This window comes from Nicoliella spurrieriana (assembly GCF_023380205.1).
In the GTDB taxonomy this organism is placed as follows: Bacteria; Bacillota; Bacilli; order Lactobacillales; family Lactobacillaceae; genus Nicoliella; species Nicoliella spurrieriana.
Genome location: NZ_CP093361.1, coordinates 1,614,800 through 1,672,470 on the forward strand (window position 1 = coordinate 1,614,800; position 57,671 = coordinate 1,672,470).

Below are 57,671 nucleotides of genomic sequence, written 5' to 3' on the forward strand. Positions count from 1 at the left end.
TTTTCCACTACGCTCCCATCTTGCATGACCGCAATGTTGCGCGCCACTTTTCGGATGGCATGCATTTCATGGGTAATTAAAACGATTGAAATACCCAGGTCATGATTAATTTTAACCAATAGGTCTAAAATTTCATCAGTCGTTTGGGGATCCAAAGCACTCGTTGCTTCATCAGAAATTAATAGTTTGGGATCATTAGCTAACGCCCGGGCAATGCCGACCCGTTGCTTTTGTCCACCGGAAAGTTCTGATGGATAGTCATTTTCACGGCCCTTTAGCCCGACCAATTCAATTAGCTTCTTGGCCTTTGCCACCCGGGTGGATTTGTCAATCCGGGCCAGTTCTAATGGCAACATCAAATTCTCAATGATGGTTCGTGACCATAACAAATTAAAGTGTTGGAAGATCATCCCAATTTGTTTTTGTTGGTCCCGCAGTTCTTTCCCATGCAATTTAGCAATGTCATGACCGTTAATTTCAACAGAGCCACTCGTGGGGGTTTCCAACCCGTTCAACATTCTAACTAACGTACTCTTCCCAGCACCAGAATAACCGATAATCCCAAAGATATCGCCATCATCAATCGTTAAATTAACGTTATTAACTGCCTTTAGTTGGCTATCCTTCAGCTGAAAAACCTTTGATACATCCTTAAATCGAATCAAATTCATTCCTCCTAAATAAAAAACTCCCCATCCAAGAAAGGACGAAGAGTTTTCGTGGTACCACCTTTTATTCCCCACCATCTCAAAATGATGGGCTTAACAAGTAATTTTACTTAACGAGATAATGGTCGTCACCCATCATTGGCTTATCAAACGACTCACCAATCAGCCGATTCATAAAGACCATCTTCAATGACCGTAGCACTTTCTTCCATCAACCGAAAGCTTTCTGGTAGTCCACTAATCATTTACTCATCTTCATGCGATTAATACTTAGTATACAAATTAATTAAATTAATGTCAACTCGCCTAGGAGAAGTTCTTCGGCCGCCGGCTAAACATGTAGCTCCGGTTATGATATTGCATCGACATGATCAATCCAATTCCCATCATATTTCCAATCAAAGAAGAGCCCCCCTGACTGATAAACGGAAGTGGAATCCCAGTCAGTGGTAGTAATCCAATGCTCATCCCAATGTTTTCAAACACGTGGAATAAAATCATCATGATGACCCCGGTCGAGATATAGGCATAAAAAACGTTACGAGTGTCAAAAGTGACCCGAATCATTTGATAAATCAAAAGGAAGTAAATAAAAATTAAAATACAACCCCCGATAAAACCAAAGTTTTCGCCGATTACGGAGAAAATCATATCGGATTCACGGACCGGCACGTAAACCTTAGAAACGTTAAACCCAGTTCCAGTAATCCCACCGGAACCGACCGCCTTAATACTTTGCCACAGTTGGTATCCCTGATTCGTGGTGTCAGCAGATGGATTCAACCAACTATCGATCCGTTGAAACTGGTAGAGCTGAAACCCTAAGTGCGTCAAAATATTTCGGCCGGGCGTGGAGGTCACTAACCACAGGGTGACTGCCCCGACCAATGCCCCAGCCCCGAAGATGGGGCCGAGGACCTTCCAACTCATTTCGGAAACCACCATAAACCCAACAAAAATGGCAACGAACACTAAAATGGTCCCAAAGTCATTTTGTAACTTCATTAGAACCACGATTGGCAGTGTCCATAAAATCATCCGCCAGAGTAGCAGTAAATCATTTTTCGGGGTATGAACATACTTATCATTATGTTCAACGGTCACCTTTGCCAGCATTAAAATATACGCTGGCTTCATTACTTCTGACGGTTGAAAGGTAAACGGTCCGATTGCAAACCAGTTCTTTGCCCCAGTCTGAACCGCATACGCACGACTATAAAAGAAGAGCACTAAGACTAACAATGCAATCCCGAACCAATACGCCAGTGGCGCTAATCGCCAAAGCTGTTCCGAGTCAAATTGCATAATAATTACCACGGCAACGGCACCAATTACATACCATAAAATTTGTGGAATCAATTTACTAACTACGCTTGCGGAATTAGTATCATGTGATACTGCGACGTAAATGGAAGCAATCCCAATTACAGCTAATAGCATCACGCTAAAGATAATTCCCCAATCAATTCGATTGTCCTTATCGTTCTTACTACGCTCATTAACATTAGTTCGATCCAATGAAAAAACCTCCTCATCAGTTAATGATTAGTGGTGCAAATTGTACTCACTAATTAACATTTGAATCCCTTCATCGACTGTTTTCACTGGAAATGTTTTCTTGTGACGATAATCAGCAACCATCCCAGATTCCTTGGTCGTAATCTCACCAATTAGTTCTGATCCAATCTTAAGGGTTTGAACCACTTCACCCTTTGAATTCTTTTTTTCATCTAAATTAACGTCAATATTTTGTTTCTTTTTACTCATTTTTTCCTCCTAAAAGAAAAGTAGTCGGATCATAGAGCGACTACTTTAGATTCATTGAACGGCGGTATTCATCGCGCGCGCGTTTATTCCTAAAAATTGTAAAATGATTGGGAACCGGATCATAGCCACCCTTAACCAGTGGATTGCAGCGAATAATTCTAGCAATCCCCATGATGGCACCCTTGAGGGCTCCGTGTTCCTTAATTGCGGTAATCGTATATGCAGAGCATGTGGGTGAATAACGACAACTAGGCGGTAACAATGGAGAAATCGCCCGCTGGTATCCCCGGACGAACTGAATTAATAACCAGCGCAACCAATCACCTACTCCTTAATCAAATTATTTATTATCAGTTTTATCAATATGTTCCAGTAATGCACCGGCACCACGAGCAACGTTATCCAATGGATTTTCAGAGATCATAACGGGAACCGTTAATTCATCAGAAATGCGTTGGTCGATCTTATTAAGCAGTGCCCCACCACCAGTAAGCATTACTCCACGGTCAACGATGTCAGAAGCTAATTCTGGTGGAATCACTTCTAAGACTTCCTTTGCTCCGCGCACAATGGTTTCAACCGCATCTTCAAGTGCATCACAAATTTCATTACTGTCAACGGTAATCGAACGTGGCATTCCAGTGAGTGAATCACGACCCCGGACTTCCTTAGTCTTGACCTGGTCTGGCTCGTCCTTAACCGCCGTTCCAATTTCGATCTTAATTTTTTCTGAAGTATGATCACCGATAATTAACCCATGCTTGTTTTTAATGTAAGCCGCGATCATATTATTCATCTTGTCTCCAGCAACCCGAATGGAATTACTAGCAACGATGTCACCGAGTGAGATCACTGCGATATCACTAGTTCCACCACCCATATCAATTACCATGTTTCCAAATGGTTGGAAAATATCCATTCCGGCACCGATTGCGGCCACCTTAGGTTCTTCTTCAAGATAAACCTTGCCACCACCGGACTTTTCAGCAGCTTGAATAATGGCCTTCCGTTCAATATTAGTAATGTTAGTCGGCGCACAGATCATAATCTTGGGTTTGGACATTACCCCTTTGACGTTCAACTTATCAATAAAGTAAGAAAGCATCTTTTCAGTCACGTCGAAGTCAGAAATGACCCCGTCCTTTAGTGGCCGAATGGCGCGAATGTTACTGGGTGTCCGGCCCACCATCCGATATGCTTCGCTTCCTACTGATAATACTTTTTCTGTTTTTACATCCACAGCAACTACTGCGGGTTCATTTAGCACAATTCCCTTACCAACGACGTAAATTAGTACGTTAGCAGTTCCTAAATCAATGCCGATGTCTTTTGCCATCTTGCAATTTCCTCCTGAAAAAAACTTTTAATGCAACTAATTAATTATATCATAATTTTAAATTGTTACCCATAAAAAAAGGAGTTCTAAAGAACTCCTTTAAGAATAAAAATTTACTTGAATTCCTTCGTATTTTGTTTAAGAACGATTTTACCATCCTCACTGGTATGAATCCGGTTAATTTGCGCTCCTAATGCAGCCAATTTTTCATGGAAATCATAGTAACCACGGTCTAAATACTGTAAATGACCAATGGTGGTAATGCCCTTAGCAACTAACCCTGCGATCACTAATGCAGCTCCCGCTCTTAAATCGGTCGCAGCAACTTCAGCGCCGTTAAAGTCAGTCGGACCCTGCATTACTACGGTCCGCCCATTAATCGTAAAGTGGGCATTCATCCGACATAACTCTTCCAAGTGCATAAACCGATTTTCAAACACCGTTTCGGTCATCGTACTCGTCCCGTTCGCCAGTAGTTGTAAGATGGTCATTTGGGGTTGCATATCAGTCGGAAAACCTGGATATGGCAAGGTCTTAACATCAGTGGGCTTTAATTGATCGGGGCCAATTACTTCGATGCCTGAGTCGCGTTCAATTACCTTAACACCCATTTCACGCATTTTAGCAATCAAGGGCTTGTTATGTTCAGCAATCGCATCTCGTACCAACACATCACCGTGGGTCGCAGCAGCGGCCACCATAAAGGTTCCCGCTTCAATTCGGTCCTGAACAACCGTATGGATTGCACCGTGTAATTCAGGAACCCCTTCAATCTTGATCGTTTCGGTCCCTGCACCGCTAACCTTAGCCCCCATTAGATTCAAGAGGATTTCGAGGTCAACAATTTCGGGTTCCCGGGCTACGTTGCGAATCGTAGTCTTGCCCTTCGCAAGGGTCGCAGCCATCATGATGTTTTGGGTCGCACCCACACTTGGGAAGTCTAAGTAGATATCACTACCCACTAAGCCGTTTTCAGCAAAGGCTTCTACGTATCCATCATGTTGTTCGATGGTGGCCCCTAATTTTTCAAACCCCTTCAGGTGTAAATCAATGGGTCTAGACCCGATTGCACACCCACCAGGCAACGCAATTTTGGCATGGCCAATCCGTGCCAATAGTGGCCCCATCACAACGATGGATGCCCGCATCTTTGAAACATATTCAAATGGTGCCTCAGAAGAAATCTTTCCAGAAGCATCTAATATAATTTGGTTTTTAGCTTTATTAAAATCAATTTTAATATTTAAAAAACGAAGAACTTCATTCATCGTATAAACGTCTGATAACAATGGTACGTTATCTAGGGTTACTCTATCTTTACTAGCCAGAATTGAAGCCGCTAATAAGGGCAAAACTGCATTTTTGGCACCCTCAATATGTACTTCACCGACTAATCGATTGCCACCCTGTACAACAATCTTATCCAAAACAACCAAACCCCCTAAAACAATTTAGTAAAGGTCGACAATCCCAAGATCGAATTAATAATATCGATAAAAAAGGAACTACAGATGAATCCCACTACAACGGATAACATCACGATCATTACCTTTGCTTGGGGTTCGTGCATTCGGAGATAACGCTCAATATGCAGATCTTGAATCCACCAAAAAGCGATCGAAATGAAAAATAGATGACAAATCATCGTCATTAGTGAAACAATCCAACCGGAATGCACTATAATCCCAACCTTCCTTATTTGATACTATATCACATTTTAATATAAATATCTTTCATATTCCTTAATTGTAACATATCAAAAAAAGAGACTGCAAAAGTTATTAACTTTTACAATCTCTTTTATTCAATCAATTAATGACGAGCAACGTGAATCCGGTTAACTGCCCGTTGTAAAGCAATTTGACCACGGGTAATTGCCACGTTATCATGCTTACTTTGTGCAGCCTGGATTTTTTGTTGAGCCCGTTGACGTGCCCGTTCAGCACGTTCAACATCAATATCGCCTTGCTTTTCAGCACTATCGGCAATAATGGTTAAAACGTTATCGGAGAATTCAACGAAACCACCGTTAACGGCAATTTCATCTTCTTTACCATTATCGTACTTAACTCTAGCTTCATCGACTTCTAAGGAAGCGATAACTGGAAGGTGATCACGCATGATCCCAAGTTCACCGGTCTTGGTCTTAACGATCACGAGGTGGGCCTGGTCATTTTGATATACCATTCCATCAGGAGTAACGATACTAATGGTTAATACTGAATTATCAGCCAATTAGAACCCCCCTTAGTTGTTAGCGTTTGCCTTCATCTTTTTAGCATTTTCTTCCACGTCTTCAATTGGTCCACAGTTTCTAAATGCATCTTCTGGGATGTCATCGTACTTACCATCTAAGATGGCCTTGAAACTGTCAACGGTCTTTTCAACGGGAACGTACTTACCAGGAAGTCCAGTAAATTGTTCAGCAACACTAAAGCTTTGTGATAAGAAGAATTGAATCCGACGAGCACGGTTAACGATCGTCTTTTCTTCATCTGACAATTCATCCATCCCTAAAATTGAGATAATGTCTTGTAGTTCACGGTATCTTTGAAGCACTTGTTGAACTTCATTAGCAACTTCATAGTGCTTTTGACCAATAATAGCAGGGTCAAGGGCAGAAGAAGTAGATGCGAGTGGATCCACGGCTGGATAAATCCCTTGTTGAGTTAAGGAACGAGTCAAGTTAGTAGTGGCATCCAAGTGAGCGAAAGTAGTTGCTGGAGCAGGGTCGGTATAATCATCGGCAGGAACGTAAACCGCTTGGATGGATGTGATGGCACCCTTCTTAGTGGAAGTAATCCGTTCTTGCAATTGACCCATTTCAGTAGCTAACGTTGGTTGGTAACCAACGGCTGATGGAATCCGTCCTAACAGGGCTGAAACTTCCATTCCGGCTTGGGTAAATCTGAAGATGTTATCAATGAACAATAGCACATCAGAACCCTTAGCATCACGGAAGTATTCAGCAATGGTCAAACCAGTCAAGGCAACCCGCATCCGGGCACCAGGCGGCTCGTTCATTTGTCCATACACCATGGCAGTTTGCTTAAGAACACCGGAACCCTTCATTTCGAAGTACATATCGTTACCTTCACGAGTCCGTTCACCAACACCGGTGAACACAGAAATTCCGTTATGTCCTTGAGCAATGTTATGGATTAATTCTTGAATTAAAACAGTTTTACCAACACCGGCACCACCGAATAGTCCAACCTTACCACCACGAATATATGGTGCTAATAGGTCAATAACCTTAATTCCGGTTTCAAGCACTTCGGTTGAAGTACTTAGTTCGTCGTATGCTGGAGCGTCTCTATGAATTGGCCAGCGTTCTGCATCTGGACCAAATTGAGGGCCGTTATCGATTGTATCACCGAGAACGTTAAAGACCCGACCTAAAGTATCGTCACCAACCGGTACTGAAATTGGGGCTTCGGTATCTTCGACATCCATCCCACGACGTAAACCATCGGTTCCGTCCATGGCAATGGTCCGAACAACACCGTTACCTAATTCCAACATTACTTCGGTAACTAAATCTTCTTCATCATTACCCCTCTTAACCTTAAGAGCAGTATTGATATCAGGTAATTTAACATCCGCAGGGAATTCAACGTCAATAACTGGTCCGATTACTTGGATAATTTTTCCAGTACTCATTATTCGTTAATTCCTCCCATATTAATGCTTCAAGGCTTCCTGACCACCTGTAATTTCAGTAATTTCAGTGGTAATTGCAGCCTGACGAGCTCGATTATATTGCAATTCTAACTTCCCAATTAAATCCTCCGCATTATCGGATGCGGCACTCATTGCAGTTGAACTAGAAGCATGTTCTGAGGTCTTTGCATCTAGGATTGCTCCAAAGATCAAGCCTTCGGTGTATTGCGGAATCACAACCCGCAATACGGAACCTTCATCTGGTTCAACATCGTAAGTGGGACCAATTTCAGATGCTTGCACATCGCCACTCTTCCCGGTATTAATTGTTTCATCATCCAATGGCAACATTTTTTCAGCCCGAAAGTTTGATGTCATTCGATTAACGAAGTGACTGTAGCAAACATAAAGTTCGCTAAAGACACCATCATTATACATCGATGTTACCGTATCAACAATTTCTTTAACTTCTCTAAAAGTTGGGATATCAGAAACACCACGATATTCATAAGCAACGTTTGCACCACGTTTCTTATAAAAATCAGCACCATTTCCACCAACTGTTAATAGTAGATAATCATCTTTGTTAGGGGTGTGTTCTTGAATAAATTCATTCGTCCCCCGAATAACATTACTATTATAACTTCCAACCATTCCACGATCAGACGTAATCACTAAATAGGCAGTCTTTCCTTTGGAATTGGACTTGCTTGAGGAATTAAAGTTATCTAATAAATGAGTCTTAGCTAAATGCAATACAACCGCCTTAACCCGTGATACATATTGTTCATAATTAACCGCATGCTTTTGGATTTGGGTCAACTTTGCAGTTTGAACCATTTCCATTGCAGAGGTAATTTGATGGGTCTTTTGAGTTGATTGAATGCGATGTTTAACATCATTCAAAGACATTGTTTCACCATCCCTTCAAGCTAGTTAGTTTGTTTTTGGTCATCTTGTGATTGACTTGGTTGGAAATTAGCAGCAAATTCTTTAACAGCACTACTAAATTTATCTTCATCTGGTAAGTTACCAGTCTTAACAATACTGTCAAGGATATCCTGATGGTTAGACTTGAAGAATGAAATTACTTCTTCTTGGTAACGTTGGATATCACCTAAGTCAATCTTATCCAAGAATCCACGAGTTAAACAGAAAAGAACAAGCACTTGTTGTTCAACTGGCATTGGATCATGGAGTGGTTGCTTAAGTACTTCAACGGTTCTAGCACCACGATTCAACTTAGCTTGGGTTGCTTCATCAAGGTCAGAACCAAATTGAGCAAATGATTCCAATTCACGGTATGAGGCAAGATCCAAACGGAGGGTCCCACCAACCTTCTTCATTGCCTTGATTTGAGCATCCCCACCAACCCGGGAAACAGAAGTTCCGGCATCGATGGCTGGACGAATTCCAGAGTAGAATGAATCGGCGTTCAAGAAGATTTGTCCATCAGTAATCGAAATTACGTTGGTTGGAATGTATGCTGAAACGTCCCCTGCTTGGGTTTCAACGATTGGAAGTCCGGTAATTGAACCGCCACCTAACTTATCGTTTAACTTAGCACACCGTTCTAGTAACCGGGAGTGGGTGTAGAAGATATCACCAGGATAAGCTTCACGACCAGGAGGACGACGCAAGATAAGTGAAAGTTCACGGTATGCATTGGCTTGCTTAGTAAGATCATCGTAGATAATCAAAACATGCTTACCCTTGTTCATGAAGTATTCACCCATTGCAGTCCCAGCATAAGGAGCAATGTAAAGCAATGGAGCTGGTTCTGATGGACCAGCGGAAACTACGATCGTGTAGTCCATTGCACCGAATTTTTCAAGTGTGTTAACTTGACTCCGGACAGTCGAGTCCTTTTGACCAATTGCAACGTAGATACAGATCATATCTTGATCCTTTTGGTTCAAGATCGTATCAATTGCGATTGAAGTTTTACCAGTCTTACGGTCACCGATGATTAACTCACGTTGACCCCGACCAATTGGAACTAACGCATCAATGGCCTTAATCCCAGTTTGTAATGGTTCTTCAACACTTTGCCGGTCCATGATTCCAGGAGCCTTTCGTTCGATTGGTAACGTTCCATCATTTTTAATGTCACCCTTACCATCGATTGGTTGTCCAAGTGAATTTACAACCCGTCCAACCAATGAATCTCCAACTGGAACTTCCATGATCCGGCCGGTTCTCTTAACAGTATCGCCTTCACGAATACCATCGAAATCTCCTAAAACAACGATACCAACATCATTGCTTTCGAGGTTTTGAACCATTCCATATACACCATCTGAGAATTCAAGTAATTCACCAGATAATGCATTATTTAGGCCGTGAGCACGAGCAATCCCGTCACCAACGTAGGTAACGACACCAGTTTCTTCAACTGAGAGCTCGTCCTTGTATCCGGCTAATTGTTGCTTAATTAAAGCACTAATTTCCTCAGCCTTAATGCTCATAAAAGTTTTCACCTCTTCGATTAGATATCGTCTACTTTAATAGGAGTTGTTTGACGCGATTAAGCTTAGACTTAACGCTCCCATCAAAAGTTACATCAGATGATTTAATAATTAAACCACCAATAATACTTGGATCGACCTTGCTGTTCAAAACTACTTTATCGGCCCCAATGCGTTTTGCAAAGGCGTCTTTCAATTTAGATTGTTGATCAGTATCAAGTGCGACCGCGCTGATTAAATCAGCGTTGACAATGTGGTTATAGTCATCGTAGATGGCTTGAAACGCATCGATGACCGGAACCATTTTGTCCATGTTGTCGCTTCCTGCTAGGACCTTAATTAAATTTTGAATGTACTTTGAACTAGCACTATCAATCATTGACTTAACTAACTTATCCTTATCAGCTTCTGGGAAACTAACGTTGCTTAATACTGAAGCTAAACTAGGGTTAGCGTCAAAAACAGCCTTAATGGACTGTAAATCTGCATACCCGGAATCTAGTTCATTATCAGCCTTTAGTAAGTCGAATAACGCTTGTGCGTAACGTTTTGAAAATGTAATTTTATCTAGACTCATTTTGCTTCCCCAACCCTTCGATGTAAGAATCAATTAGCGCCTTCTGGTCGTTTGCGTTTAATTCTTTTTGAATGATCTTAGAAGCGATTTCAATAGATAAATTTGCCACATCATTTTTGGTATTTGCTAATGCATCCTGACGTTCTTGTTCAATACTCTTGTGAGCATTGTCCTTAATGGTTTGAGCATCATTTTGCGCATCAGCAACGATTTGTTCTTGTTGCTTTTGTCCGGATTGCTTAGCATTAGTAATGATTGTACTTGCCTCATCATGTGACTTAGCTAATTCAGCCTGACGTTGCTTTGCCAAACTGTCAGCTTCTTGGTTCTTTTGCTTAGCAGAATCGATATCGCTAACGATTTGCTTCGTCCGCTCGTTCAACATTTTGTTGATTGGCTTCCAAGCAAAGACCTTAATCAAGAACATTAGGACTAAGAACAAGATTAAGTAGTAAAGCATCGTTCCATAAGCTAATTCGGCTCCGAATACCAACTGTGAAAGCATCTATTGACACCTCCTTACGTCAATGTAATGTTTGTAATTTTGTAATTACTTGTTCATAAGAATGAAACCAACAACGACAGCTAAGATAGGCATAGCTTCAACTAAACCAACACCAATGAACATGTTAGTAAATAACTTACCTTGCATTTCTGGTTGACGAACCATTCCTTCTAGTAACTTAGAAGCAACGATACCATCACCGATACCACCACCGATGGCAGCACCTGCTAAAGCAATACCAGCTCCGATTAATCCCATAACTATAGTCCTCCTTGTTTATATACAAATTAAAATGTTATTCAGCAGATATCTTTCCATTAATATATACTGAAGTTAAGGTTACAAATACATAGGCTTGGATCGCACCTAAGAAAATTGAGAATGCCTGCCAGATCAACTCAACAGGAGCTAATCCGATCATGGTGACGATTCCATCAGAAAACGCCAATCCACCGACAAGTTTCAACAGAATTTCACCGGCATAAATAACCCCGAATAAACGAAGTCCTAAGGTTAGGAAATTCGAAAATTCTTCAAATAATGCGAGTGGGAGCCAGAATACAAATGGTTCTAAGTACGTATTCTTAAAATAACCCCCGAACCCAAGCTTCTTAACACCTGCGTAGTGAGATAGCGCAATTGTAAACAATGCTAACGTCATCGTGAACATCGGATCCGCGGTCGGACTTTTAATGTACGTGATGCCGTTGACATCTACTTGAAGCATTAAACCTAACTGATTTGATACAAAAATTAAGACAAATAAAACAAATCCATATAGTTTAAAGCTAGCAGCATCATTGTCGCTCATTGACCCCCGCGTAGTCGTATTAGAAAAATCGATAATCGACTCTAATACTGCTTGTTTCTTACTGGTGGGTCTAACTTGCAAATTACGGGACAACCAAACTACAACCAGTAATACGACTAACGCAGCAAAGGTAGCTGCAACCATATTACCGATATTAAATGTTAATCCACCAAGGTGGAAAGTTGAAATTTTATCATTCAAGAATTTCACCTCTTTTCATGTAACCTATCCAACCATGATACACCTAATACAGTTTGAATGTAATAAGTATATTAAGATTATTTAATTAAAAGTGAATTTGTATTTATCTCAATAAATACACTCAAAATATTACCACTAAATTAAAATTATTTCAAAACAAAGCTAGCTTTTTGTTAATCTTCTTTACAATCAATTCAAATTAAAAAGACACCCAAATAGGCGTCTTTTTAATTATTTCGTTCCAAATAAACGGTCCCCTGCATCACCAAGCCCTGGGAAAATGTACCCATCTTCAAGGTGATCATCAAGGGCTGCCGCAATAATGTCCACGTCTGGATGGGCAGCTTGAAGAGCCTTAACTCCCTCTGGAGCGGCCACTAAACAAATAAATTTGATGTTTTTAGGATTAGCACCGCGCTTCTTGATCGCATCGATCGCCATAATGGCCGAACCCCCGGTAGCAAGCATTGGATCTACCATGAAAATTTGCCGTTGATCAATGTCTGAAGGCAACTTAACGAAGTATTCATGGGGTTCAAACGTCTCTTCATCACGAAACATTCCGATGTGGCCCACCTTAGCAGCCGGAATTAAATCCAACATTCCATCGACCATGCCGAGACCGGCCCTTAGGATCGGAACAACGGCTAATTTTTTACCAGCCAGTTGTTTGGAAGTGGTCTTTCCCATCGGGGTTTCAATCGTTACGTCCTCAACGGGAAGCTCACGAGCAGCTTCAAAGGCTAAAAGCCGTGCAATCTCATTTACCACTTCGCGGAACTCACGGGTGCCACAGTCCTTATTCCTAATAATCGTTAATTTATGTTGAATCAGTGGATGATTCATCACTTCAAGTTTACCCATTATAATATAAATCTCCTTTAGCTTACCATTTGATTGGGTGAGCGTCAGTCAATCCTTGAACTCCAGCACGGACATCCTTCATTACTTGGTCATCATCATGGCCATTAATTACATCCATGATTAATTCAGCAACCCGGGTAGCGTCTGCTTCCTTAAAGCCACGCGTCGTAATTGCGGGTGTTCCAATTCTAATCCCACTGGTTTCGGTTGGCTTACGCTTATCATTTGGAATCATTTCTTTATTGGTAGTAATCATAACTGATTCTAACATTTCTTGAAGTTCACGACCAGAAATATCGGTCTTGCTTAAATCAAGGTTTAACAAGTGGTTATCGGTTCCACCAGAAACAACGCTTACGTTATCGGAATCATTGAATACCTTTGCCATTGCCTTAGCATTCTTTATGATTTGTTCACAGTAAGTTTTAAATTCTGGTTGTAAATCTTCGAAGAAGGTTTCAGCTTTAGCAGCAATCACGTGTTCAAGTGGGCCCCCCTGGGTTCCAGGGAAGACAGCTGAGTTAATCTTTTTAGCATACTTTTCTTGAGATAGAATCAAACCACCACGAGGGCCGCGGAGGGTCTTATGGGTCGTCGTAGTTACTACATCGGCAATGCCCACTGGACTTGGGTGTAACCCAGTAGCAACTAGGCCGGCAATGTGGGCCATATCAACCATTAAGTATGCACCAACGGCATCGGCAATTTCTCTAAACTTAGTCCAGTCAATCGTGCGGCTGTAAGCAGAAGCCCCAGCAACGATCATCTTAGGTTGAACTTCCTTTGCAACCTGCAAAATAGCATCGTAATCCAATTCTTCATTATTAGGATCTAAGCCATATGTGAAGGTATCATAAACCTTACCAGAGAAGTTGAATTTCGCACCATGGCTCAAGTGACCACCAGCATTTAAGTCCATCCCTAAAATGCGGTCACCAGGCTTTAAAAATGCTGCATATGCTGCTTGGTTAGCTTGTGAACCAGAATGAGGTTGCACATTAGCAAATTCCGCACCAAAGAGCTTTTTAGCACGGTCGATTGCTAGTTGTTCAACGACATCGATGTATTCACAACCACCATAATAACGCTTTCCAGGAAGTCCTTCTGCGTATTTATTAGTAAGGACCGTTCCCTGTGCTGCCATTACTGCATCTGAAGTAATGTTTTCAGAAGCGATTAATTCGATATTATCTTGTTGTCGGTCGCATTCATTGTCAATTGCTGCCCATAATTCTGGATCTGATGCACGATAATCGTATTTAATCATTATTAAAACCCCTCAATGTTTGATATTCAAGAAACGACGCGTCTAAAACCAGTTATTTTTTTATCTCAAAATGCATTTGACCAGCTGATTTATTCAACCGATTCATATATGCTTCGCCTAATCCATCGGGATTAAAGCCCTCCGTTAAAATCAATTGAACTTCCGGCTCATCGTCAAAATGACGTAATCCCTTAAACAACAGATGGCTTGCCGACTTTACATCACTACCCAAGCTGAACAACTCCACATTGGCAGGCCATTTGGCGCTATCCATGACTGCATCGGTGGTCATTACCCCCACCTTAGTAGGTTGTTCAGCCGCCCACTGACTAGCTTTACGCCAGTCAGCATCATGGTCGACGATGTAGACTTGAGCATTCGGTGCGTAGTGCTTATACTTCATTCCGGGTGCTTTGGGGGCCTCATTTCCAGAAACGCTATGCTTTTCATCAATCACAGTCCCAAGCACGCTCCGTAATTGATCAGCAGTAACGCCACCAGGCCGTAATACCGCCGGAACGGCAGTCGACATGTCTAATACGGTGGATTCCACTCCAATCTCAGTCGGTCCATCATCTAACACGCCGGCAATCTTACCATTTAAATCGTGATAAACATGCTCTGCAGTCGTCGGACTAGGCTTCCCAGAAGTATTTGCAGAGGGGCCCACTAGCGGCACCCCAGCTGCTTTGATCAAATCGATGGTAACTTGATTCTTTGGATTTCTAAATGCAGCAGTGGTCAATCCACCAGTGACCGCCTTTGAAAGACTGCCAGGTTTTAATTTAAAGATAATGGTTAAAGGTCCGGGCCAAAACGTTTGAATCAATTGCTTCGCAGCATCCGAAAGTGGTTCGGCGTATTTTTCAACCGCCTGAATTCCAGAAACGTGAACAATCAATGGGTTATCGCTTGGCCGGCCCTTTGCCGCATAAACCTTTTTTACAGCGGTTTCATTAGTCGCATCCGCACCCAGACCATAAACGGTCTCAGTCGGAAATGCCACTAATTCACCGTGCTTAATATCCTCAGCAGCTGATTTAACATCAGTTGGCTGATAAATGTGAGTTTCCAACTCCAAATCCCTCCTAATATTTAATTCTAATCATTCGTTGATTTCCATTAATATCTCTTCGGGTCTCAATTTTAGCATCGGGGACTGCCCGTTCAAAAATGGCAACGACGGCTTGCTCCTGATGAAAACCAATTTCCAAAAAAATTTCGCCATGCGGCTTGGCGACGGATCTAAAATGATCAGCAATCCCTTGATAAAGCGCAAGACCGTTATTTTTAGCAAATAAAGCTAAGTGTGGCTCAAAATTAATAACGCTCTCATCCATATATTTTAACTCATTTTCCGAAATATAGGGAGGGTTACTAACGATTAAATCATATTTTTTATGAAAAAATGAAGAAAATAGGTCGCTTTGCACCCATTTTATTGGTAAATCACGAACGTTAGCGTTATATTTTGCTACCTTCAGCGCCGCAGCTGAAATATCTGAACCACTAACCCGCCAATTGAGCCGTTGGGACTGCAAAGCAATCGCAATCGCCCCGCTCCCCGTTCCAACATCTAAGACCGAAAGCGATTGTTGAGCATGGGTTTCTAAAATCCAATCCACCAATTCCTCGGTTTCAGGCCGGGGAATCAATACGTCCGAATTGACGGTCAGCCGCTGCCCGTAAAAATCAGCCGTTCCAATAATGTATTGAGGGGGTTGCCCAGCTAAATATTGCTTAATATCTTTTTGGTATTGCGTTAGCTGTTCCGCTGGCATTAAATCACGGTAATGCAATAATAACTGGGTATCAGTCCAATTCAGCCGTTGGGTCAATAAATAATTTGCAACCGTTGAATCCAGTCCATGCTCCTGAATACACAAAGAAGCCCGTTTCTGGGCTTCAAAATAAGTGATTGGATTAGCCATTGTTTAGTTGCTCCAACTTTTGGGCTTGATCAGAAATAATTAATGCATCGATGATTTCTTCCAGGTCACCATTCATGATCTTATCCAATTTATTCAGGGTTAAACCAATGCGATGGTCGGTTACCCGGTTTTGGGGGTAATTGTAAGTTCTAATCCGTTCAGAACGATCACCAGTTCCGACCGCATTCTTTCTTTGGGCGTCGTAGGCTGCGGTTTCTTTTTGTTGGTAATAATCGTAAACCCGGGCCCGCAAAATTTGCATGGCCTTGGCCCGGTTTTGTTGTTGTGAACGTTGGTCTTGCATCGTCACTACGATTCCAGTCGGTAAGTGGGTCATCCGAACCGCAGATGACGTTTTATTAATGTGTTGTCCACCGGCACCGGAAGAACGATAAACATCCACTCGAATGTCCTTTGGATCGATATCAATGTCCACATCTTCCGCTTCGGGCATTACCCCCACCGTTGCGGTCGAGGTGTGGATCCGGCCGGCTGATTCAGTCGTTGGAATTCGTTGAACCCGATGGGCACCATTTTCATACTTCAACTTAGAGTAAACCTTACTTCCGGTGATCATCAGGGTAATTTCCTTAAAACCACCGACTTCGGTATCACTTTTATCTACGACTTCGATGTTCCAACCCTGCTTTTCAGCGTATTTGGAGTACATGCTAAATAAATCAGCCGCAAATAGGCTCCCTTCGTCTCCCCCAGCAGCCCCGTGAATTTCCATAATGATATTTTTATCATCATTTGGATCCTTAGGTAACAGCATGATTTTGATCTTTTCTTCAATCTCTTCATCCTGCTTGGTGAGGTCACTTAATTCTTCCTTCACCATTGCGGTCATGTCATCATCAAGTTTTTCTTCTAGCATGGCCTTATCTTCATCAATGGCATCGGTAATTTTTTTGTATTGATTATAAGCTGCCACCAGGTCACGCAAGCTCCCCTCTTCCTTAGAAAGCTTCATAAACCTTGGGGTATCAGCAATCACTTCTGGATCACTGATCAATTCATTCAATTCATCGTATCTATCAACTGCGGCTTGCAGTTTATCAAAAATTTTCTCAAAATCGCTACTCATTGGCATTGAGCCTCACTTTCTATATTTGATCTAACGGTGGATTAAAGTAGTGGCGCCGACATACTGGATAGTATGATTCGTTACCGCCCACTTGAATCTGTTCGCCTTCATAGACCGGATGGTGGTCTTGAAACCGCAGTGGCATCGTCGCTTTGCGGTCACAGAACCAACACACCGTCTTCATTTCTTCAATCTTATCAGCAAAGATCAACAGTGCTTCAGAACCTTCGAATAGGTGGTTTTGAAAGTCGTTCTTTAGGCCGAACGCCATGACCGGAATCCCTAATTCATCAACGATTCTAGCCAATTCCAATACGTGATGCCGTTGCAAAAACTGGGCCTCGTCCACTAACACACAATGGGCATTTGCATTGGTTTGTTGAACGTATTCAAAAACGTTAGTCTCGTTCATGATCGGAACGGCCTTGCGTTTCAGTCCGATCCTGGATGCGACCATCCCAAAACCATCACGAGTGTCTAAACCACTCGTCATAATTATGACGGATTTACCTTCTTCTTCATAATTATGGGCCACCTTGATAATTTCAATTGTCTTACCACTATTCATTGCACCATAGCGGAAATAAAGCTGGGCCATCTTAATAAATCCCTCTCTCATAAATAAAGTACTATTTTATTATAGCTGATTTAAGCCCTAATTTCGATAGCTATGTATTGTTGATTTTACGTAAAATCGGTTTCTTTTTAATCGGTTCCGGGCTAAAATATGTTAAAATTATCACTTGATAAAATCAATTGGAGGATGGCGCACATGTCATTAAGAAGTCAAATTGCTACGTTAGTTGGAAAGTCTTCGTACTGGTTTTTACACACCTTTTTAAAGGGTGGTAGCTCGTTGCCAGGCAAGCTGACCACTAAGATTGACCCCGAAGTCTTAAAATCAATGGGGCAAAATTATGATGTCATCATTATTACTGGAACGAACGGAAAAACACTCACAACTGCTTTAACGGTCCAGGCCCTGCGTCAAAAATACGCAGATGTTTTGACCAATCCATCTGGATCAAACATGGAACAGGGAATCGTGACCACTTTTTTGCGGGCACCCAAGGCTAAGCATCAAAAACCGATTGCGGTATTAGAAGTGGATGAGGCTAATGTCATCAAGGTCACTAAGTACATTAAGCCCAAGGCAATGGTCTTTACTAACATCTTTCGGGACCAAATGGATCGGTATGGTGAAATCTACACCACTTACCGTAAGATTTTAGATGGTGCCAAGTTAGCCCCCGATGCGACCATCATTACCAATGGTGACGCCCCCATCTTTAATTCTGATGACCTCCCTAACAAGCGGTTATTCTATGGCTTTAACAACCATCCCGAACTTGCTAATCATGATATGAAAGCAAAGCCCAACACCGACGGAGTGCTCTGTCCACGATGCGAAAACATCCTGCACTACCATTCCATTACGTACAGTAACCTGGGTGACTACTTCTGTCCCCACTGTGGCTACCAACGGCCCCACCTTGACTTTGCGCTAGACCAAATTACCGAGTTACTCCCTACTTCATCGAAGTTCGATATCGAAGGGGAGCCCTTCCAAATCGATATTGGTGGGGTCTATAACATCTATAACGCCCTAGCTGCTTACTCGGTAGGCCGGATCATGGGAGTCAAACCAGCTGAAATTGCAGCAGCCTTCCATAGTAATGAACACATTTTTGGACGCCAAGAAGTGATTCACGTTGGTGATAAGGAGGTCACGTTGATCCTGGTCAAAAACCCAGTCGGATTGAATCAAGTGATCGACATGCTTTCAACCGACAAGGACCCCTTCTCGTTCATCGGGCTATTAAATGCTAACTACGCCGATGGAATCGATACCAGCTGGATCTGGGACGGTGACTTTGAACGCCTGCCTAAAATGAACATTCCAAAATTAATTACCGGTGGTGAGCGCTATAAGGACATCACCTTCAGACTCAAAATTGCGGGGGTTCCAGATGCAATCCACGAAGTCCAACCCAACCTTGAAAAAATCGTTGCGGAAATTCCTAAGCTGCCCACAAAAAAGGTTTATATTTTAGCCACCTACACTGCAATGCTGCAAATTCGGAATGATTTTGCAGCCAAGGGTTACATTAAAAGGGGGATTGAATAATGGCACAATATGAATTAAGAATTGCCCATCTATATGGTGATTTAATGAATACCTATGGCGATTACGGTAACATCCTAGCACTCAAATACTACGGCCAACAAATGGGCGTGCAAGTGGACTCCGCTGTCGTTAGTTTAGACACTGATTTTAAGGCTGCGGACTATGACTTAGCAGTTTTTGGTGGTGGCCAGGATTTTGAACAATCAATCGTTTCTAAGGACCTTCAAAAAAAGAAAGCCGAATTAATTAAGTTCATCGAAGCCGGCAAACCAATGGTCGCCATTTGTGGTGGCTTTCAAATGTTAGGTAATTACTACATCGATGCTAACGGTGATAAGATGCCCGGAATTGGGGCTTTGAACCACCACACCGAGCAACAACACGATAACCGGTTTATCGGAAATATTTCGATTAAAAACGGTGATAATGGCGATACCTACAAGGGATTTGAAAACCACCAAGGGGTAACATTTTTGGGAGCAGGTGAAAAGCCATTGGGTCAAATCATCAGCGGCTATGGTAACAACGGTCAGGATCACACCGAGGGTGCAATTTACAAAAACGTTTACTGCACCTACTTCCATGGCCCCATCCTAGCTCGCAATGGCCAACTAGCTAAGCGCATGCTGTTGACCGCCCTGCACAATAAATATCCAGAACAAGACTTTAGTAAACAGGCTGCCCTTAAGGTGCCAGAATCATATTAAAATCAAAATGCCACCGTTCATCATGACGGCGGCATTTTTTAGTTCTCAGTTAAAAAGGTATCAATAATTTGATTACGACGTGGAATAAACGCCTCGTTCGGTGCAGCGGGGTGGATCCGATTCGTTAGTAAAATGAGCGCGTGGTGAACGACGGGGTCAATCACAATCGCAGTTCCGGTATAACCGGTTTGCCAGATAAATGGATGCTTGAGGTGGTCGAACGCCCACCCATACGAACGTCCTAGTTCACCGTTAGCAGTATGATCATGATATAAGTCGTTAACGGTGTGGCGACTTAGTATTCGACCGGTCGGATGCAACATTTCATCGGTAAATTTAATTAAATCACTGATGGTGGAAAATAACCCGGCTGATCCACATTGACTCCCTAACACCCGGGCTTTGGGGTCATCAACAATCCCCTGTAACACCGTCCCATTTGCCAACCGAACGGTCGGTACACAATCACTTTGCCGCGGTGTAAACGTGGAATGGTTCATCATCAACGGTTGAAAGACCCGCTGTACCGCTAGTTGCTGAATTGGTTGCCCCAAAATCCGTTCAGCAATCCATCCCAAAAAGATGAAATTCACGTCAGCATACACCATTTTATGGTTTAAATCGGGGCCCACGTGTAGTTGGTGCACTAGTGCAGCCGTTAATTCAGCGTGGTTCAAAGCATCCCGATGCGGAATATATCCCGTAATCCCAGAAGTGTGGGTCAATAAGTTGCTGACTCGCACCGCTGGAAATTGCCACTCCGGCAAGTATTGACTAATCGAGTCATCTAACCCTAATCGATCCTCTTCAATTAGCTGTAAAATCACCGGCAGCGTAGCAACGACCTTCGTCAGAGAAGCTACATCGTACGTTAACCCCTTTGTTAACGGCGTCACTTCCGGAACCCACTGCCGATTCCCAAAGATATCATCACGCCACTGTTGGCCATCGTAGAACGCATATGCTGCTCCTGGAACGATGTGCTCGGTTATTAATTTATGAATTAAATGAACGGTCCGCTTAAATTCCATCAACGCCACCCCTACCAGACTGAAAAAGTTAGGTTAATTTGATCCGGATCATTAATGAAGAGCAGGTGATCGATTTCATCGTAATGAATTTCGTCATTATCCGCAAACTGATGGTAAAGATCGTCAACATCCTTGCTGCGAATCATCTTAAAACTAATGTAGTCGACCCCTAACCCCTCGTAGTTATGGGTAACTAACCCTGATTGTTCAGTCAAGACTACCTGTTGTGAATGGTCGTTAGGTAGGACCAGCGTTTTGGTATCCGTCCGGTCGGTGGGTAAAATTTCCATCCCCAACAAATCATGGTAAAAGGCCAATGACTTGGCGACATCACGCACCGTTAATTCAATCCAAGTCAGCTTGGCTGCTTCAGGAATGTGCTTCAAGCGGGTCTCTTCCTCGCGCAAAAACCGGTTAATGGTAATTACACCATCTTCATCATGGCGCCATTGAATGGAATGGTCATCAACTAACGTCTCCCCATTAATCTCTGCATACAGAACAATTTGATTCCCCTCTGGGTCAAGGAGTTCGATCCATTCAAAATTATGGTTATACTTAACGTTAGTTAGCTTGACCCCCAGGTTCTTAACGTGTAGTAGCAACTGCTTTAAGCTTTTATTCGTGGGAAACTTAAAGGCAAAGCGCTTTACATTCGCAGCGCCGGTCTCTTCCAATGGAGTCTCAATCTTTCTTAAGGTCAATGATACTTCATGTTCGCTAGTCCCTAAATAAGAGATGTTTTCGGTCCGCTTCACGGAGGTCATCCCAACAATCTGGGTATAAAAATCAATCATCGAATCCAAATCTTTTACCCGTAGTGCTAGCAACTTGATTTTAGAGCCTGCTGGCAATTGATATTTCATTATGTAATCCACCATCCCTTTCCTTTTATTATAAACCATTTTGGTAGAATACATAAAAAAGAACGCCCACTAAGGACGTTCTCTTAATGAATTATTCAGCTTTTAAATCGTTGCCGGTGAATTGAGAATTATATAGATCAGCATAAAAACCGTGTTGGGCCAACAACTGATTGTGGGTCCCCGTTTCAATAATGTGGCCATGATTCATAACCACGATCTTATCGGAGTTTTGAATCGTAGAAAGTCGATGGGCCACCACAAAGCTGGTCCGGCCCTTGATCAACCGGTCCATTGCATGTTGAATCAACATTTCGGTCCTGGTATCGACCGAACTAGTGGCTTCATCCAAAATCAAGATTTCTGGATTGGCAATAAAGGCCCTGGCAATCGTTAATAACTGCCGCTGCCCCTGCGAAATATTAGATGCACTTTCGTTCAAGACCGTATCGTAGCCATCCGGTAACTTGCGGATAAATTCGTCAGCATGGGCCTCCCGGGCAGCCGCATAGACGTCGTCATCACTAGCCGCTGCGTTTCCGTACTTAATATTATCAAAAATCGTTCCGGTGAATAGCCAAGTATCCTGCAAGACCATTGCGATATGGGAACGTAGATCTGGGCGCGTCATGTGTTGCGTCTCGAGTCCATCCAAGCGAATCGAGCCACCATCAACATCATAGAAGCGTTCCAATAGGTTAATGATCGTCGTCTTTCCAGCTCCAGTGGGCCCAACAATCGCAATGCTCGACCCCCGGGGAACGTCTAGGCTAAAGTTTTCAATCAACAGTGTCTTTGAATCATAACTAAAGTCAACGTTGTTGAATTGAATTTTGTCACCATTGTCCACCTTGCGTTGTTCCTTGGTATCGGAAGGCGTCATTTCAGGCTCATCTAACACCTCAAAGATTCGTTCCGCAGAAGCAATTGTAGATTGAATCGTATTGGTAATATTGGCGAGTGACGTAATTGGTTGTGAAAACATATCCGTATACTGCAGAAATGCCTGCACGTTCCCAATCGTCACCGTTCCGGAGATTACCTGCACCGCACCGATGATTGCAACGAACACGTAGTCTAAATTCTTAATGAAGTTCATCATTGGAAACATAAAACTGGAAATAAATTGTGCCTTCCAAGCTGATTTGTAGTAAGCTTCATTTTGCTTTTCGAACTGGTCAATCACTTCTTGTTCCCGATTAAAGGTCTTCACCACGTTATGCCCACCAAAGTTTTCCTCAACTTGGCCGTTCACTTGGCCCAGGTGCGCTTGTTGGGAACTAAAGTACCGTTGCGACCGTGGTGCCAAAATTCCGACCGCAAGTAAACTCAACGGAACCGTAATTAACGCCCCCAGGGTCAATTGCCAGCTAATCGTTAGCATCATGACGATCACCCCGAAGAATAGGACGATACTATTAACTAGTTGACTTAAATTGGATTGCAGCATCGTTGAGATGTTATCCATATCGTTGACGGCGCGTGACATAATATCACCCTTGGAGTGTTGATCATAATAAGCCACCGGGAGCCGCTTCATTTTGGCCTTCAAGTCGCGTCGCATCTTATAAACGACCTTTTGGGAAATGGTGGTCATAATTAACTGTTCACCAATGTTTAGGATTCCAGCAAGTGCAAATAAAATTGCGGTCAAAATTAAAATTTTAATCACCGCGCTAAAGTCAATTGCAATCAAGCCAGTATGGGTCCTTAGGCCCTTAGCGACCCCATTAAAGATAATCGTGGTCGCTTCACCTAACGTCTTTGGGGTAATGATATTCAAAGCTACCGCAAAAAACACCATTATAAAAACACTAATGATGCTCATTCGCCATGGCTTGAGATAGCGAACTAACCGGAATGTTGAAGGCCAAAAGTTCCGGGCTTTTTGTACCTTCTTCATATTACTTCTCGGCATGTGAAGCACCCCCTGTTCTAATCTGCGAGTTAACAATGGATTGATAAGTCTCATTGTTGGCAAGTAGTTGTTGATGGGTTCCTTGCCCCACTACTTTTCCATCATCTAAAACAATAATTTCATCAGCATTGGCAATCGTTGAGACCCGTTGGGCAACGATTACGGAAATCGCCCGGCTAATCTTAGGATCGGCATGCAAGTCCCCCCGCAACTTCGCGTCGGTCTTAAAGTCTAATGCTGAGAATGAATCATCAAATACATAGATCTGGGCATCCTTAATGATGGTCCTGGCAATTGCTAGCCGTTGGCGTTGGCCACCCGAGAAGTTTTCACCATTTTGTTCCACCCGCGTATCCAATCCAGCTTCTGCTTTAATAAAGTCCGCTGCCTGAGCCACTTCTAGTGCGTGCCAAATTTGATCATCCGTTGCTTCCCGATTCCCGAATTGCATATTACTACGAACGGTTCCCGCAAATAATACCGCTTTTTGCTGGGTAATCGAAACTAACTGATGCAACGAAAATTGTGACATTTTGGCAACGTCAACTCCATCAATTTTAATGGACCCCTGTTCAGGCTCAATCAACCGTGGAATTAAATTAACCAAGGTCGATTTTCCAGAACCAGTTCCACCAATGATGGCCAACGTTTGACCAGCGTGAACATTAAATGAGACATCGGATAGTGCACACTCTTCAGCGTGTTCATACCGGTAGCTAACGTCATTAAATGAGAGCGTCGATTCAGCTTGCTTTGCTGGCTGCACTGGTTGGTCAGAATCCGTAATGGAATCCTCGTGGTCCAAGACCTCGTTGATTCTAGCAGCAGATGCCGATGCTCGTGGTAAGAAGACGAACATAAATGATAGCATCGTAAAACTAATTAAGATCTGGGTCGAATAGCTCATGAATGCGACCAGGTTCCCAACGGCAAAGCTATGGCTGGCGATTAATTGGCTCCCGAACCATACGATGCCAATATTGGTAAAGTTTAAAATCACGGTCAAGAGCGGGAACATCATGGCGGTTAGTCGATACACCTTTAAACCAGTATTCATGTAATCACGATTATAATGGTCAAATCGCTTTTGTTCATAATCATCACGATTAAAGGCCCGAATGACCCGAACACCGGTCAATCCTTCCCGAAACGTTAGATTCAAATCATCAGTCTTGGTTTGAATGCTTTTAAACAACGGAATCGAGCGGCCCATTATCAGATAAATAATGGCCACTAAAATCACCAATGAGAGCACAAAAATTAGGGTTAATTTCGGACTCATGGTAAATGCTAACACGATTGCAGTCACTAACATGATTGGTGACATAATCATCATCCTCAGCATGTTGACCATCACATTTTGGATTTGAACAACGTCGTTAGTGGCCCGGGTAATTAATGAAGAATCACCAAACTTACTTAAATCCTGTTCAGAAAAGTAAATTACCTTCCGATAAATTGCAGACCGAATTTTTTTACCCATCAACTGGGACTGGGTCGCTGCAAAATAAATATTTCCACCCGCCGCAATTACGGACAAGATGGAAAGAATAAACATCAAGACCCCCTGGCCAATGATGTAATTAATATCATGCTTTGCAATCCCCTGGTTAATAATCCCAGCGGTCAAAGTCGGTAAGTATAAGAAGGTAATCACTTGCACGATCATAAATAAGACGGCCCCTAGTGCCGCCCACTTGTTTAAAAACCGTTTTACAAGTTTTATCATTCATTTCACCACTTTCTAATTCAAAATAAATCTAAACACTAAGAAATTATTATAGTAGTTTTACTTTAAAAAACAAAGCAAAACGACAAAATAAGCCGCTGCACATAATATGCAACGACTTATCATTCGATTGGGTATACTGGGTTCGAACCAGTAAATTAAGGATTCAGAGTCCTCTGCCTTACCGTTTGGCGAATACCCAAAAATTACTACCTAACTATGATAACCGTTTTTAAAAAAGTTGTCAATCCAAAATCAGCTGCTTTAAACAGGATTGACAACCCATTGAGTTTAAACTATACTGTTTTATATGCTAGTTTTTTGCCCGCTGGTCAAACTGGTTTAAGACGTCGCCCTCTCAAGGCGGAGCTACGGGTTCGATCCCCGTGCGGGCGATCATATATCCACTGCACTTCGGTGTAGTGGATTTTTTGCTTTTTATTGTAATTTTATTAAATCACCCTAGATTGAATTGACATTTATGCTTAAAACCAATATTCTGAGTTTTAAATAACATTCGCTCACCGAGGGAGACATTCAAAATGAAGAAAGCATTGATCTTGGGGATTAGCTCATTAACGATTTTACTAGCGGCGTGTGGTAACTCAAATTCTAGTAAAAAAGCGGCTCAACAACCCAAGTACTCACAAATTGATACGACTAGATACAAACCCATTAATCAGCAAATTTCAGTTAAAAAACTATTAGCCTTAAAACCAAATAATACTAAATATTTCCATCACGAATATTCCATCAAGGGCGAGATCGTTAAAATTGGTAAGAAGTTCCAAGGGAGTGCCACCTATGTAATTAAGGACCCTAAGACCGATTTAACCTACGCATCGGTCACTAGTGGGACCAAGACTTTTAAGGGCTTCAAGGTCGGTGATAAGGCGACCTTTGCAATCAATGGGCTGACCAGAATTGCTAAAAACAATAATCTAAACGGACTAACGACCGAGGATAACCCTAGTCGACTCAGTACCGTTACCAATTTAATTGGTAAATATTAAAAGACGTGCAGAGCACGTCTTTTTTAGTAGCTGATGGCCAAGTAACCAGCAGCTTTCCACATTTTGAGGAGCTGTTTTTTATCGATAATGTTTACTTGCCCAGTAATAGGATTAATATAAAAGAAGCGTTTTTTACTGAAGCCGGTCAAAACAATCGCAAATGCATTTTGTTCACTTAGGTTTTTGACCCACATCATGACCGGACGCTCACGCCGTAATTGATTCCTGATGCGTCGTAATTTTTTATTCGATAGGTTCTTGAACGAACCCACATGTTCAACAAAGATCGTAAAAAAATCAGCGGGCATCGGAAACCCATTTGTATTATCGCTAAGTAGCGTCCTCAAGCGTGTTAATGGCAGTTCATTTCCCACATACTCTAGCATCATCAATGCTGAAGTAACGTAGCTTCCCTGCAGATCATCAGTCCGTTGTTTTTCGGCATTCACAGCTAAGCGTCGGTAGTTATCCCGAACGCCCTTTAATGGCAACCAGCCGCTCACTGGATCATTATTAAAAAAGTACCAGGCATGTTTATTAAAATAACCGAATCTGGTCACCATAAATTCGCCCCTGGCAACCTGCTTGGGAATTTTAATTTTACGGACTTTAACTTGGTGTTCTAATTCGGGAACGAACCAGTATGCCCTTGGTGAACGCTTGAGCTTAACGTAAAAAGCATGCGTCTTTTCACTGGCAATCGTTGTCGATTTCACTTATTTCACCCCATTAAAATTTCGATGCTAATGTTCCTATTATATCTCAAATCAAAATTCAAATGGTAGCTTTTGCTTTTTACTAATAAAAGCTTATCATTTTGATATTTTAGTCAATTATGCTAGTATATTATACGTACTATATCGGGGTCGTTATGGATTCGACGGGTATAGGTTGAGCCTGAATTGCGCTCCGTGGCATCGTCCACGTTAAAAACGCTCAGTTTTCTATTATAACTGCAAACAATAATACAAACAACTACGCCGTAGCTGCCTAAACAGTATGCTCAGCGTGATCCGTCTAGTCTCGTCCATGGGTTAGTGCCGGGTCTTAAATTAAGTGGACTTACGCTAATTGCTCACACCTGAAGTAATTAGAAGAGACTAATCAGGTTAGCCAGTCATGGATGCCCTGGAATACGGCGTTTTGGCTGGTGAAAGCGCAAATAGTATCCCTATGAACGTAGATATTCGGGTGGCAATATGCTCGGACGCGGGTTCGACTCCCGCCGACTCCATTGATTAGATTAAGCCTGCTATCATAAGTTGTAATAATGCTTATGTAGTGGGCTTTTTCTTTACCTTAATGTTCATAGCCATATCAATAAATATCATAGAGTCTTAGTCAATATCTTAGTCATTTTCTTAGTCATTATAAATAGAAAAATTAATCATATAACACTGGAGTTGGATGTAGATCACCTAGTTATTAGGTGGTCTTTTTACATGCATCCCCCCTCTACCCAAAAATAAAAAAGCCAATGTTATGACAATACTCAGACAACATTGACTCATACACCCTCCAGTTTCAGTGTTTGAAAAAAATTTTTTGATAACTTTTGGAAAAAAGGTTAAGAAATGGTAAAAGTGAAGTAATCTAATTTTACTCAAAAATAAATAAAAACTAACTAGAAAAAACTTTGTTTTAATCAATTAAACTACCTAATATGGATCTTAAACATCATTTATTGTAATTATACTTTCATTTGCTTAAATCAATAAAATAGCCATTATTTAAACGTTTGAGAGACGCTCTCTGCTGTTAACTTCATTATTTTTATTAGTAATTATCCTTTTACATTCGTTTATATAGAAATATCATTCATTTAACTAATATTACGTTTTAATAAAAGAAAAATTTTATACTAAAAAAGAAGCTAAAAAATTAGCTTCTTTTAATATACATATTTATTAGCTTCTTCATCTACTTCAAATTTTGGTAATTGATTGATTAAATCAACTGTGGGAGTGTCACAGACAATAACTGCAACGTCATATAATACATTATTAATAATAAATGCTTTAATTGGAGTAATATTAAATGTGTATTCAACTTACATAAGAAAAAGAAATAATATATCTATTTCTGGTGGTGTTTTAGAATAATTGGTAGTATTTTCATGATAATTCCAATCATTGGAATTATTATTCTATTCATTTCTACGATAATGCTATTTATTATTTTAAATTTTTCATAATCAGGTAAACAGATATTAATATAATTGTTGATGACGATATTTGTACAATAGATATTAAAGTTCCTGGTAAAATATTTTTACAAAATATCATTAATAAAACGAGAACTACTCCAATAGATAACATTATTAACGATAAGAGAAATAATTTTTCTGATTTTTTCATAAAAATCTTTCCTTTACAAATTTAGATATAATTATTTAAGTGCCATTAAAATATTGATAGTGATGTCAATAAATGTAGGAGCAGCAAATATAAAAGAATAAATGATTGAATGATTATTTTTATAGAATAAAACCATAAAAGAGAATATAACTTGATGATTCCCACCTATAACAAAAAGCAAAATAATATTCATTATCAAATCAATATTTCTTGGTAATATTTAAAAAATATTTGTTAAATATGAAGAAAACATTCTAATCAATATTCTTGTAATTGCATACTGCAAGAAGAATAAAAAAGTTGTAGTAATTACAAATAAAATAGTAACGATTATATTAACACCACGTTTATATTATATTAACATCACGTTCCTGTTTTCACAATCCTCTTGTTAGAATTAAATTTTTTCTAATTCTCCACTCCACTTAACTATCTTAGGATCTTTATTTGCTTTACAATACTTATCTTTGAATTCTTTTGAATATTTTTTTGAATAATTAGACAAATTAAAAACTCCCATCTTAAATAATATTATCTCACAAAACCGTAGGCTTTGCTGTGCCATTATTTAGTATAGGAGCATATTGTTAATTTTTCTTATAGACTATATTTAGCCATACAAAAACACCCCTAAGTTTTTTACAAACTTAGGGGTGCAGTGCAATTTGATGAGTTGAGCAAGCTAGTGCCGAATAAATAAGTAACGTTTTTAAATTGATACTTTATATTAATGATGTATTAATTGACTATATATGTATATATATATATAATTAATTTACTCAATGATATTACCAAAAAGGTAATATCAATTGGAGGATCATATGGAAATTGTTTATAAAAACAACAAATTAAAAAAACAATGTGAATCATTAAAAGAGGCAAAAAAAGACTATGGATTTGATATTGCAAAAAAAATTAAAAAAGATATAAATTTTATCGAATCTGCCCAAGACTTATCTACAGTTATAAATTATTTACCATTTCACTTCCATGATTTAAAGGGCGATTTAAGCGGTAAATATTCTATCGATGTAGCAGGCAGAAGAAATCCATATAGGTTTATAGTCCAATTTGATGGTTATGATAAAGATATGGTTTTTAAAAATCCTTCTTGCATTAAGATAATTAGCATAGAGAAAATTAGCGACCATTACAAAAAGGGGTGATAATATTATGAGTAATGAAGTAGAATATGAAGATATTATAGCGTTCCATCCTGGATCATATATTGAAGATATTATTAATGATTTAAATATAACTCAAAATGAATTTGCTGAAAGGATAGGTGTATCTAGTAAGACTATTAGTAAAATTATTAATGGTGAGGATAGAATTACAAGCGTGACTGCTAATAAGCTTGACAAAGCTACAGGTGTATCATATAAAACGTGGAATAGACTACAATCTATTTATGATGAAAAAATTTTAGAGATTAAAGATAGGAAAAAATATGATGAAGAGAAAAGAGTCTGTTCTCTTATTGATATGGGCACCTTAAAAGACAATAACTTTGTTAATAATAAAAAAAGATATAAAGTTTCAGAAAAGATTACCGAGATAAGGAGAAAGTTAATATTATCTGACTTAACTAAATTGTACGATTTTAATTCTTTAGTTAGTTATAGAAAATCTGATAGTTTAACTAATAAAAAAAAGTCTATAGTTAATTCTAATGTTATGTTAGAGTTTGCTAGTAATGAAGCTAGAAATAAGACTGATACTAGATATAGTAAGGCAAAGTTAAGACAAGCATTACCTAAAATAAAAGGATTAATAATTGAACCTAACGAGTCTTTTTATTTGAAACTAAAAGATATTTTATTAAAATGTGGAATTGTTCTAATTGCTATGCCAAGTTTAAAAGGTGCTGGTTTAAATGGTGCAACTAAGAAATTTAAAAACGGTAGCGTACTTTTATTAATTACTGATAGAAAAAAAACATCAGATATTTTTTGGTTTTCACTTGCTCATGAATTAGGACACATCATATATGAGGACTTTAGTTCAAATACTACTGATAAAATAGAGTATGAAAATCAAGAGAGAAAAGCTGATGATTTTGCATCAAACTTTTTAATTCCAAATACAGAATACAATAGCTTTATAGAAACTAATCTTTTTAATGAACATTCTATAAAAGAATTTTCAGAAAGAGAAAAAGTTTTACCTGGTATAGTAGTTGGAAGATTACAAAAAGACAATAAAATAAAATATGATAAATTTAATTATTTAAAAACTAAATATTATATTCATGGATATTAAGATTAATTATAAACATTTAATTTACTGCTTTTATGGAAAATTATGGAGTAACGAACTGCTCCTATGTCAAGTTATGGCACAAAAATAATTAAATTTTCTATTGATTCATTGGTAACAATATACCCCATTAGCTTATTTATTGCTAATCGCCATAATAATCGCCATTAATTTACATTAATAGAGTGCCTTAGGGTGCTCTATTTTTTATTATTGTAGTCAGCTAAATCCTAATCCAGTGGAATCGCACTACGTTTAACCTTAGTCAGTGAAATCTTTTGTCCTTGATATTCAGTCTTGACCGTCTTGCTATATACCAGCTTCCCTGATACTGTGAAATGGTTCTTACCATTCATCACTACGGTATATTTTTGCAATGGTGAAGTATGATTATCCTTACCAGATGTGATGTAGTAAGTATTTTTATTTAACTGCTGATACTTTTGATCAGAGTAGTCGCTAAAATCAGCCTCTTTATTCTTTTCTACTTCCTTCTTACTTGAATTGTACATGGTTTGGAATGGTACGAAGGTGTCGTCTTGCTTACTCGTCTGGACAGAGACCCGCACATATTTTGAACCGGTGTGTTTGGCTAGTTGATAACCACTGATCCAATTTCCGTAAAGTACCTTTGGTAAACCCTTATGCCAAGTAGCAGCGTTAGCATTGTTATGTAGATTAGGTGTTAACGCAAACAAAGATAAACTAGCGATTGCTGAAATTGCAATGTGTTTTAGTTTCATATTTAATCATCTCCTATTTTTAAATATAAACCCCATGAAATCAACGTGTCAATGTCAGTGTGGACAAATAAAAAAGCCATCGCAATTGATGGCTTTTTTAAGTTTAAAGATCGTCCGCTATCCATAATCGTATCTTTAAGCCTGATTTGGGCATAAAAGAACACCATTAATAGCATCCCCCTATATCTTCTTATGGTCAATTCCAATAATGTGTAAATTATCAGGCTGATGAGCATCAATCGTTCGATGTTGCTTCAAATAATTCATAATTAATTTAGGCATATCATCAGAATCACTTTGAATTACCTTATCCGTTGAAAACGTATCATATCCGCCAGTCCCAGTGCCACGGTATTGATTCATGACCACTTTAATGGTTTGATCATCTAGCAGTGGTTTCCCATGGTAAATTACCTTCACGACCCGTTGCCCTACTGGTTGATTCAAGTCAAAGGTATATTCAATTCCTGAATAATAATCATAATTAAATAGCTGTAACTTAGGTTGTGAGAACGCCTTTGATACGGTTATCCTTCCGTCATCGTGCAACGTAAAGAAGCTAGCGCACTTTTCTAGTGCAAACTTTAGGTCAGCTCCACTAAGTTGCTCGACAACCAAAGTATTTGGAAATACATAGCTGTTTACCACGTTTCTGATGGTTACAGTCCTATCAAATCCAGTAATTTCATCATTGAACAGGGCGGTTCCGGAAATATCCACGCCCATTTTATCCATTTGAATCTTATTAATTAAGTCGAGATATGCATTTCCATGGAGTCTGGCATCCATATAATCTGTAATTCGCATGTCCCCATTGATTGTCGCCAATGGTTGATCCATCCACTTTTCAACGGTGGCTTGTAGTCCATTGACCACTTCAGATAATTTACTATCTACTGGATAGTTCGCGGTCTTAATTAACTTCGCATCTCGATTAACAATCTGTTTTTGAGCATCTAATTCTAAATCAATCTCGCCAACGTTCGCACCACGATATCCGGGTTGTGTAATGGGAATGCCATGAACCAATTGCGCTAGTTCACGGTGCTGGTGCCCAGTTACTAATGCATCGATGCCATCCACCGCTTTGAGTAACTCATCACCCTCATTTTCACCGGTTAGTTGTTCAGTTGGTTTGCCATTGTCTAAATCCCGTTCAAAGCCACCGTGGTAAGCAACTACTACAATGTCAGCTTGTGATTTTAAGATTGGGACATAATGTTTAGCGGTTTGAACAGCCGATTGAAATTTAAGCCCCGCAATATTGGCAGGCTGTTCCCAATTGGGAACATATTGAGTGGTTAACCCCAAAATCCCAATTTTAACCCCATGGGATTCAATGATTTGATATGGGGCATCAATCATTTTGGAATGATTTGGACCCGTTATATTAGCATCTAAAATAGGAAAATTACGGTGCTGCCAGGTATCAGCAATGTAATCAACACCGTAGTTAAATTCATGATTGCCTAGAACCATTGCATTCGGCTTTACATCGTTGACCATTTCACATAGCTTTTGATTCAAGTGCTCAGTATCATGAGTATTAAATGCATACGAAGTCAGCGGAGAACCCTCAATAAAATCACCATTCTCAATGAATAGTACTATTTCATCTGGATTAGCTGCTCTTATCTGCTTAATAACACTTGCTGCCCTTAGATAACCAAACGGTTGTTGATCATTAACGCCGCTAAAATTAGTAGGAAACAGATAGCCATGGACATCGCTAGTGGATAGAATTTTGATTTTAACCAATTAAACTAACTTCTTTCTTAAGGTTCCTGAAATCCAGTCAATTACAGCAACCATAATGATAATTCCAACAAGAATGATTCCAACCCTAGGCCAATTTCTGGTCTGGATAGCAAAAAGCAGTGGCGTTCCAATTCCACCGGCACCCACCATTCCTAAAATGGTTGCAGAGCGCACTGCAATTTCGAATTGAAATAGCGTATATGATAAAATCGAAGGCATTACGGCTGGAATCGTGGATAAAAATAATACTTGGATTTTATTTCCACCAGCAGCAATAATCGCATCATTAGTGCTGTGGTCAAGCCCTTCAATCGATTCATCATATAGTTTTCCTAGCATCCCAATCGAATGGATTCCAAGTGCCAATACCCCTGCAAATGAGCCTGGCCCCACTGCCTTAATGAACATAATGGCTAACACAATTTCTGGGAACGTCCTAATTAATACTAATAATAACTTACCACTAGTCGATCGAAGGTGAAATCGCTTTTTAGCATCGGTGCGGGCAGCCCAAAATGAAATCGGAAAGCTAATAATTGCTGAGATAAAAATGCCTAAGAATGCGATGGCTAAAGTTTGAATGATTTGACTAACCAAGTCTTCACCACTACCGTTGTAAGCATATTTCCAATCAGGGTGGAAAATCCCCTGGAAAATCGACCGGCTCACTTCACCAGCAGAGGCTTGGATTCCAGTAAATTGGAGCCCCTTAAATGCCCAGAGGTAGACAATCGCAATTACGATAATCCAAAACATAAATCCATATTTAGTGATTAAATTATTTTTTGATTGATCACGACTCATATTGTTTTTCACCTTAATTTCTCCTGTAGTTTATTACTGATGGTATCGATAATTACTACGACTACTAGAATCACAATAATAATCACTGCGGTTTGATTGTACATAAATGAAGATAGTGATCTTTGCAAATAGACCCCAATTCCACCAGCACCTAAATACCCCAGCACCGTTGATGAACGAACATTAATTTCAAATGCATATAAGAAGTACCCCACGAAGCGGTTAATAATTTGGGGAACAACGGCAAAGATAACTACTTGGATTTTATTAGCTCCGGCAGCTTCTAATGCCTCCAAGGGCCCGTTATCAATTGATTCAACAGTTTCATAGAATAATTTTGACACCACTCCAAACGAAAAGATCGCCAATGTGAATACCCCGGCAGTAGGTCCAATTCCAACGATTGCAACAAACAATGCAGCCAAGAGTAAATCGGGTAAGGTTCTAACTAAATCCAATATGAAGCGAATGATTAACCTTAAAACTGGATTTTTAACGATGTTTCTTGCAGCTAAAATTGAAAATGGGGCTGCAATCAGCGCTCCAATCGTAGTCCCAATCAAAGCCATTTGGATGGTTTCAATAATTGGCGCAATCACAACATTTAGATATTGCCAATCCGGATTAGACATTCTAACCAGCAAATCAGTAAATTGACCAAAGTTAGAAATAAAGCCAATAATATCCACACCGGTTGCCATTGATGATAGGACTAATAGCACTATTAAAATAACTGTCCATGCAATGCCCTTAACATGAAATTTTTGACTAAATGACTTTTGAGGAATTTCTGTATTCATCTTATCTTAATGCCCCGCTTTATCATAAATTTTATCAAAATCACCATTAGAAACGTTATTGATAGGTTGATCATAAACCAACTGTCCACTCCGTAACCCAATGATTCGACTAGCGTACTTCATTGCTAATTCCACTGAATGCAAATTAACAACAACCGTAATCCCTAGCTGTTCATTTAAATTCTTTAAATCATCCATCACGGCTTCAGAAGTGACCGGGTCTAGTGATGCTACGGGTTCATCAGCTAAAATAATCTTAGGATCTTGCATTAAGGTTCTGGCAATTGCCACCCGCTGTTGCTGTCCGCCGGATAGTTGATCAGTTCTTGTGTATAATTTATCCAACAAGTTGACGGTCTTTAGTGATTCAACCGCCTTATTCTTATCCGCTTTGCTAAATAAGCCCAGGACACTCTTCCAAGTCGGATAAAAACCCACCCGGCCGTTCAAAACATTGCGTTGGACGGTTCTTTGTTTAACTAAGTTAAAATTTTGAAAAATCATCCCAATGTTCCGTCTTAACGCACGCAGTTTTTTAGATTTATAGTTCACGATTGATTTACCATCAATTAGGATATCGCCACTTGTGATATCATGCATCTTGTTGATTGATCTTAAAAGGGTACTCTTCCCGGCTCCAGAAAGCCCCACAACAGCTATAAATTCACCCTTTTGAATCTCTAAATTGATATCTTTAAGTCCAATCGTTCCACTATCATAAACCTTTTGGACGTCCTTAAAAGCAATGGCTGGTTCTATCATTTATAAAATCTCCTCCATAAATTAATAACCTGTAATAACCCTACTTGAGAGTTAATTACAGGTTACTAATCATAATAAAATATTTAATTATTATTTATTTAATTCTTCAGCAATTTTATCGTACTTCCGGATAGAGTTAAAATCGCTATCCTTAGCATTTACATATCCCTCATGGGAGTAAACGGATGACATGATTTCATGTCCCTTCTTGGTCTTTACGATCTTCTTAAAGGCATCAGCAATCTTCTTTTGCCACTTCTTACTCATATCACCACGAACAGTAATCGTGTCATTAGGAATCTTACCAGTAGTATAAATTGGTACAACTTCCTTCATCACATCTGGAGCATCTTTAGTAACTAAAGTCCGAGCACCCTGGAAAACAAATGCTGCATCGGTATTCTTGTTATATACAGACAATACTCCTTGATCATGGCCCTTTACTTGAACCGTCTTAATATTATCCTTATTGATATTTACGCCATGTTTTAACATTTCAACCGCTGGATACACCCAACCAGCGGTAGAGGTAGTATCTTGAACCGCAATCTTCTTACCCTTTAATTGCTTAAGGTTCTTGATGCCGCTACCTTTATGAACCAAAATTTGAGCACGGTAGTAGTTCACTAATTTTTTACCGGTTTTATCGTCAGGTTCCGTCCGGTTATAACGTAGTGCTTGAAGTAACACCTTAGCGTTATATTGTTTGTGAGCTAAGACATATGCGTCAGGTGGTAAGAAACCAACGTCAACTTTCTTTGAACCCATTGCTTCAACGATCGTATTGTAATCGGTCGAAACACTAACATTTACAGGAATGCCTAGTTGCTTTGAAAGTAAACCTGCCAATGGCTTAGCCTTTGCTTCCATGGTATTTGCATTTGATGAAGGCACAAATTGAACAGTCAATTTCTTAGGCGTATAATCTCCTGAACCATTTGAAGACTTGCCCCCACAGGCGGTCAATAACACTGCACTCAATAAAAGCACACTGGCTGCCGCCACTTTCTTAAAGAACTTCATACCGCTATCTCTCCTCATAAAGAAATGAAATTATTATGTAAGATGAACCCGAACATAAATATCTTACAAATTAATAATATCAAGTTTTTCTTAAGATTTCAAAGTAAATTTGTAAAAAATTAGCCATTTTTTTGTAAAATGTTTGTATTTTATCCGGCTTTTGTAGTTAAACATTAATTATAGTTAACATATTAATGACCTCATTTCTAGAAAGATACAGAGCGCATTGGCCGAATCAATCCAATTAATTGAAATTCACACAAACTAGCTATACAATAATTGTGAAAACATTAACAATTACCTTTGGGGGAGATTAAATGAGTAAAAAAGTAGCTTTAATTACCGGTGCTGGTCAAGGAATTGGGAAGAGCATCGCATTACAACTAAGTGCAGATGGCTTTGAAGTAGCATTAACTGGTCGGCACCTAGACAAGATGCAAGCAGTTGCTGATGAAATCAATGGTAATGGCGGTCATGCAATTGCCATTCAATCAGATGTCCAATCTAAGGCCGAAGTCGATCAAGCGGTAGCAGCAACCGTTGCAAAACTCGGTCAATTAAATGTATACGTTAACAATGCTGGAATTGCAGTGGTTGATCCAGTCGCAGAAACGACCGAAGCTGAAATGCGGCGACTATTGGATATTAACGTCATGGGGGCCCTTTTTGGAATTCAAGCTGCTGCTAAGCAGTTTAAAAAGCAAGGTACTCCTGGTAAAATCATTAATGCATCATCCATTGCGGGCCACGAGGGCTTTCCAATGCTCGGTGGTTACTCCGCAACTAAGTTTGCAATTAGAGGACTGACCCAAGCTGCTGCTAAGGAACTGGCTAAGGATCACATTACCGTTAATGCTTACTGCCCTGGAATTGTGCTCACTCCAATGTGGGATGAAATTGATGATAAGCTCACCACACTAGAAAATAAGCCCAAGGGGTCTGCTTTGAAAGATGCAGTTGACGGAATCGCCCTTGGCCGCGGTGAGGAACCAAAGGATGTTTCCAATTTAGTATCATTTTTAGCAAGTGATAAAGCCGACTACATTACCGGACAGGCAATCCTAGTTGATGGTGGAATTAAGTACGTTTAATCTAAACAATAAATTAAATCAATCACGGGGTGGTCCTTTAATTAGTGCCATCCCGTTTTAGCATCATCAATAATGATTGATTTTAAGTTTTACACAAATTAATTATTCATTGACAGTTGTCATTGCCAATACTATATTTAATAATATTGGAGATGAATAATTATGAAAAAAATCAAATTATTATTAGCAACGACCGTCATTGCGACGTTAGGTACGGGCGTTACATATTCACAAACCGCTAGTGCAAAAGCCCCAAAAACCATTCGGGTATTTAAATTCAGCAATCAATATAGCACCCCCGTGCTAATCAGTAGCAGTAATCAAAAATATACCGGCACACTAAAAAGGGGCACTAAAATCAACTACCATAATCGGAATTATTATTACATAAAACGTTTCCATGGATACATTGCTGGGGGGAAAGCACATTTAAAACTATCTTTAGTTAGCTATCCCGGTTCCACAGGCAAGGCGGATGCCACTCATAAATACATTGTCAGTTCCAAACACCATAGCGCCCCCATCATGGATCAACAACAATTTCATCAATTAATTAATCAAAAGGCAGATGGGAGTTTTGGTGCCGATAGCGGATTTGAAAATTACCGCGTTCACATTATCAAGACCCAAACCGTTGCAGGGTACTCTTTTACAGAAATCGATCAACTAACTGGAAACCATGATCGGGAAAAATCATGGATCTATTCCGGATATTTAGGTAACAAAAGAAACGTGCACGTTAAGTACGTTAGTTTAGATAAAATTTACGCAAAACAAAGTAAAATTTTAGCCAATCAAAATCAATCCAGTGATTCCGATAGTAATGATCAGAATAGTGGTAAAAATGATCCGAAGCTATTTACTACCGATGAAATCAATCAAATTCAGGAATATCAAAATGAAGCCAATGCAATTGGTAACGTTACTAACCCCTACTCAGTTAAACCTGTGTACCAAAATTCGTTTAATGTTGGCCAATTAAATCCCGCTTTTATTCAAAACACGGTCGATTGGCTCAATTTTTATCGAAAAATGTTTGGTCTTTCTGAAATTCAAGATGACAGCAATTGGGATTCTGCAGCTCAATATGGAGCAACAACGCTCGCAGCAGCAAATCAGGGATTGAGCCATGGGCTAGTTGGTTTTAATAAACCCGATTTCATCAGTCAAGATGATTGGCAACGTGGAATCGATGCTACTGCATCTAGTAACCTAGCATCTGGGGTTAGCACTCCTTATGATATTATTAACACCTACTTAAATGATAATGGCGATCAATATCCAGGCCACCGGCAATGGTTATTTGGTAATATCGGTAAAATTGGTGTCGGGCAAGCCGGTACCTATAACGACTTAAAAGTATTTGAAAAATCCGAACATAATGACGCCATCTTTAACATTACCAATAGTGCCCTCCCGTTTCCTAAGGCCGGCCTATGTCCAATTAACTTAGTTGACGGGGCCTATTGGACCTTATCATTACCATATGAGCTATCATCTTTCCCTAGTTATTCCTCGCATTATCACGTCCTTTATAAAGATGCTAGCACTGAAAGCGATCAATATGACCCTAGTCGTGATTCTAGCACGGTTACAATTCATGATAATACTGCTAATCAGGATGTGCCAGTTTCTAATGTTGCATTGGCTGGTGATTCCGGGGATGGAAATGTTTGTTTTACTTTCAAGCCAGATGACCAATATATCAAGGTCGGTCATAGCTACACGGTAACGGTCACCGGCCTTCCCAATAATCAAACCTACACTTACACCACCAAATTATTTAATTTAAAGAGTTAAGCCCGTCCCGTCAACGACTCACAAATCACCCGAATTTTCAATGCTAGTATTTTAAATCTGAGCGCTCTAAAATGAAATTGTTGCAATAGTTAGAGTTAAGTATACGAGGTGATTGTCATGATTCATTTAAAAGAATTTCAAGCACTACAAGCTGCCATTTTGCACAGTTCAAATAACACCAATCAGTTACTACATCAATTTTTTGACCGTAACTGGGATGAAATTCATCGGGTCGTTAATTTAGAAGATGCACTCCCAGATGCCGTTGTTGACATCTGGTGGCTTCGAAAATTAGCCGACCAAAAAGCACTCCCACTGGATGATGAAATTGACGATGGCATCGTAATTGAAACCATGAATCGTTTAGCAACGGTTCAAACTGAGTACCTGGTAAATTTTAAAGCACAGCTTCCAGCCGAATCATTGGTATCAGTTAGCACCATTATGAAGGCCCTTGATAATTGGTATGCTCAGGCCCAAAGTAATGATTCAGACGAATTGGAAACCCATCCGTTAGCTCAACTCTGGATTGAAAATCGCGAATCATTTGCGGTGATGATGGATAATGATCGTTCATTTAACCGAATCGACCGGCGGTTTAAAATCCTGCACTTTCTATCGAATACCAAATTCAGTTTTACTCAAGCAATCGAGATCTTCCGTCAGCTCCGGCAATTCTGTTTGCAATACGCATTTAAAACCACTTTATTATCGGACCGGATGTTTGATCAATGCATCGAAGCAGTTAAGCAAGATCCGCACAATTTAATGCCAGTAGCCAAGCTCATTGAAATCAATGAAAATAAACTAAATGCCGTGATCAACCCTCGTTTTGGTGCCACAAGTAAACAAATAGCAAATCTGATGATCATTAGCAAAATTGCCAAGGGGCAAACGCCAATTAATGGTGATATTGCAGTTGATCAGTTAATCAAGCGGCTGGGAACCCTTAAGAACACCTACATTCGTTGCATCATTCAAAGAAATTCGCTTCAGTCTACTTTAACCAGTAGTGATTTTAAGGCCGCCTTTAGTTTTTGGGACGAGCCAGAGTACATGGGGATGGAGACCGATCCGACTCCAATGGCCGAATTTTGGCAAAAACATCAAGATCAAGTCGCTGAACTAATTGGCGATTACTCAATCTACAAACGTATTAACATGGTAATGGAAACCATTATTAAACAACAACTTACCCGATTAAGTGATGAAGATACCGTTGCGTTATACCACGCCTTTCAGCTCATCATGGATATGTGCCTAGCAAAAGAGGCGGCCATCACGAACTTATAATTAGCTCCACCCCGAAAATAGCCATGCATTTTAATGGCTATTTTTAAATTTGTATCATTGTTGATCTAACAGCTTTTATTGCGGATGATAAATTGAATTGTTGGATTAATGATGTTAATTCATCCTTAAATTAACATCATTTTCAGTCGAAATTAAATTTTAACCACCTAATCCTGCATCACTACACAGAACTTAATTACAGCAGTTATTTTCAGGATTTTAAGAGATAATCATCAATGCTAATCTATATTTAAACAAATAAAGGTGGTTGATCAAATGTTCAAAAAATTAAAGCAGTTTCTCCATAATGTAAAGATCATTCTAAAGGGAATGGGAATCGTATAAGTAGTCATTTTATGCTCTCTCTTTGCCTCCGTTACCTATTTATATACTAAATTAGTAGTGTACGGACAAGAACGCTAAAGAGCTTGGACAAGCCAACGTTAACCACGTTGTTTATCCAAGCTCTTTTGATTTTAGTTATAAAAGCGGTGGCGATAACCGGTAACTACCCCGATTAAATTGACATATAATGGACTATCAACCGGATCATAGAGATGGTGGGTATTTAAATCAGGAACGATAATTCTTTCCAGGTGATGGTAATTATCATTCACTAACGTCCATGTTTTATCATCATTGAACCAGACCCGCTTGGCGACATGGGGAGTAAATGAAGGTGATGCGGATCGATGCGTCTTTAACCAAAATAAGCCAATCATGCCATTTTGCAGCTGACAGTGCGAATCAACATCTAATACCGAATCCTTTGGGATCGTTGGTTCCATATCATCGCTTAAGTAATCATAAACCATGGTCTCGGGATGTTGTTTTTCAAATGCTTCATCGCGTTTGATCTGAAAGTCAGCCAGTTTAGTTCCCCGATCAAATTCACCTAACAAATTAAAAAACAATTCGTCATGCAGCTTCATTAATTCTTCATCAGTGTAGGTATTATTCAAGGTTTTGGGCGCAATTTGGAACAAATCTGCCAACTTATTTAAATTATGACCTTCTGGAACCTGTTTTCCCTGCGACCAATTAGTAATCGTTGTGTTAGACACCCCCAGGCGCTTGGCAACGTCCTTCTTCTTCAGTCGTGAATTAACGAGTTCGCGATTGAAGTTCTTTGCAAACGCTTGTTTATATGAATCGCTCTTTTTATCCATTATTATCACCCACAAACGTTGATTTTAGTTTTCAATCAATCATGATGAACAAACCCTATTATAGCGCGTTTTAAAGCTAACTCAATTTAAAATAGTTGGATTTTATCATCCGAATTTTCGCATTTGATGCATATTTGCTGGTCCCAAATAAACTTTCCCCCATTCTAACCCCTAGCTAGCCATAACTACTGATATCCCAACCATTTTCAGGGTGTCTTTCGAAAACATCCCGCGATAAAATGTAGTTACTGAATCAGCCACTAGTGCTGACTAAGTAAATTCATTTTTAGAAAGGATCCTGCCGATGGAAAATAAAGTGTTTCTAAAGCAAATGTTCGATGCGAAATCGCTAGTCATCTCGGTTAATGACAACGTCTTAAGCGTTTTAGCTGGTGATCACACCGAAACCGTTGCAGAGGCCATAACGGCGTTTAAGCAAATTCCGGTTGACCAACGTACCCTATTCATTAAGATGAATTTGAATCATCATCAGTTGGAAGTTTTTACCGCACTACTGACCGAACTCATGTATGCTGACAACGACTACCACATCAGCTTAAAGTCGGAACTACAAAAGGTGGCGTTAGATTCATTTTTAGAAGCAGCTGACCAGGCTTTCGCACTTTATAGTAAACCCACAATTGAGATTACGATGAAGGCCTTTGACCTCTCGATCGTCATTAATTCCATTTATGATTTTATTAATGATAACTTAGTTGAATTAGAGGAGAACCAGGTCGCCGTGCTCGACACCGTCGCTGAGCTAATGACCAAGCAGTTTAACACCTGTGTCAAACAAATCTAATTAGCAGCCATTTGATTGAATGAATTAGCAAATCAGTCCTAAGCAATGTCAGTATAGAAAGGATCCTTTGAATGAAAAAAGTACTCTTTACGAACTACCATATCGATGATAAATCACTAATTATTTCACTGGATTGGGATGGCAAAATTACCGTATTGCCACTCGTTAATCAAGATGTTAATTCTTTCGAGGACGTAATCAAACGTTTCCAACAATTGCCGGTCGCTGAACGTCATTTGTACATTCAAGTCGTTATCCCCAACCTAATGGCCAAGTACTGTGCGCAAATGTTAACTGAATCCCCCACTTCAAACAATCATAATACGATTGACTTTAAAATGGTGGTTGATAAACGAGCATTAAAGCCATTCATTGATAGTATTAATAATGGATTAAAAGCTGATTCAACCCTTCCATATATCGCACCGATTATCGAAGCAACCGATTTACAAACGATCATTGATAATATCCAAAAGCTATTAAATGATCATAAGGATCAATTTAATAAGAATCAACGTGCATGGATTGGTGCACTGGCGATTTTCATGCAAGATGAACTAGATGCATGTCTAAATGCAGTTAAATAAATAACACAAGGGGGCTCGACCAGACTGGTCGAACCCCCTTTTATTATCGTGGACTTTGCCACGTTCCAGAAGAATGGCCGAAAAAGATGGTTTTACATGCCAAAATAAAGGTCATCACTAGTGAAACGGTATTTACCAACCATAAACATGAAATATACAATGGCGCCACCCAAAGATACCGCATCTTCATGCCAAATTGATCATAATTTAGCGATAGGATCAATTGAACGAACCCCATCAGATACTCTATTGCCACTAAGGCCATGTTCACCGTCCATAGGTTCAACAGCCGTGCATATTGATGGGTCAGTAAAAAATCGATGTTCATGATCACCAGTACAACCGTAGCAATAAATAACGCAAAACTCCATAGAATGCTTAGGGTATTATCAACGTAGATTGGTAGTTGCCGATGCATCCCAATTGGCGAACACACCATCCGCCGAAAGTTATATAACCAGACCTCAGTCCCCCCTTGCGACCAGCGTTTTCGTTGGTGGTATAGGCTAGGAATATCTTCCGGGACCAACATGTGAAAGACGATATCTGGTGAAAACTTTGTCTGCCATTGATAATAAGCCATATCCCAAGCAATGCTAATGTCTTCGGTGGCCCGATTCTGCCTGAAACCGCCGACATCGATCAATGCATCACGGCGATACATCGTATTGGCCCCACTAAAGGCGTACATGCTTCCTGACACCGCGGTCTGGGTCCGCTTAATCCCACCCACGATACTGGTAAATTCAATGATTTGTGATTTTGCAATTAAGGTCGTCCGATTATTTACATCCATATTAGCGGTGACAGCGCCAACGTTCCGATTTTTAATTCCGGTAAAGTACGTCAAATACTTATTGATTGCATTCGGCTCCGGGAGCGTATCTGAATCGTTACTTAATATAAACTCACCATTCGCAAAGCCGATCCCCACGTTTAATGCATGGGCTTTTCCATTATTATTCGAAATATGAACCACGCGTAGATTTTGATACTGTGCTTGCAGGCGTTTTGCAATATCAAGCGTATCATCAGTTGAACCATCATCCATGATTAACACCTCGTAGTGACGATAACAGAGTCGATTTTCCAAATATTCAATCGTCGGTGTCAACGTTGAGTGCTCATTATGGGCTGAAATGATAATTGAGACCAGCGGCTCATTTGATACCACTGGATAATTATTAAAATGCGTAATTTTACTGCTACACAGGTATTCATACCAGATAATTCCAAATGAAATATAAATGGCCCCTAAAATGGGGTAACAAATCAAGCTGAACGTTAACAGGCCTAGCCAATTCATTAATGCCCATCTCGCTTATCAATATGGTGGTGTTGATATAGTTTCATAAATTCATCCAGCGGGATATTATTATCAACATCCACTGAATAGTAATCTAGGTCCTTAAGATTGGTGCCAAATTTAGCTGCAAAGTAATTATCAATAACCATCTTTTTATTTTGGACCCCATTTAAATTATAAGTAATTCGTCGATTAAAGTTTCTTTTAATCTGCCAATTATTTAACAACGTTAAGACCAATGATAATAGTCCTAAAATAACCGTCCATCCTAAAAAGAACATTAATAACGAAACAATGTCTGAAGCAACGGATTTACGGGTTTCAGGAACTAGTAATAAAAGTCCAATCAATAAAAATGGTGCTAACACAACGATCCAAAAACCGATGATGATAAGATTTGATGATTTCTTCATGGCGCTTCCCTCTGGTATTAAGATTTAAGTATTATTGAACCTTCAAATTAAAACAAATTATAAAATTATTTATACTATTAAACATTATATCAGTAACAAGATTGAATACACATGCTAATTAATCCGCCCTAAATTCCAGTAACAACCTCCAATTAACCGCATTGGTAGTAGCTCAATTTATTTATTATGTATCAATCCTAGTTACCCATCCTAAAATCAATTGAGTTTCACCGTCCTGAAATTATAAGTTAGTAAACACCGCGGCTTTAGCTAAGTATACCGCTTCCAACGTCTTAAAATTACGATGTAAGAGGACCGCATCCTGAGTAGACAAAATGGTAATATCACTTCGATCCAGTTTATCCATCATCTGCTTGAAACCCTCATAGACTGCATAGTCATTAATGACTTCCCCAATCGCATATGCATGTTGGTTCCAAAAGTTAACAATTGGGGTCGGATCACATTCACTCCCAAAGTACTCTGGTCGTTGCCAATAAATCAACGCCCGGTCAAAATCCGCCTCAGTCAGAAAATCAAACCGTTCGAATTTTTTAATTGTCAGATATAAATAATCCTTTCTAAGTCGCTCCATTTTATCAATGAGCTGTTTCACATCAAATGGATTCTCATTATCAATCAGCGTCCGACCATCAGCAATCATTTTAAGTTCAATTAGGTTATCAACTTGGGAATCATCGGCACCATATCGATAGTTAACGATTTCAGTCAGGGTGGCCTCAAAATTTTTAAAAAATTCCTGTAGTTGTGCATCTAAGTGCGCATGATCACTATCAAGCGCTGCAATGTATTTATCAAACATGTCCCTGTATAACATTTAAAAACCCCTTATAACCTGGTTAACACTTCTTTGCGAACTGAGTAGCGCAGGATCAATTGATTAAATGACCGCTCGATCAGACTCGCCGTCTTTTGATTCATCGCGTCCTTTGAAAAATCATGTCGATGCTGAAAAAAATAATCTAACAGCATAAAGACATCATCGTTATCCATAATAAAGGCAAGCGCATCCCGATGGGCATCCCAAAATTGCTTTAACGTCTGGACGTCGCGCTCATAGGATCCATCCTGTGCGACTACCTGTTTCCATGCATTAAGTGCATTCGAAAATTCAGCCTCTGGAATCAAATAATGGGTCTTAAGACTCGTTTGAAAATTAACCCAGTATTCAGCTTCGATGGAGTCCAATCGCGATAACGTCGATGCCGCCAAGTCACTATCGGCTGCGATTGCATTTTGATTTGCTAGTTTTTTCAACCACCATAAATCCACCACGACCTGTGGATTAGACTTTTGAAGGTTTACCATTGAATCCATCATTTGTCCATTCTCCATGAAAAACGTTTTTAAGTATTGATTGACCAAATCCGGATTAAATTGAATATTAAAATGAAGGTCTCTAAATACCCTTCGATGAATCATCCGATCACTCCTGTTCATTAACCTATAGTGTAGCAATTTTTAGGATAAAAATCTGCTTTTAACACCAATTATTCCATTTTAGACGAATCCATGTTAATAAAATAAAAACACGACCAATTAAGATTAGCCGTGTCAAATTTTCATTTAAAATTAATTTTAATTTTCAGTATTTTCTAACGCCAATTATTTTCCAGTGACCATTCGCTCTTCTGGATTAACACCCTGGGCGGCATTATTAGCCTCGTAAAACGAGCGACTAGCAAATTCACCGACTGAGGTGACTGCAGCAGTCATGATCATCTTGGAAAAGATGTTCTTAATGGTTTTGAATAAGCCAACGGTTGCTTTAGTATCTTTTTTCATAATAAGCCCTCCAGTGTGCATATAATTGCAATTAGATTTTGATTACAAATACATTGTACCACACTCAGATAATTTTAATAGAGTAAATTACTTATTTTTTGTAAAAAATGTTAAAAAACCTAACGTCAATTCACATTTGAATTTGAATTCCACAGATACTTTCTAATTCGACTAACGATGGTTTTATTTTTGATCTGAGGATATAAAATAAATGATAATTCGCCATCAATAATCTGGGCTAAAAAGACCTGTTTAAATGTAAATGACTTCCCCTTGACCACCAATCGTTGCTTTAAATCCTGCTCGGTCATATTAAGTTTAACTAGTGCATCATGATTAACTGCACCATCAGCAATCACAATGTATGCGTCACTTTGATTTTCATTATCAATGGTCAACGACCCGTTTCTTTCAATCGATGCATTCTTTACCTTACGATAATCATTAATGCCATTTAACCTCAGGTTGAACATTAAATCATCAGCAGACATCCCCATTTTTAAAATATCATCAATATTAACGTGCCCATTTTTGATAACGGTTCTGGGCTTTCCAATTAAGATATTTTTAAATAAATTAGTGTTTTTAGCTAAAATTTTTCCACCAAAGATGATAATGGACCATAGCAGTAAAATAATGGTGAATTGAAGGATCGTAATGGCCGAATTATAAATCATCCCGCCAATAATGCCACCCAGAACGTAGTTTTGCATCTGGTCAATGGTAGTGGACTGTGCCAAATTTGATTTTCCAGATAAGTCAATTTGAACCACTAGCATGATGAACCCCACGAGTAACTTAAGCCACAGGACAACGTAGCTATTATGAAACAGATTTAAGTTAAAGTCATTTCGATGCACATAGTTAATTTGCTGCCCCTTAATTGCATCAATTGAGTTTAACTTATAGCCGGTCTGAGAATCATTTACCGTAACAGAATAGTACTTACTCCCGACTTTAATGGTCATCCCATCTTTAATGACGTTGGAATCAGAATAAACATGATTTAATTCGACGTGGTGTTCAATACTAATTTGCTTTAAAAAGCGGGCCGTCTGCTGACCGTTAGAATAGCCACTATTGTTGATATTCGTAATTTGAATTCCCACCATTGCTAAGGCCACAAAGAGTGTCAAAATGATTAAATCACGAAATTTTAAGTTGGTTCGATTTTTTAAGTACTTAGTTCCGAGAACAATTAACGCAACCGCAAATAAAATCATGATCAATAAAAACGCATAGTTTAACCGATCATAATTTTGGTTTAAGTAATTATATGAATAAAAATTCATTTCAAATGCCCCAATCTTTTAAGGATTCCCCTAAATTATAGGCCTATTAAACGGACCAGTACAATCATTTCAATTAAATTGGCTTGACCATGTTATACCACACTTCACCAGCATGTGATGATTCCGATTCACCCTCATTTACGAATCCATTGCGTTCATAAAAGGGAATCAAGCGCTGCAAACAAGTCAGGGTAACCGCCAATCGATTAGACCGTTTAGCAACCATTTCGATTCGGCCTAGTAGTTCACTGGCAATTCCGTGCCCTCGTTCACTCGGCAATACTGCAATGCTCAACACAGTTTGGTAGTGATCAGTGGGTTGGTTCGGGGTCGACTTTTCATACAGGGCATCGTCCAAATAACGCCGATCATAGGCAGCCCCGACCACAAAGCCCACTAACTGACCAGCGTTAATCGCCACGATGAACGTATCGGAAAGCTTTGCAATCCGCTCCCGCATGGCTATTTCACTAGCAGCTTCAGCGGGGCTAAAGCCAGTTCGTTCAATCTGCATCAATGCATTTAAATCATTCATCTGGGCGTTTCTAAACGTAATCTGATCCATAATCAATCCCCCTTCAAAATTAAAAATAGAGCATCACTGATCACATCAGAAACGCTCTATTGATTTGATTATAACGCACTTAAGCTATAAAACATACCCGGATTATTCATTAATGTAGTCAAGCAACCTAAACATCAACCGCTGGTTTGCAACCGAAATTGGGTGGTTCGTAATCTCGGTAGCAATTTGCTTTAAAATGGTTCCCGCAACGTATGGAAACCCATTTGTGACCATTTCACGCTCGCCATCAGCGGTCTGCTCAAAATGAAATTGCAGGCCAATCACATGGTGATTCAACACAAAGCCTTAATTTTTTAATCCAGCAGTTGAAAATAGCAATTGCGCCCCATCTGGAATTTCGAACATGTCTTGATGCCAATGCAACGCCATTAACGTTTCCGAAATCCCAGAAATCACATCACTTTGTAGTTGCACCGGGGCCCAACCGACTTCCTTGACCGGCGATTTAATGATGAAGCTATTATCAATTAACTTCTCGATCATCGAAGATAACATCCGCGACGAACCTTTCTTGGCGTTTAAAAAACAGATTTTCCAATTCATGGCCATCTTACAAGCGAAGCTTTTAACAGTCGATCCTGAATTAAATCCAGCAGAAATTGAACGTATTAAATACTCAATGTTGACCATGATGGCAGCAATTTATCCGGTAACCCATGATGATGGCAATCACGTCACTTTAATGCAACAAATTAACCCTAAGTTCGCAAAGCCAAACTACGCAGAACTACTGTGGGAAAACATTGCACAAATTTTTGAGGTCCTTTAATCCAACTCAAAATCCTTTGCGTAAATTATGTTATGATAAAACTAAATACATTTGATATAGGAGTTGAGCAAATGAACCATCGTAAATCATTCACATCGTTAATTATTAGTGCATCCATGCTATCCGGACTACTATTCACTTCTGCCACCAATGTTAATGCTGCCAAGGCTAAGTGGCATTCCGGAACCCCTAAGGTGCTCCACGGTAGCTGGGCTGCTAAAAAAACTAATGGGGGCAGTGATGGTAAGACCACCATCAGCAATCAAAAGATTAATGAGACCCACCGGTTTGCACCAATCAATCCCGAAACCATTACTAAGCTCAAGTATAAGAAAACTGGCAAGCAAAAATATACCATTAAGGGTGCTAATATGTCGTATGCATCCTCTGGAATTATTTCTAAATATAAGTTCAAAGTTAAGGTTCATAACCACAACCAAATCTACTTCAGTGGCATTAGAACCGGTAAGTTTGGCGACGCTGCTATCTATCACCGGAAATAATGAATGGGCTTTTGTAATATGCAATCACGTAGATCATTCATCATGGGCTTCATGTTTGCAATTAGCATTATTGAAAAGTACACCGCGTTCATTAATCAACGTAGTCTACGAGCTCAGCTCGTTAATCAAATACTACCGTTGATTCCAGTGATCAGGCCACTTAATACTAATCGCAAGTTTCAACAAGCCATGCAAAATAGTAAGTTACCATATCAAGTCCCGCGTTGGATACAATGCCTGGGTTCCGTTCATCAATACCACGGCCAGAGCGCCATTTTTGAAATTGTTCCCCATTATGTTCAAGCAGCTAATCATGTCATCTTCTATCTTCATGGTGGTGCCTATCTTAACCCACCGACGTTACAGCACTATCAGTTGCTAACTAAGTTGGCTAATCAAACCGGTTGGCGGGTCATAATGCCAGTGTATCCTAAAACCCCGGCATATCATGCTCGAGATGCTCATGCAATGGTTATGGATGCGTATCAACAATTACTAAATGATGATACCATTGATTCAATCACTTTAATGGGTGATTCTGCTGGTGCTGGCTTAGGGTTAGCATTAATGCAACGAATCCGCGATCAAAAAATGCAACTACCTGCTAAGGCGGTGTTGATTTCACCATACTTGGATATTTCCAATTCTAATCAACAAATGCGAAATATCCAGCCTAGAGATCCAATGCTAAATATCGCAACCCTAGCTCAATTAGGCCTGCTGTACGCTGATGGAATTAGCGTCAAAGATCCACTCGTTAGTCCTATCTATGGTGATGCTACTGGGTTACCAGCAATTTTAATGGTCACCGGAACCGACGATATTTTGTCACCAGATGCAATGCGTTTTCAGAAAATGGCGGTCTCGCACCATTGGGAAGTGACTACCATCCGCTATCAAGCAATGAACCACGATTTCATGTTGTTCCCAATTCCGGAGGCAAGGGATGCACTTCACCGGGTAATTCAATTTATTCAAAAGGTGAGCCTAAGGGCCTGATAATAGTTGCGTCTCATGGAAGATAAATAATCTCAAATAACAAAAACGGGAACCAGTTAAAATTAACTGATTCCCGTTTTTTACTATTTAAAGCTAACTTGATACTGCTTATCATTCCATGTAAATTCAATCTTGGTCTCAAAGACCTGACTCATCTTAAATTCAGTCGAACTAACCACTTCTGGGCCAGCAGTGATGATAAATTTCAATTCAGCATTATCATCCGGTTGCTTGATTAATTCAGCATTGCTTTCATTTTGCGCTGCTAATTCAATCGTCAACCCTTCTAATTCATCCACCCCGGTAAATGTTTCATCCGGCTTAAATTTTTCCCTGCGTAAACACATTAAAAATGGCATTACTAATCTTTTCAAAAAATTTCACCCCTATGTTTTCAATACTAATATCATATCATTAATCACTGTGCCGTTGAATAAAGCGGTCGTCCTTTTTAATGTCACGGCTAAATACGTCAATGCTAAAGAACGCATATGCAATTAAAACCAACCCGCTTAGCACTAAAATATAACTACCATGCTCAAAGAAATCGAACAATCCGGTGTAAATAATGGTTCCGACCGGCATGATTGCAAAACTAGCGGTGTATAACGTTGAACTGACCCGCCCTAAAATTCTAGTCGGGACGGTGCTTTGCAGCCGAATTTCAACGGCGAGGTCAAAGATGGCAAATGCAAGGTCTAACAGTAACGCTAGCAGCAGACCCATGATGCCAATCATCAACTTGTTAGGGGCAACTGCAAATAATGCCCCCAGCCCGGTTAACGCTACTCCCACCAATCCCAATGATACCAACACCCGCTTTGCAAAGTGGCGTTGGTTTTTGAACCAGTTGGTAATCAAACTCCCCAGGAGGTAGCCAATTGCATAGCCAGTTTCAATCGTTGCAACCACGTCATTGCCCAAGTTTAATTCATTAACGATGATAAATGGCGCTCCCGTCACCACTGCGGTGTAAAAGAAGTTCACGACAATCTCGGCAATGATCGTATCGCGAATAAACGGCCGTTTCTTCATATAACGCAGTGTTTCGTGAAATTGTTGGGTCTGCGACACCTTCTTCCGGGGCGTTTGATGACCATCGACATTGTGAAAATGCAGGTGCATCATAATGATCATTGCAATGATGGTCGCCACAATTTCTAGTGCAATTAACCCGTTCACGCTAATCAACGAATATAACAACACCCCAAAGACCGGGGCTAAGACGCGTGAAGCAGAGGCACACGCCGTCGTTAGCGAACTGAGTTTTGGAATCTGACTCTCGTTTACGAACTGGCGAATCGATGCCGAATAAGCGGTATTGCGGAAGTTGACTAAGAATGAATCCAAAACAATAAATAGCGCCACCGGAATTAATAACCCGGTGCCACTAAAGAACGGCAATGCCACGCCCAACAAGACGAACCCGATAATGCGGAGTAGGTAGCCCCAAAAGATAATCCGTTTATGGTCGTGGGTATCCACAAAGTTCCCAATTGGAATAAACGTTAAGAGACTGACTAATGGAGCAATCGTCAGTCCCATCCCAAAGCTTAACGGTGACTTAGTAGCGTGTAATAACATAAAGCTGATGCCATATTGGAAAATCCCATAGCTAAACGCCCCCAGCGCGTTACTACTTAACGCCTTAATAATCTGATGATTAGATTCTCGATCAGTTAACTGTAAGCCATGATTTTCAGCCATTTCCAGCGCTCCTTAAAAAAGATTTAATTTCTATTTTACTGCCTGGCCTAATAATTCACAACTAAAAACGCCCCAGCCCGAAGGGACTGAGGCACTTGAATTCAATTTGAAATTAATCTAAATCAACATCATTTGGGTAGTGCGCAACTGGTGTTAAGTCATGCATTGCCTCTTCGATTCTTAAGATGTCGTTGTACTTTTCAACCCGTTCTGAACGAGCCATCGCACCAGCCTTAAGTTCACCACCATTAACAGCAACGGCAAAGTCAGCAACAAAGGTATCACCAGTTTCACCAGAACGGTGACTGATCATGGTTTTGAAGTTGTTCTTCCGTGCTAGCCGAACGGCTTCTAAGGTTTCGGAAACGGTCCCGATTTGGTTCAACTTAATCAAGAGCGTGTTTCCAGCGCCCAGCTTAATGGCCTTTCTGATAAACTTAGGGTTCGTCACGATCAAATCATCATCAACGATTTGGACTTTATCCCCTAAGCGCTTCGTAGCAGTTACGAAGTCATCCCATGAATTTTCGTCCATTGGGTCTTCAACGGACATAATTGCTGGATACTTATCGATTAAATCACTAACGTAGTCGATAAATTGTGCTGGTGTGTAGGTCTTGCCTTCAAAATTGTAATTGCCGCTTTCCTTATCAAAGAAGGCGGACGCAGCAAAGTCCATCGCAATTCCAATATCAACGCCGGGTTCATATCCAGCTTGCTTAATGGCCTTGTAAAGTGCTTCAACCGCCTCTTCGGTATGCTTCATGTTGGGAGCAAACCCACCTTCATCACCAACACCGGTCTCAAAGCCTTCTGCTTCTAAGACCTTCTTTAAGGTGTGGTAAACATCGGCAATCTTATTAATTCCATCACGGAAGGAAGTCTTCTTAAGGGGTGTAATCATAAATTCTTGAGCGTCGATATCGTTATCAGCGTGTTCGCCACCATTGATAACGTTGTGGAATGATTGTGGTAATTCTAGGTCCACCCCACCGAGGTATCGATAAAGCGGTTCGTTGAAGTAATCAGCAGCGGCCCGCGCCGTAGCCATCGAAACTCCCAAAATAGCATTTGCACCCAACTTAGCTTTATTAGGGGTGCCATCTAACTCGATCATGATTTGGTCAACTTGACGTTGGTCAAATGGGCTCACACCGTGTAAAGCGGTACTAATTTCGTTGTTAATATGCGCAACGGCCTTAGTAACACCTTTCCCCATTAATCGTTTGCCGCCATCGCGAAGTTCAATTGCTTCGTTTTCACCAGTAGAGGCTCCTGATGGCACTTCGGCTCTTCCTAACGTCCCATCGGTCAAAATCACATCTGCTTCAACCGTTGGATTTCCACGGGAATCAAATACCTCCCGTCCCTTTACTCGATCAATATAAACTTCGTTCAAACGCATAACACCAAATCCTTTCGTTTTTTAATTTTTAACTACTAGATTTAATTCATATTCATATTAAAACAGCACTCATTATAATTCAAAGATAACGTCCTTCAGTTGAAAATTTTTCTAAATCACGGTGTAAAATAAGAACTAAAATATCATAAAGGGGATTTTCACTTGCCATACTTATTTGGAATCATCGCCGGGTTAGTATTACCGGTGCAAACATCAATTAATACGAAATTAAAGAACACCCTTAGGGGTGGCCCGTTCTTTGCCTCAATGGTGTCATTTGTGATCGGAACGCTGTCATTATTGATCGTGAACTTGATTGAAGGTAACTCGCTATTGGTCCCTGTCAACACCTTTACCACCGAACCAGTGTGGATTTGGTTCGGCGGAGCCCTTGGGGTGGTCGGACTAACGGCTAACATCATTATCTTTCCGTACTTAGGAGCGGTACAAACCGTGGTCATGCCAATCTTAGGCCAAATTTTAATGGGGATGCTCATCGATAACTTCGGGTTATTCGCCGCCCCGGTGCACCACTTCACACTACTCAGGTTATTGGGCATCATCATCCTATTAGCCGGCATCTTTATGATTGTGATCAAACGCGAACCCGCGGCTAGCAGTCACAAGAGTAAGTTGCCCTGGCAACTAATTGGCTTAGTCGCTGGGATGTTTCAAGCTTCCCAAGCCCCGATCAATGGTCATTTGGGGATTCTTATTGGTTCACCGACCCACGCGGCATTAATCTCATTCTTCGTGGGTGCCGTCATTTTATTGATCATTGGTGGGATTAGCGAACACGGGTATCAAAAGGTCAAGAATGCTTTTAGCCACGGGCATCCCTGGTGGGTCCTCTCCGGTGGAGCCCTCGGCGCCATTTATGTGCTAGCTAACGCCGACATCAGCCCCATTATCGGTGCCGGAACCGCGGTAATCTTAGCACTGCTAGGTAACCTATTTGGTAGCGTCATTTTTGATAAATACGGGATCATGGGGGCCAGCAAGAAACACATTACGATTGTGCAATATTTAGGAATTGTGGTCATGTTCTTAGGCGTGGTCATTGTAAAGTTATTTTAAAAACAACAAAGGGTCAGCTTGATGCCAATTTTGACACCAGGCTGACCCTTTATCGTGCTATCTATTAACCCTTAAATGGATGGTCCTTCAATAAGTCCGTGTAAAACGCGATTCGTTTTGCAGTTTGCGTTAACTTCTTACCATAGTATTCACCAGATGGTGCATCTGGTAAGACGGCGCCATCGGCAGCAAAGTTATCCTGCACGTTTCCAATGACAACTGACTTTGGTAGCACGAACGAGCCCAAACGATTGATAATTGGGCTGAGTGCATTCCCACCAAATTGACCGCCCCGGCTATTGTTCGAATAGGTAATGATCAATGCCGGCTTATCACCAATTTCTCCAGCAAGGTAGTCAATCCCGTTCTTTAAAACTGCCGGAATCGAGTGGTTATATTCTGGCGTCATGAAGATGTAGCCATCGGCATTCTTCATATCATCGACCCATTTTTGTTCATTTTCCTTTAAGGTCCGGTCCGGATTGTTTAATGGCGCTAAATCTTCATAGAAAAACGGCAGGTTATAACTGCCCAATTCCATAAAGTTAAACTGGTCGCCAGTCATTTTTTCATATTCATCCTTGTGGGCTGCCATGTAGTTCAATAGGTTCTTACCCAATGCAGCCTTACGTGAAGTTCCTAAAATAACGTTAATTGTTGACATAAAAATTCCTCCTATGATTGTGTGGTTCTAATTGTTTTAACTTGCTTTAATGTAATTACAATCGTAATCACGATTAAAACAATTCCAAATCCATATACAAATTGTTGGCCCATTAGATACAATGGCTTGTTACTACCGGTAAAGTTAGTTACATGCTGACCGGAAATGACGCTCATGACCAAGAATAATAACGACGTGGCAAGGGCATTGCCCAGCACCATTCCGATATTCCGGGAGAGCGAATTCATGCTCCCGGCAATTCCCAGGTCCTTACTCTTGATCGAACCCATGATCATTGAATTATTCGGTGCTTGAAAGACCGAGTTACCGAGTCCCAATAACCCAATCGCTACCATATAGATAATGATACTCGAATTTAGGTTACTTGACAGCAATAATACTTGGGCCACCAGAATGAACAATAATCCGATCACGATCAATTTAATTTCACCGAACACATCGGCCAGTTTCCCGGATAACGGAGCGGTCACGATTTGAACGAACGGTAAGATCATCATAATCAAACCGGCAATCCCCGCGGAATAGTTCCGGGCGTTTTGCAAATAAAATGGTGTCAGGACCATGTAGAAATTATTGGTAACGAAAATTAAGACCGCCGTAATTAGACCCGCTGAAAAATCGACATTCTTAAATAGTTTTAGATCGATCAACGGATTGGCTTGCTTATTCTCATTGAAGATAAAGACAACTAGTGCGACCACCGAAATTAGTAGTCCCAGTAATAACCAACCATTTAGATACCCAAATTGTTGCCCCGCGTAGAGATACACGAAGAATAAGAAGATAAACGCGGTCGATAAAGCATCGCCAATTGGATCTGATTGCTCTGGCTTGCCAGGATGGTCTTTTTCCAGCACCTTGGTGGCCATTAACATCATTAAAATCCCGACTGGCACGTTAATGTAGAAGATATCCTCCCACGATAGATACTGCAGAATCACGCCCCCGACTCCGGGACCGGCAATCATCCCGAGTGCAACGAACGAACCAATCCACCCGAGGGCCTGACCCCGTTGCTTTTTTGGAAACACTTCGGTAATAATTCCATTATTGGTACTCATCGTCATCGCTGCCCCGATGCCTTGCAAAATCCGGGCAAATATTAATAATGTAATATTAGGGCTTAGTCCACAGACCAGCGACCCGACCGTAAATAATGCAGTTCCAATTTTAAAAATGCGGTTTTTGCCAATTTTATCGCTTAACTTCCCTAACGGCATTAATAAAATACAGATGGTAATTAAGTAGGCAGAAACAATTAATTCAGAAATACTCATACTAATCGATAATGATTTACTAATCGTGGGTAATGCAATGTTTACCACACTCGCATCAAGA

Annotated in this window: 61 protein-coding genes, 2 tRNA genes and 1 other RNA gene (2 of these 64 running past the window's edge); 16 read left to right on the forward strand and 48 right to left on the reverse strand. The window is 40.2% G+C overall.

Going from position 1 to position 57,671, the window contains the following annotated elements:
• The 21 genes from MOO44_RS08190 to MOO44_RS08290 all read right to left on the reverse strand — a co-directional run.
• Nucleotides 1–665: the 5' portion of a methionine ABC transporter ATP-binding protein gene (locus MOO44_RS08190; protein ID WP_260116631.1), read on the reverse strand. It extends 370 nt beyond the left edge of the window; 665 of the gene's 1,035 nt are visible here — the first part of the coding sequence; its start codon is at nucleotides 663–665; its stop codon lies beyond the left edge, outside the window.
• A 309-nt stretch (nucleotides 666–974) separates the two neighbouring features.
• Nucleotides 975–2,108, reverse strand: a complete 1,134-nt coding sequence (locus MOO44_RS08195) for an FtsW/RodA/SpoVE family cell cycle protein (protein WP_260117336.1) — start codon at nucleotides 2,106–2,108, stop codon at nucleotides 975–977.
• 105 nt (nucleotides 2,109–2,213) lie between these two features.
• Nucleotides 2,214–2,435 (reverse strand): DUF2969 domain-containing protein, encoded by a 222-nt coding sequence (locus MOO44_RS08200; protein ID WP_260116632.1) that lies wholly within the window; start codon nucleotides 2,433–2,435, stop codon nucleotides 2,214–2,216.
• 40 nt (nucleotides 2,436–2,475) lie between these two features.
• On the reverse strand, nucleotides 2,476–2,751 hold the full coding sequence (yidD, locus tag MOO44_RS08205) for a membrane protein insertion efficiency factor YidD (RefSeq protein ID WP_260116633.1): 276 nt from the start codon (nucleotides 2,749–2,751) through the stop codon (nucleotides 2,476–2,478).
• A 24-nt stretch (nucleotides 2,752–2,775) separates the two neighbouring features.
• Nucleotides 2,776–3,771: a rod shape-determining protein gene (mreB, locus tag MOO44_RS08210; RefSeq protein ID WP_260116634.1), complete on the reverse strand. Its 996-nt coding sequence runs from the start codon at nucleotides 3,769–3,771 to the stop codon at nucleotides 2,776–2,778.
• A 113-nt stretch (nucleotides 3,772–3,884) separates the two neighbouring features.
• Complete coding sequence (gene murA, locus MOO44_RS08215) at nucleotides 3,885–5,198, reverse strand: UDP-N-acetylglucosamine 1-carboxyvinyltransferase (RefSeq protein ID WP_260116635.1); 1,314 nt, start codon at nucleotides 5,196–5,198, stop codon at nucleotides 3,885–3,887.
• Between the two features lie 14 nt (nucleotides 5,199–5,212).
• Nucleotides 5,213–5,422 (reverse strand): DUF1146 family protein, encoded by a 210-nt coding sequence (locus MOO44_RS08220; protein ID WP_341482922.1) that lies wholly within the window; start codon nucleotides 5,420–5,422, stop codon nucleotides 5,213–5,215.
• A 161-nt stretch (nucleotides 5,423–5,583) separates the two neighbouring features.
• Nucleotides 5,584–6,006, reverse strand: a complete 423-nt coding sequence (locus MOO44_RS08225; RefSeq protein WP_260116636.1) for a F0F1 ATP synthase subunit epsilon — start codon at nucleotides 6,004–6,006, stop codon at nucleotides 5,584–5,586.
• A gap of 12 nt (nucleotides 6,007–6,018) precedes the next feature.
• The gene (gene atpD / locus MOO44_RS08230) at nucleotides 6,019–7,434 is read right to left on the reverse strand and encodes a F0F1 ATP synthase subunit beta (RefSeq protein WP_260116637.1); all 1,416 of its coding nucleotides are present in this window, start codon (nucleotides 7,432–7,434) and stop codon (nucleotides 6,019–6,021) included.
• A gap of 21 nt (nucleotides 7,435–7,455) precedes the next feature.
• Nucleotides 7,456–8,346, reverse strand: coding sequence for a F0F1 ATP synthase subunit gamma (locus MOO44_RS08235; protein ID WP_260116638.1), 891 nt, complete (start codon nucleotides 8,344–8,346; stop codon nucleotides 7,456–7,458).
• Nucleotides 8,347–8,366: 20 nt separating this feature from the next.
• Nucleotides 8,367–9,902, reverse strand: a complete 1,536-nt coding sequence (gene atpA, locus MOO44_RS08240) for a F0F1 ATP synthase subunit alpha (RefSeq protein WP_260116639.1) — start codon at nucleotides 9,900–9,902, stop codon at nucleotides 8,367–8,369.
• 31 nt (nucleotides 9,903–9,933) lie between these two features.
• Nucleotides 9,934–10,479, reverse strand: a complete 546-nt coding sequence (gene atpH, locus MOO44_RS08245; RefSeq protein WP_260116640.1) for an ATP synthase F1 subunit delta — start codon at nucleotides 10,477–10,479, stop codon at nucleotides 9,934–9,936.
• Entirely contained in the window at nucleotides 10,466–10,984 is a 519-nt protein-coding gene (atpF, locus tag MOO44_RS08250; protein ID WP_260116641.1) for a F0F1 ATP synthase subunit B, read from the reverse strand. Before atpF ends, atpH begins: the two co-directional genes overlap by 14 nt.
• 45 nt (nucleotides 10,985–11,029) lie before the next feature.
• Nucleotides 11,030–11,242, reverse strand: a complete 213-nt coding sequence (gene atpE / locus MOO44_RS08255) for a F0F1 ATP synthase subunit C (protein WP_219282633.1) — start codon at nucleotides 11,240–11,242, stop codon at nucleotides 11,030–11,032.
• Between the two features lie 37 nt (nucleotides 11,243–11,279).
• A complete protein-coding gene (atpB, locus tag MOO44_RS08260) occupies nucleotides 11,280–11,996 on the reverse strand; it encodes a F0F1 ATP synthase subunit A (RefSeq protein ID WP_260116642.1) in 717 nt (238 codons plus the stop codon).
• A 231-nt stretch (nucleotides 11,997–12,227) separates the two neighbouring features.
• Complete coding sequence (gene upp / locus MOO44_RS08265) at nucleotides 12,228–12,860, reverse strand: uracil phosphoribosyltransferase (protein WP_260116643.1); 633 nt, start codon at nucleotides 12,858–12,860, stop codon at nucleotides 12,228–12,230.
• Nucleotides 12,861–12,882: 22 nt separating this feature from the next.
• Nucleotides 12,883–14,127: a serine hydroxymethyltransferase gene (glyA, locus tag MOO44_RS08270; protein WP_260116644.1), complete on the reverse strand. Its 1,245-nt coding sequence runs from the start codon at nucleotides 14,125–14,127 to the stop codon at nucleotides 12,883–12,885.
• A 52-nt stretch (nucleotides 14,128–14,179) separates the two neighbouring features.
• On the reverse strand, nucleotides 14,180–15,202 hold the full coding sequence (locus MOO44_RS08275; RefSeq protein ID WP_260116645.1) for an L-threonylcarbamoyladenylate synthase: 1,023 nt from the start codon (nucleotides 15,200–15,202) through the stop codon (nucleotides 14,180–14,182).
• A 13-nt stretch (nucleotides 15,203–15,215) separates the two neighbouring features.
• Complete coding sequence (gene prmC / locus MOO44_RS08280; RefSeq protein ID WP_260116646.1) at nucleotides 15,216–16,058, reverse strand: peptide chain release factor N(5)-glutamine methyltransferase; 843 nt, start codon at nucleotides 16,056–16,058, stop codon at nucleotides 15,216–15,218.
• Complete coding sequence (prfA, locus tag MOO44_RS08285; protein WP_260117338.1) at nucleotides 16,051–17,145, reverse strand: peptide chain release factor 1; 1,095 nt, start codon at nucleotides 17,143–17,145, stop codon at nucleotides 16,051–16,053. Before prfA ends, prmC begins: the two co-directional genes overlap by 8 nt.
• A 19-nt stretch (nucleotides 17,146–17,164) precedes the next feature.
• Nucleotides 17,165–17,743: a thymidine kinase gene (locus MOO44_RS08290; RefSeq protein WP_260116647.1), complete on the reverse strand. Its 579-nt coding sequence runs from the start codon at nucleotides 17,741–17,743 to the stop codon at nucleotides 17,165–17,167.
• A gap of 174 nt (nucleotides 17,744–17,917) precedes the next feature.
• On the opposite strand from MOO44_RS08290, the gene MOO44_RS08295 reads away from it, so the two are divergent.
• Entirely contained in the window at nucleotides 17,918–19,273 is a 1,356-nt protein-coding gene (locus tag MOO44_RS08295) for a Mur ligase family protein (protein ID WP_260116648.1), read from the forward strand.
• Nucleotides 19,273–19,980, forward strand: coding sequence for a type 1 glutamine amidotransferase (locus MOO44_RS08300; protein ID WP_260116649.1), 708 nt, complete (start codon nucleotides 19,273–19,275; stop codon nucleotides 19,978–19,980). The genes MOO44_RS08295 and MOO44_RS08300 overlap by 1 nt, the downstream gene beginning before the upstream one ends.
• 38 nt (nucleotides 19,981–20,018) lie before the next feature.
• Here the strand turns inward: MOO44_RS08300 and MOO44_RS08305 are convergent, their stop codons facing one another.
• From MOO44_RS08305 to MOO44_RS08325, 5 genes are all read right to left on the reverse strand, one after another.
• Nucleotides 20,019–21,011, reverse strand: coding sequence for a serine hydrolase domain-containing protein (locus tag MOO44_RS08305; RefSeq protein ID WP_260116650.1), 993 nt, complete (start codon nucleotides 21,009–21,011; stop codon nucleotides 20,019–20,021).
• Nucleotides 21,012–21,022: 11 nt separating this feature from the next.
• On the reverse strand, nucleotides 21,023–21,877 hold the full coding sequence (locus MOO44_RS08310; RefSeq protein WP_260116651.1) for a VOC family protein: 855 nt from the start codon (nucleotides 21,875–21,877) through the stop codon (nucleotides 21,023–21,025).
• A 91-nt stretch (nucleotides 21,878–21,968) separates the two neighbouring features.
• A complete protein-coding gene (locus MOO44_RS08315) occupies nucleotides 21,969–23,792 on the reverse strand; it encodes an ABC transporter ATP-binding protein (RefSeq protein ID WP_260116652.1) in 1,824 nt (607 codons plus the stop codon).
• A complete protein-coding gene (locus MOO44_RS08320) occupies nucleotides 23,779–25,521 on the reverse strand; it encodes an ABC transporter ATP-binding protein (protein WP_260116653.1) in 1,743 nt (580 codons plus the stop codon). The genes MOO44_RS08315 and MOO44_RS08320 overlap by 14 nt, the downstream gene beginning before the upstream one ends.
• A gap of 130 nt (nucleotides 25,522–25,651) precedes the next feature.
• Nucleotides 25,652–25,723: transfer RNA gene (locus MOO44_RS08325), tRNA-Gln, on the reverse strand.
• A 120-nt stretch (nucleotides 25,724–25,843) separates the two neighbouring features.
• Between MOO44_RS08325 and MOO44_RS08330 the strand changes: the two genes are divergently transcribed.
• Both MOO44_RS08330 and MOO44_RS08335 read left to right on the forward strand, forming a co-directional pair.
• A tRNA-Glu gene (locus MOO44_RS08330) sits at nucleotides 25,844–25,917 on the forward strand.
• Nucleotides 25,918–26,063: 146 nt separating this feature from the next.
• Complete coding sequence (locus MOO44_RS08335) at nucleotides 26,064–26,534, forward strand: hypothetical protein (RefSeq protein ID WP_260116654.1); 471 nt, start codon at nucleotides 26,064–26,066, stop codon at nucleotides 26,532–26,534.
• Nucleotides 26,535–26,557: 23 nt separating this feature from the next.
• Here MOO44_RS08335 and MOO44_RS08340 read toward each other — a convergent pair whose 3' ends face one another.
• Entirely contained in the window at nucleotides 26,558–27,250 is a 693-nt protein-coding gene (locus MOO44_RS08340; protein ID WP_260116655.1) for a C39 family peptidase, read from the reverse strand.
• A 146-nt stretch (nucleotides 27,251–27,396) separates the two neighbouring features.
• Between MOO44_RS08340 and ssrA the strand changes: the two genes are divergently transcribed.
• The 3 genes from ssrA to MOO44_RS08355 all read left to right on the forward strand — a co-directional run bounded on the left by ssrA (nucleotide 27,397) and on the right by MOO44_RS08355 (nucleotide 31,153).
• Nucleotides 27,397–27,771: a transfer-messenger RNA gene (gene ssrA, locus MOO44_RS08345) on the forward strand.
• A gap of 1,941 nt (nucleotides 27,772–29,712) precedes the next feature.
• Nucleotides 29,713–30,057, forward strand: coding sequence for a type II toxin-antitoxin system RelE/ParE family toxin (locus MOO44_RS08350; protein ID WP_260116656.1), 345 nt, complete (start codon nucleotides 29,713–29,715; stop codon nucleotides 30,055–30,057).
• A gap of 7 nt (nucleotides 30,058–30,064) precedes the next feature.
• On the forward strand, nucleotides 30,065–31,153 hold the full coding sequence (locus MOO44_RS08355) for a HigA family addiction module antitoxin (protein ID WP_260116657.1): 1,089 nt from the start codon (nucleotides 30,065–30,067) through the stop codon (nucleotides 31,151–31,153).
• A gap of 227 nt (nucleotides 31,154–31,380) precedes the next feature.
• Here MOO44_RS08355 and MOO44_RS08360 read toward each other — a convergent pair whose 3' ends face one another.
• The 6 genes from MOO44_RS08360 to MOO44_RS08385 form a co-directional block, all read right to left on the reverse strand.
• Entirely contained in the window at nucleotides 31,381–31,893 is a 513-nt protein-coding gene (locus MOO44_RS08360) for a hypothetical protein (RefSeq protein ID WP_260116658.1), read from the reverse strand.
• A gap of 180 nt (nucleotides 31,894–32,073) precedes the next feature.
• Nucleotides 32,074–33,651 (reverse strand): bifunctional metallophosphatase/5'-nucleotidase, encoded by a 1,578-nt coding sequence (locus MOO44_RS08365; RefSeq protein WP_260116659.1) that lies wholly within the window; start codon nucleotides 33,649–33,651, stop codon nucleotides 32,074–32,076.
• Nucleotides 33,652–34,455 carry a phosphonate ABC transporter, permease protein PhnE gene (gene phnE / locus MOO44_RS08370; RefSeq protein WP_260117339.1) on the reverse strand — a complete coding sequence of 268 codons (804 nt, stop codon included), beginning with the start codon at nucleotides 34,453–34,455 and terminating at the stop codon, nucleotides 33,652–33,654. It abuts the gene before it with no gap.
• Between the two features lie 8 nt (nucleotides 34,456–34,463).
• Nucleotides 34,464–35,255 (reverse strand): phosphonate ABC transporter, permease protein PhnE, encoded by a 792-nt coding sequence (phnE, locus tag MOO44_RS08375; protein ID WP_260116660.1) that lies wholly within the window; start codon nucleotides 35,253–35,255, stop codon nucleotides 34,464–34,466.
• A 6-nt stretch (nucleotides 35,256–35,261) separates the two neighbouring features.
• Nucleotides 35,262–36,017 (reverse strand): phosphonate ABC transporter ATP-binding protein, encoded by a 756-nt coding sequence (phnC, locus tag MOO44_RS08380; RefSeq protein WP_260116661.1) that lies wholly within the window; start codon nucleotides 36,015–36,017, stop codon nucleotides 35,262–35,264.
• Nucleotides 36,018–36,107: 90 nt separating this feature from the next.
• Nucleotides 36,108–37,040 (reverse strand): phosphate/phosphite/phosphonate ABC transporter substrate-binding protein, encoded by a 933-nt coding sequence (locus tag MOO44_RS08385; RefSeq protein ID WP_260116662.1) that lies wholly within the window; start codon nucleotides 37,038–37,040, stop codon nucleotides 36,108–36,110.
• Nucleotides 37,041–37,357: 317 nt separating this feature from the next.
• Between MOO44_RS08385 and MOO44_RS08390 the strand changes: the two genes are divergently transcribed.
• The 3 genes from MOO44_RS08390 (at nucleotide 37,358) to MOO44_RS08400 (ending at nucleotide 41,224) form a co-directional block, all read left to right on the forward strand.
• A complete protein-coding gene (locus tag MOO44_RS08390) occupies nucleotides 37,358–38,131 on the forward strand; it encodes an acetoin reductase (RefSeq protein WP_260116663.1) in 774 nt (257 codons plus the stop codon).
• Nucleotides 38,132–38,293: 162 nt separating this feature from the next.
• Entirely contained in the window at nucleotides 38,294–39,931 is a 1,638-nt protein-coding gene (locus MOO44_RS08395) for a CAP domain-containing protein (protein WP_260116664.1), read from the forward strand.
• Between the two features lie 117 nt (nucleotides 39,932–40,048).
• Nucleotides 40,049–41,224 (forward strand): hypothetical protein, encoded by a 1,176-nt coding sequence (locus MOO44_RS08400; protein WP_260116665.1) that lies wholly within the window; start codon nucleotides 40,049–40,051, stop codon nucleotides 41,222–41,224.
• A 476-nt stretch (nucleotides 41,225–41,700) separates the two neighbouring features.
• On the opposite strand, the gene MOO44_RS08405 is transcribed toward MOO44_RS08400, so the two are convergent.
• Nucleotides 41,701–42,393 (reverse strand): helix-turn-helix domain-containing protein, encoded by a 693-nt coding sequence (locus tag MOO44_RS08405; protein WP_260116666.1) that lies wholly within the window; start codon nucleotides 42,391–42,393, stop codon nucleotides 41,701–41,703.
• Nucleotides 42,394–42,697: 304 nt separating this feature from the next.
• Here MOO44_RS08405 and MOO44_RS08410 point away from each other — a divergent pair, with 304 nt between their 5' ends.
• Together MOO44_RS08410 and MOO44_RS08415 are read left to right on the forward strand one after the other, a co-directional pair.
• Nucleotides 42,698–43,198, forward strand: coding sequence for a hypothetical protein (locus tag MOO44_RS08410; RefSeq protein WP_260116667.1), 501 nt, complete (start codon nucleotides 42,698–42,700; stop codon nucleotides 43,196–43,198).
• A 71-nt stretch (nucleotides 43,199–43,269) separates the two neighbouring features.
• Nucleotides 43,270–43,785 (forward strand): hypothetical protein, encoded by a 516-nt coding sequence (locus MOO44_RS08415; RefSeq protein WP_260116668.1) that lies wholly within the window; start codon nucleotides 43,270–43,272, stop codon nucleotides 43,783–43,785.
• A 43-nt stretch (nucleotides 43,786–43,828) separates the two neighbouring features.
• On the opposite strand, the gene MOO44_RS08420 is transcribed toward MOO44_RS08415, so the two are convergent.
• From MOO44_RS08420 to MOO44_RS08460, 9 genes are all read right to left on the reverse strand, one after another.
• A complete protein-coding gene (locus MOO44_RS08420) occupies nucleotides 43,829–45,091 on the reverse strand; it encodes a glycosyltransferase family 2 protein (protein WP_260116669.1) in 1,263 nt (420 codons plus the stop codon).
• A complete protein-coding gene (locus tag MOO44_RS08425) occupies nucleotides 45,091–45,504 on the reverse strand; it encodes a hypothetical protein (protein ID WP_260116670.1) in 414 nt (137 codons plus the stop codon). The genes MOO44_RS08420 and MOO44_RS08425 overlap by 1 nt, the downstream gene beginning before the upstream one ends.
• 241 nt (nucleotides 45,505–45,745) lie before the next feature.
• Entirely contained in the window at nucleotides 45,746–46,342 is a 597-nt protein-coding gene (locus tag MOO44_RS08430; RefSeq protein ID WP_260116671.1) for a hypothetical protein, read from the reverse strand.
• A gap of 11 nt (nucleotides 46,343–46,353) precedes the next feature.
• A complete protein-coding gene (locus MOO44_RS08435; RefSeq protein WP_260116672.1) occupies nucleotides 46,354–46,947 on the reverse strand; it encodes a hypothetical protein in 594 nt (197 codons plus the stop codon).
• 183 nt (nucleotides 46,948–47,130) lie between these two features.
• Nucleotides 47,131–47,310, reverse strand: a complete 180-nt coding sequence (locus MOO44_RS08440) for a hypothetical protein (RefSeq protein WP_260116673.1) — start codon at nucleotides 47,308–47,310, stop codon at nucleotides 47,131–47,133.
• Nucleotides 47,311–47,435: 125 nt separating this feature from the next.
• The gene (locus MOO44_RS08445) at nucleotides 47,436–48,602 is read right to left on the reverse strand and encodes a DUF3290 family protein (RefSeq protein WP_260116674.1); all 1,167 of its coding nucleotides are present in this window, start codon (nucleotides 48,600–48,602) and stop codon (nucleotides 47,436–47,438) included.
• Between the two features lie 73 nt (nucleotides 48,603–48,675).
• Nucleotides 48,676–49,167, reverse strand: coding sequence for a GNAT family N-acetyltransferase (locus MOO44_RS08450; RefSeq protein ID WP_260116675.1), 492 nt, complete (start codon nucleotides 49,165–49,167; stop codon nucleotides 48,676–48,678).
• A 102-nt stretch (nucleotides 49,168–49,269) separates the two neighbouring features.
• Nucleotides 49,270–49,464 carry a hypothetical protein gene (locus MOO44_RS08455; RefSeq protein ID WP_260116676.1) on the reverse strand — a complete coding sequence of 65 codons (195 nt, stop codon included), beginning with the start codon at nucleotides 49,462–49,464 and terminating at the stop codon, nucleotides 49,270–49,272.
• Nucleotides 49,465–49,473: 9 nt separating this feature from the next.
• Nucleotides 49,474–49,671, reverse strand: a complete 198-nt coding sequence (locus MOO44_RS08460; RefSeq protein ID WP_260116677.1) for a type 1 glutamine amidotransferase family protein — start codon at nucleotides 49,669–49,671, stop codon at nucleotides 49,474–49,476.
• Here MOO44_RS08460 and MOO44_RS08465 point away from each other — a divergent pair.
• The 3 genes from MOO44_RS08465 (at nucleotide 49,640) to MOO44_RS08475 (ending at nucleotide 51,459) form a co-directional block, all read left to right on the forward strand.
• A complete protein-coding gene (locus MOO44_RS08465; RefSeq protein ID WP_260116678.1) occupies nucleotides 49,640–49,957 on the forward strand; it encodes a hypothetical protein in 318 nt (105 codons plus the stop codon). The two genes, MOO44_RS08460 and MOO44_RS08465, sit on opposite strands and share 32 nt — an antisense overlap.
• A gap of 71 nt (nucleotides 49,958–50,028) precedes the next feature.
• Nucleotides 50,029–50,460 carry a hypothetical protein gene (locus tag MOO44_RS08470; protein ID WP_260116679.1) on the forward strand — a complete coding sequence of 144 codons (432 nt, stop codon included), beginning with the start codon at nucleotides 50,029–50,031 and terminating at the stop codon, nucleotides 50,458–50,460.
• Between the two features lie 18 nt (nucleotides 50,461–50,478).
• Nucleotides 50,479–51,459, forward strand: coding sequence for an alpha/beta hydrolase fold domain-containing protein (locus MOO44_RS08475; RefSeq protein WP_260116680.1), 981 nt, complete (start codon nucleotides 50,479–50,481; stop codon nucleotides 51,457–51,459).
• An 83-nt stretch (nucleotides 51,460–51,542) separates the two neighbouring features.
• On the opposite strand, the gene MOO44_RS08480 is transcribed toward MOO44_RS08475, so the two are convergent.
• The 3 genes from MOO44_RS08480 to eno form a co-directional block, all read right to left on the reverse strand.
• A complete protein-coding gene (locus tag MOO44_RS08480; protein ID WP_260116681.1) occupies nucleotides 51,543–51,833 on the reverse strand; it encodes a hypothetical protein in 291 nt (96 codons plus the stop codon).
• A 40-nt stretch (nucleotides 51,834–51,873) separates the two neighbouring features.
• Complete coding sequence (locus MOO44_RS08485; RefSeq protein ID WP_260116682.1) at nucleotides 51,874–53,166, reverse strand: MFS transporter; 1,293 nt, start codon at nucleotides 53,164–53,166, stop codon at nucleotides 51,874–51,876.
• Between the two features lie 112 nt (nucleotides 53,167–53,278).
• Complete coding sequence (gene eno / locus MOO44_RS08490; protein WP_260117340.1) at nucleotides 53,279–54,565, reverse strand: phosphopyruvate hydratase; 1,287 nt, start codon at nucleotides 54,563–54,565, stop codon at nucleotides 53,279–53,281.
• A 168-nt stretch (nucleotides 54,566–54,733) separates the two neighbouring features.
• On the opposite strand from eno, the gene MOO44_RS08495 reads away from it, so the two are divergent.
• Nucleotides 54,734–55,648 carry a DMT family transporter gene (locus tag MOO44_RS08495; protein ID WP_260116683.1) on the forward strand — a complete coding sequence of 305 codons (915 nt, stop codon included), beginning with the start codon at nucleotides 54,734–54,736 and terminating at the stop codon, nucleotides 55,646–55,648.
• 64 nt (nucleotides 55,649–55,712) lie between these two features.
• Here MOO44_RS08495 and MOO44_RS08500 read toward each other — a convergent pair whose 3' ends face one another.
• Nucleotides 55,713–56,312 carry an NADPH-dependent FMN reductase gene (locus MOO44_RS08500; RefSeq protein ID WP_260116684.1) on the reverse strand — a complete coding sequence of 200 codons (600 nt, stop codon included), beginning with the start codon at nucleotides 56,310–56,312 and terminating at the stop codon, nucleotides 55,713–55,715.
• A gap of 11 nt (nucleotides 56,313–56,323) precedes the next feature.
• Nucleotides 56,324–57,671, reverse strand: partial view of an MFS transporter gene (locus tag MOO44_RS08505; RefSeq protein WP_260116685.1) — the 3' portion only. 56 nt of this gene lie beyond the right edge of the window; the window shows 1,348 of its 1,404 coding nt (coding positions 57–1,404); its start codon lies off the right edge, out of view — the gene reads right to left on this strand; its stop codon occupies nucleotides 56,324–56,326.

Bases quoted from the DNA above. Each gene is read 5' to 3' on its own strand.
- MOO44_RS08195 (WP_260117336.1), bottom strand. From the start codon at position 2,108: ATGCTATTAGCTGTAATTGGGATTGCTTCCATTTACGTCGCAGTATCA.
- MOO44_RS08200 (WP_260116632.1), bottom strand. From the start codon at position 2,435: ATGAGTAAAAAGAAACAAAATATTGACGTTAATTTAGATGAAAAAAAG.
- mreB (WP_260116634.1), bottom strand. From the start codon at position 3,771: ATGGCAAAAGACATCGGCATTGATTTAGGAACTGCTAACGTACTAATT.
- MOO44_RS08220 (WP_341482922.1), bottom strand. From the start codon at position 5,422: ATGACGATGATTTGTCATCTATTTTTCATTTCGATCGCTTTTTGGTGG.
- atpD (WP_260116637.1), bottom strand. From the start codon at position 7,434: ATGAGTACTGGAAAAATTATCCAAGTAATCGGACCAGTTATTGACGTT.
- MOO44_RS08235 (WP_260116638.1), bottom strand. From the start codon at position 8,346: ATGTCTTTGAATGATGTTAAACATCGCATTCAATCAACTCAAAAGACC.
- atpA (WP_260116639.1), bottom strand. From the start codon at position 9,902: ATGAGCATTAAGGCTGAGGAAATTAGTGCTTTAATTAAGCAACAATTA.
- atpH (WP_260116640.1), bottom strand. From the start codon at position 10,479: ATGAGTCTAGATAAAATTACATTTTCAAAACGTTACGCACAAGCGTTA.
- atpF (WP_260116641.1), bottom strand. From the start codon at position 10,984: ATGCTTTCACAGTTGGTATTCGGAGCCGAATTAGCTTATGGAACGATG.
- atpE (WP_219282633.1), bottom strand. From the start codon at position 11,242: ATGGGATTAATCGGAGCTGGTATTGCTTTAGCAGGTGCTGCCATCGGT.
- upp (WP_260116643.1), bottom strand. From the start codon at position 12,860: ATGGGTAAACTTGAAGTGATGAATCATCCACTGATTCAACATAAATTA.
- glyA (WP_260116644.1), bottom strand. From the start codon at position 14,127: ATGATTAAATACGATTATCGTGCATCAGATCCAGAATTATGGGCAGCA.
- prmC (WP_260116646.1), bottom strand. From the start codon at position 16,058: ATGGCTAATCCAATCACTTATTTTGAAGCCCAGAAACGGGCTTCTTTG.
- prfA (WP_260117338.1), bottom strand. From the start codon at position 17,145: ATGAGTAGCGATTTTGAGAAAATTTTTGATAAACTGCAAGCCGCAGTT.
- MOO44_RS08290 (WP_260116647.1), bottom strand. From the start codon at position 17,743: ATGGCCCAGCTTTATTTCCGCTATGGTGCAATGAATAGTGGTAAGACA.
- MOO44_RS08295 (WP_260116648.1), top strand. From the start codon at position 17,918: ATGTCATTAAGAAGTCAAATTGCTACGTTAGTTGGAAAGTCTTCGTAC.
- MOO44_RS08300 (WP_260116649.1), top strand. From the start codon at position 19,273: ATGGCACAATATGAATTAAGAATTGCCCATCTATATGGTGATTTAATG.
- MOO44_RS08305 (WP_260116650.1), bottom strand. From the start codon at position 21,011: ATGGAATTTAAGCGGACCGTTCATTTAATTCATAAATTAATAACCGAG.
- MOO44_RS08310 (WP_260116651.1), bottom strand. From the start codon at position 21,877: ATGAAATATCAATTGCCAGCAGGCTCTAAAATCAAGTTGCTAGCACTA.
- MOO44_RS08315 (WP_260116652.1), bottom strand. From the start codon at position 23,792: ATGCCGAGAAGTAATATGAAGAAGGTACAAAAAGCCCGGAACTTTTGG.
- MOO44_RS08320 (WP_260116653.1), bottom strand. From the start codon at position 25,521: ATGATAAAACTTGTAAAACGGTTTTTAAACAAGTGGGCGGCACTAGGG.
- MOO44_RS08335 (WP_260116654.1), top strand. From the start codon at position 26,064: ATGAAGAAAGCATTGATCTTGGGGATTAGCTCATTAACGATTTTACTA.
- MOO44_RS08350 (WP_260116656.1), top strand. From the start codon at position 29,713: ATGGAAATTGTTTATAAAAACAACAAATTAAAAAAACAATGTGAATCA.
- MOO44_RS08355 (WP_260116657.1), top strand. From the start codon at position 30,065: ATGAGTAATGAAGTAGAATATGAAGATATTATAGCGTTCCATCCTGGA.
- MOO44_RS08360 (WP_260116658.1), bottom strand. From the start codon at position 31,893: ATGAAACTAAAACACATTGCAATTTCAGCAATCGCTAGTTTATCTTTG.
- phnE (WP_260117339.1), bottom strand. From the start codon at position 34,455: ATGAGTCGTGATCAATCAAAAAATAATTTAATCACTAAATATGGATTT.
- phnE (WP_260116660.1), bottom strand. From the start codon at position 35,255: ATGAATACAGAAATTCCTCAAAAGTCATTTAGTCAAAAATTTCATGTT.
- phnC (WP_260116661.1), bottom strand. From the start codon at position 36,017: ATGATAGAACCAGCCATTGCTTTTAAGGACGTCCAAAAGGTTTATGAT.
- MOO44_RS08385 (WP_260116662.1), bottom strand. From the start codon at position 37,040: ATGAAGTTCTTTAAGAAAGTGGCGGCAGCCAGTGTGCTTTTATTGAGT.
- MOO44_RS08390 (WP_260116663.1), top strand. From the start codon at position 37,358: ATGAGTAAAAAAGTAGCTTTAATTACCGGTGCTGGTCAAGGAATTGGG.
- MOO44_RS08395 (WP_260116664.1), top strand. From the start codon at position 38,294: ATGAAAAAAATCAAATTATTATTAGCAACGACCGTCATTGCGACGTTA.
- MOO44_RS08400 (WP_260116665.1), top strand. From the start codon at position 40,049: ATGATTCATTTAAAAGAATTTCAAGCACTACAAGCTGCCATTTTGCAC.
- MOO44_RS08405 (WP_260116666.1), bottom strand. From the start codon at position 42,393: ATGGATAAAAAGAGCGATTCATATAAACAAGCGTTTGCAAAGAACTTC.
- MOO44_RS08410 (WP_260116667.1), top strand. From the start codon at position 42,698: ATGGAAAATAAAGTGTTTCTAAAGCAAATGTTCGATGCGAAATCGCTA.
- MOO44_RS08415 (WP_260116668.1), top strand. From the start codon at position 43,270: ATGAAAAAAGTACTCTTTACGAACTACCATATCGATGATAAATCACTA.
- MOO44_RS08420 (WP_260116669.1), bottom strand. From the start codon at position 45,091: ATGAATTGGCTAGGCCTGTTAACGTTCAGCTTGATTTGTTACCCCATT.
- MOO44_RS08425 (WP_260116670.1), bottom strand. From the start codon at position 45,504: ATGAAGAAATCATCAAATCTTATCATCATCGGTTTTTGGATCGTTGTG.
- MOO44_RS08430 (WP_260116671.1), bottom strand. From the start codon at position 46,342: ATGTTATACAGGGACATGTTTGATAAATACATTGCAGCGCTTGATAGT.
- MOO44_RS08435 (WP_260116672.1), bottom strand. From the start codon at position 46,947: ATGATTCATCGAAGGGTATTTAGAGACCTTCATTTTAATATTCAATTT.
- MOO44_RS08440 (WP_260116673.1), bottom strand. From the start codon at position 47,310: ATGAAAAAAGATACTAAAGCAACCGTTGGCTTATTCAAAACCATTAAG.
- MOO44_RS08445 (WP_260116674.1), bottom strand. From the start codon at position 48,602: ATGAATTTTTATTCATATAATTACTTAAACCAAAATTATGATCGGTTA.
- MOO44_RS08450 (WP_260116675.1), bottom strand. From the start codon at position 49,167: ATGGATCAGATTACGTTTAGAAACGCCCAGATGAATGATTTAAATGCA.
- MOO44_RS08465 (WP_260116678.1), top strand. From the start codon at position 49,640: ATGAAGCTATTATCAATTAACTTCTCGATCATCGAAGATAACATCCGC.
- MOO44_RS08460 (WP_260116677.1), bottom strand. From the start codon at position 49,671: ATGATCGAGAAGTTAATTGATAATAGCTTCATCATTAAATCGCCGGTC.
- MOO44_RS08470 (WP_260116679.1), top strand. From the start codon at position 50,029: ATGAACCATCGTAAATCATTCACATCGTTAATTATTAGTGCATCCATG.
- MOO44_RS08475 (WP_260116680.1), top strand. From the start codon at position 50,479: ATGCAATCACGTAGATCATTCATCATGGGCTTCATGTTTGCAATTAGC.
- MOO44_RS08485 (WP_260116682.1), bottom strand. From the start codon at position 53,166: ATGGCTGAAAATCATGGCTTACAGTTAACTGATCGAGAATCTAATCAT.
- MOO44_RS08500 (WP_260116684.1), bottom strand. From the start codon at position 56,312: ATGTCAACAATTAACGTTATTTTAGGAACTTCACGTAAGGCTGCATTG.